At 64.4% G+C, this 56359-nt stretch carries 54 protein-coding genes and 1 pseudogene (2 of these 55 running past the window's edge); 25 read left to right on the forward strand and 30 right to left on the reverse strand.

Features of this window, described 5'->3' with window-relative positions:
* Positions 1 to 1058 carry the final stretch of a bifunctional [glutamine synthetase] adenylyltransferase/[glutamine synthetase]-adenylyl-L-tyrosine phosphorylase gene (locus IEX05_RS01715; RefSeq protein WP_188699666.1) on the forward strand. Its footprint begins 1930 nt before the window's first position, so 1058 of the gene's 2988 nt are visible here — the last part of the coding sequence; its start codon lies beyond the left edge, outside the window; its stop codon occupies positions 1056 to 1058.
* A gap of 17 nt (positions 1059 to 1075) precedes the next feature.
* Here the strand turns inward: IEX05_RS01715 and IEX05_RS01720 are convergent, their stop codons facing one another.
* Together IEX05_RS01720 and IEX05_RS01725 are read right to left on the reverse strand one after the other, a co-directional pair.
* Positions 1076 to 1843 carry an ABC transporter permease gene (locus tag IEX05_RS01720; protein ID WP_188699667.1) on the reverse strand — a complete coding sequence of 256 codons (768 nt, stop codon included), beginning with the start codon at positions 1841 to 1843 and terminating at the stop codon, positions 1076 to 1078.
* On the reverse strand, positions 1840 to 2577 hold the full coding sequence (locus IEX05_RS01725; protein ID WP_188699668.1) for an ABC transporter ATP-binding protein: 738 nt from the start codon (positions 2575 to 2577) through the stop codon (positions 1840 to 1842). Before IEX05_RS01725 ends, IEX05_RS01720 begins: the two co-directional genes overlap by 4 nt.
* 112 nt (positions 2578 to 2689) lie before the next feature.
* On the opposite strand from IEX05_RS01725, the gene IEX05_RS01730 reads away from it, so the two are divergent.
* From IEX05_RS01730 to IEX05_RS01755, 6 genes are all read left to right on the forward strand, one after another.
* Positions 2690 to 3787, forward strand: coding sequence for a histidine kinase (locus tag IEX05_RS01730; protein ID WP_229661063.1), 1098 nt, complete (start codon positions 2690 to 2692; stop codon positions 3785 to 3787).
* The gene (locus IEX05_RS01735) at positions 3784 to 4431 is read left to right on the forward strand and encodes a response regulator (protein ID WP_188699669.1); all 648 of its coding nucleotides are present in this window, start codon (positions 3784 to 3786) and stop codon (positions 4429 to 4431) included. The genes IEX05_RS01730 and IEX05_RS01735 overlap by 4 nt, the downstream gene beginning before the upstream one ends.
* Before the next feature lie 103 nt (positions 4432 to 4534).
* Positions 4535 to 5098, forward strand: coding sequence for a dihydrofolate reductase family protein (locus tag IEX05_RS01740; protein WP_229661064.1), 564 nt, complete (start codon positions 4535 to 4537; stop codon positions 5096 to 5098).
* Positions 5095 to 5949, forward strand: a complete 855-nt coding sequence (locus tag IEX05_RS15170; protein ID WP_229661065.1) for a DUF4440 domain-containing protein — start codon at positions 5095 to 5097, stop codon at positions 5947 to 5949. Before IEX05_RS01740 ends, IEX05_RS15170 begins: the two co-directional genes overlap by 4 nt.
* Positions 5950 to 6361: 412 nt before the next feature.
* On the forward strand, positions 6362 to 6586 hold the full coding sequence (locus IEX05_RS01750; protein ID WP_188699671.1) for a helix-turn-helix transcriptional regulator: 225 nt from the start codon (positions 6362 to 6364) through the stop codon (positions 6584 to 6586).
* Between the two features lie 278 nt (positions 6587 to 6864).
* Entirely contained in the window at positions 6865 to 7908 is a 1044-nt protein-coding gene (locus IEX05_RS01755) for a tyrosine-type recombinase/integrase (RefSeq protein ID WP_188699672.1), read from the forward strand.
* Positions 7909 to 7960: 52 nt separating this feature from the next.
* Here the strand turns inward: IEX05_RS01755 and IEX05_RS01760 are convergent, their stop codons facing one another.
* The 4 genes from IEX05_RS01760 to IEX05_RS01775 all read right to left on the reverse strand — a co-directional run bounded on the left by IEX05_RS01760 (position 7961) and on the right by IEX05_RS01775 (position 11305).
* Positions 7961 to 8509, reverse strand: coding sequence for a hypothetical protein (locus tag IEX05_RS01760; protein WP_188699673.1), 549 nt, complete (start codon positions 8507 to 8509; stop codon positions 7961 to 7963).
* A gap of 13 nt (positions 8510 to 8522) precedes the next feature.
* The gene (locus tag IEX05_RS01765) at positions 8523 to 8954 is read right to left on the reverse strand and encodes a single-stranded DNA-binding protein (RefSeq protein ID WP_188699674.1); all 432 of its coding nucleotides are present in this window, start codon (positions 8952 to 8954) and stop codon (positions 8523 to 8525) included.
* A gap of 66 nt (positions 8955 to 9020) precedes the next feature.
* A complete protein-coding gene (locus tag IEX05_RS01770; RefSeq protein WP_188699675.1) occupies positions 9021 to 10799 on the reverse strand; it encodes a type IV secretory system conjugative DNA transfer family protein in 1779 nt (592 codons plus the stop codon).
* Positions 10796 to 11305 carry a hypothetical protein gene (locus IEX05_RS01775; RefSeq protein WP_188699676.1) on the reverse strand — a complete coding sequence of 170 codons (510 nt, stop codon included), beginning with the start codon at positions 11303 to 11305 and terminating at the stop codon, positions 10796 to 10798. Before IEX05_RS01775 ends, IEX05_RS01770 begins: the two co-directional genes overlap by 4 nt.
* Before the next feature lie 91 nt (positions 11306 to 11396).
* Between IEX05_RS01775 and cmtR the strand changes: the two genes are divergently transcribed.
* From cmtR to IEX05_RS01825, 10 genes are all read left to right on the forward strand, one after another.
* Complete coding sequence (gene cmtR, locus IEX05_RS01780; protein ID WP_188699677.1) at positions 11397 to 11762, forward strand: Cd(II)/Pb(II)-sensing metalloregulatory transcriptional regulator CmtR; 366 nt, start codon at positions 11397 to 11399, stop codon at positions 11760 to 11762.
* Positions 11759 to 13735, forward strand: coding sequence for a heavy metal translocating P-type ATPase (locus IEX05_RS01785; protein ID WP_188699678.1), 1977 nt, complete (start codon positions 11759 to 11761; stop codon positions 13733 to 13735). The genes cmtR and IEX05_RS01785 overlap by 4 nt, the downstream gene beginning before the upstream one ends.
* A gap of 8 nt (positions 13736 to 13743) precedes the next feature.
* On the forward strand, positions 13744 to 14655 hold the full coding sequence (locus IEX05_RS01790) for a cation diffusion facilitator family transporter (RefSeq protein WP_155049309.1): 912 nt from the start codon (positions 13744 to 13746) through the stop codon (positions 14653 to 14655).
* A 91-nt stretch (positions 14656 to 14746) separates the two neighbouring features.
* Positions 14747 to 15136, forward strand: a complete 390-nt coding sequence (locus IEX05_RS01795; RefSeq protein WP_229661066.1) for a hypothetical protein — start codon at positions 14747 to 14749, stop codon at positions 15134 to 15136.
* 167 nt (positions 15137 to 15303) lie between these two features.
* Positions 15304 to 15981, forward strand: a complete 678-nt coding sequence (locus IEX05_RS01800) for a DsbA family protein (protein ID WP_229661067.1) — start codon at positions 15304 to 15306, stop codon at positions 15979 to 15981.
* An 88-nt stretch (positions 15982 to 16069) separates the two neighbouring features.
* The gene (lnt, locus tag IEX05_RS01805; protein WP_188699680.1) at positions 16070 to 17524 is read left to right on the forward strand and encodes an apolipoprotein N-acyltransferase; all 1455 of its coding nucleotides are present in this window, start codon (positions 16070 to 16072) and stop codon (positions 17522 to 17524) included.
* Entirely contained in the window at positions 17521 to 18024 is a 504-nt protein-coding gene (locus IEX05_RS01810) for a DUF3515 family protein (RefSeq protein WP_188699681.1), read from the forward strand. The genes lnt and IEX05_RS01810 overlap by 4 nt, the downstream gene beginning before the upstream one ends.
* A complete protein-coding gene (locus tag IEX05_RS01815) occupies positions 18021 to 19916 on the forward strand; it encodes a bifunctional copper resistance protein CopD/cytochrome c oxidase assembly protein (protein WP_188699682.1) in 1896 nt (631 codons plus the stop codon). Before IEX05_RS01810 ends, IEX05_RS01815 begins: the two co-directional genes overlap by 4 nt.
* Positions 19913 to 20623 (forward strand): copper resistance CopC family protein, encoded by a 711-nt coding sequence (locus IEX05_RS01820; RefSeq protein WP_188699683.1) that lies wholly within the window; start codon positions 19913 to 19915, stop codon positions 20621 to 20623. The genes IEX05_RS01815 and IEX05_RS01820 overlap by 4 nt, the downstream gene beginning before the upstream one ends.
* A gap of 10 nt (positions 20624 to 20633) precedes the next feature.
* Positions 20634 to 21599, forward strand: a complete 966-nt coding sequence (locus tag IEX05_RS01825; RefSeq protein WP_188699684.1) for a cytochrome c oxidase assembly protein — start codon at positions 20634 to 20636, stop codon at positions 21597 to 21599.
* A gap of 100 nt (positions 21600 to 21699) precedes the next feature.
* Here the strand turns inward: IEX05_RS01825 and IEX05_RS01830 are convergent, their stop codons facing one another.
* From IEX05_RS01830 to IEX05_RS01840, 3 genes are all read right to left on the reverse strand, one after another.
* Positions 21700 to 22323 carry a CueP family metal-binding protein gene (locus IEX05_RS01830; RefSeq protein ID WP_188699685.1) on the reverse strand — a complete coding sequence of 208 codons (624 nt, stop codon included), beginning with the start codon at positions 22321 to 22323 and terminating at the stop codon, positions 21700 to 21702.
* A 64-nt stretch (positions 22324 to 22387) separates the two neighbouring features.
* Positions 22388 to 22996, reverse strand: coding sequence for a DUF305 domain-containing protein (locus tag IEX05_RS01835; RefSeq protein WP_188699686.1), 609 nt, complete (start codon positions 22994 to 22996; stop codon positions 22388 to 22390).
* Positions 22997 to 23102: 106 nt separating this feature from the next.
* Positions 23103 to 23573 carry a DUF6153 family protein gene (locus IEX05_RS01840; RefSeq protein ID WP_188699687.1) on the reverse strand — a complete coding sequence of 157 codons (471 nt, stop codon included), beginning with the start codon at positions 23571 to 23573 and terminating at the stop codon, positions 23103 to 23105.
* 137 nt (positions 23574 to 23710) lie between these two features.
* On the opposite strand from IEX05_RS01840, the gene IEX05_RS01845 reads away from it, so the two are divergent.
* The 4 genes from IEX05_RS01845 to IEX05_RS01860 all read left to right on the forward strand — a co-directional run bounded on the left by IEX05_RS01845 (position 23711) and on the right by IEX05_RS01860 (position 28949).
* Complete coding sequence (locus IEX05_RS01845; protein ID WP_188699688.1) at positions 23711 to 23920, forward strand: heavy-metal-associated domain-containing protein; 210 nt, start codon at positions 23711 to 23713, stop codon at positions 23918 to 23920.
* Positions 23921 to 24158: 238 nt separating this feature from the next.
* The gene (locus tag IEX05_RS01850; protein ID WP_229661091.1) at positions 24159 to 26423 is read left to right on the forward strand and encodes a heavy metal translocating P-type ATPase; all 2265 of its coding nucleotides are present in this window, start codon (positions 24159 to 24161) and stop codon (positions 26421 to 26423) included.
* Between the two features lie 54 nt (positions 26424 to 26477).
* Positions 26478 to 28634, forward strand: coding sequence for a heavy metal translocating P-type ATPase (locus IEX05_RS01855; protein WP_188699690.1), 2157 nt, complete (start codon positions 26478 to 26480; stop codon positions 28632 to 28634).
* Between the two features lie 9 nt (positions 28635 to 28643).
* Entirely contained in the window at positions 28644 to 28949 is a 306-nt protein-coding gene (locus IEX05_RS01860) for a metal-sensitive transcriptional regulator (RefSeq protein WP_188699691.1), read from the forward strand.
* Positions 28950 to 29226: 277 nt separating this feature from the next.
* On the opposite strand, the gene IEX05_RS01865 is transcribed toward IEX05_RS01860, so the two are convergent.
* The 8 genes from IEX05_RS01865 to IEX05_RS01900 form a co-directional block, all read right to left on the reverse strand.
* Positions 29227 to 29970 (reverse strand): cytochrome c biogenesis CcdA family protein, encoded by a 744-nt coding sequence (locus IEX05_RS01865; protein ID WP_188699692.1) that lies wholly within the window; start codon positions 29968 to 29970, stop codon positions 29227 to 29229.
* A 44-nt stretch (positions 29971 to 30014) separates the two neighbouring features.
* A complete protein-coding gene (locus IEX05_RS01870; RefSeq protein ID WP_188699693.1) occupies positions 30015 to 30524 on the reverse strand; it encodes a TlpA family protein disulfide reductase in 510 nt (169 codons plus the stop codon).
* 720 nt (positions 30525 to 31244) lie between these two features.
* Positions 31245 to 32723: a putative type IV secretion/conjugal transfer ATPase gene (locus tag IEX05_RS01875; RefSeq protein ID WP_188699694.1), complete on the reverse strand. Its 1479-nt coding sequence runs from the start codon at positions 32721 to 32723 to the stop codon at positions 31245 to 31247.
* The gene (locus tag IEX05_RS01880; RefSeq protein ID WP_188699695.1) at positions 32720 to 33547 is read right to left on the reverse strand and encodes a hypothetical protein; all 828 of its coding nucleotides are present in this window, start codon (positions 33545 to 33547) and stop codon (positions 32720 to 32722) included. The genes IEX05_RS01875 and IEX05_RS01880 overlap by 4 nt, the downstream gene beginning before the upstream one ends.
* Before the next feature lie 535 nt (positions 33548 to 34082).
* Positions 34083 to 36134, reverse strand: a complete 2052-nt coding sequence (locus IEX05_RS01885; RefSeq protein ID WP_188699696.1) for a GNAT family N-acetyltransferase — start codon at positions 36132 to 36134, stop codon at positions 34083 to 34085.
* 98 nt (positions 36135 to 36232) lie between these two features.
* Positions 36233 to 37702: an SCO6880 family protein gene (locus IEX05_RS01890; protein ID WP_188699697.1), complete on the reverse strand. Its 1470-nt coding sequence runs from the start codon at positions 37700 to 37702 to the stop codon at positions 36233 to 36235.
* 5 nt (positions 37703 to 37707) lie between these two features.
* Positions 37708 to 39162, reverse strand: a complete 1455-nt coding sequence (locus IEX05_RS01895) for a conjugal transfer protein TrbL (RefSeq protein WP_188699698.1) — start codon at positions 39160 to 39162, stop codon at positions 37708 to 37710.
* Between the two features lie 29 nt (positions 39163 to 39191).
* On the reverse strand, positions 39192 to 39464 hold the full coding sequence (locus IEX05_RS01900; RefSeq protein ID WP_373286280.1) for a DUF6112 family protein: 273 nt from the start codon (positions 39462 to 39464) through the stop codon (positions 39192 to 39194).
* A 196-nt stretch (positions 39465 to 39660) separates the two neighbouring features.
* Between IEX05_RS01900 and IEX05_RS01905 the strand changes: the two genes are divergently transcribed.
* Both IEX05_RS01905 and IEX05_RS01910 read left to right on the forward strand, forming a co-directional pair.
* Positions 39661 to 40590 carry a HipA domain-containing protein gene (locus IEX05_RS01905; RefSeq protein ID WP_188699700.1) on the forward strand — a complete coding sequence of 310 codons (930 nt, stop codon included), beginning with the start codon at positions 39661 to 39663 and terminating at the stop codon, positions 40588 to 40590.
* The gene (locus tag IEX05_RS01910) at positions 40574 to 41383 is read left to right on the forward strand and encodes an HIRAN domain-containing protein (protein ID WP_188699701.1); all 810 of its coding nucleotides are present in this window, start codon (positions 40574 to 40576) and stop codon (positions 41381 to 41383) included. The genes IEX05_RS01905 and IEX05_RS01910 overlap by 17 nt, the downstream gene beginning before the upstream one ends.
* 70 nt (positions 41384 to 41453) lie before the next feature.
* Here the strand turns inward: IEX05_RS01910 and IEX05_RS01915 are convergent, their stop codons facing one another.
* The 10 genes and pseudogenes from IEX05_RS01915 to IEX05_RS01960 all read right to left on the reverse strand — a co-directional run bounded on the left by IEX05_RS01915 (position 41454) and on the right by IEX05_RS01960 (position 49617).
* A complete protein-coding gene (locus IEX05_RS01915) occupies positions 41454 to 41720 on the reverse strand; it encodes a DUF6112 family protein (protein ID WP_188699702.1) in 267 nt (88 codons plus the stop codon).
* A gap of 8 nt (positions 41721 to 41728) precedes the next feature.
* A pseudogene (locus tag IEX05_RS01920) lies at positions 41729 to 42856 on the reverse strand (M23 family metallopeptidase); the annotation flags it as partial.
* 5 nt (positions 42857 to 42861) lie between these two features.
* The gene (locus IEX05_RS01925; protein WP_188699704.1) at positions 42862 to 43554 is read right to left on the reverse strand and encodes a hypothetical protein; all 693 of its coding nucleotides are present in this window, start codon (positions 43552 to 43554) and stop codon (positions 42862 to 42864) included.
* A 17-nt stretch (positions 43555 to 43571) separates the two neighbouring features.
* Positions 43572 to 44540 (reverse strand): ParB N-terminal domain-containing protein, encoded by a 969-nt coding sequence (locus IEX05_RS01930; RefSeq protein ID WP_188699705.1) that lies wholly within the window; start codon positions 44538 to 44540, stop codon positions 43572 to 43574.
* 6 nt (positions 44541 to 44546) lie between these two features.
* Entirely contained in the window at positions 44547 to 45392 is an 846-nt protein-coding gene (locus IEX05_RS01935) for a hypothetical protein (protein ID WP_229661068.1), read from the reverse strand.
* An 81-nt stretch (positions 45393 to 45473) separates the two neighbouring features.
* Positions 45474 to 45875: a hypothetical protein gene (locus tag IEX05_RS01940; protein WP_188699707.1), complete on the reverse strand. Its 402-nt coding sequence runs from the start codon at positions 45873 to 45875 to the stop codon at positions 45474 to 45476.
* A complete protein-coding gene (locus tag IEX05_RS01945) occupies positions 45872 to 46459 on the reverse strand; it encodes a DUF2637 domain-containing protein (protein ID WP_268237853.1) in 588 nt (195 codons plus the stop codon). The genes IEX05_RS01940 and IEX05_RS01945 overlap by 4 nt, the downstream gene beginning before the upstream one ends.
* Positions 46456 to 47367, reverse strand: a complete 912-nt coding sequence (locus tag IEX05_RS01950) for a bifunctional DNA primase/polymerase (RefSeq protein WP_188699708.1) — start codon at positions 47365 to 47367, stop codon at positions 46456 to 46458. Before IEX05_RS01950 ends, IEX05_RS01945 begins: the two co-directional genes overlap by 4 nt.
* The gene (locus tag IEX05_RS01955) at positions 47367 to 48440 is read right to left on the reverse strand and encodes an ArdC-like ssDNA-binding domain-containing protein (RefSeq protein ID WP_444543262.1); all 1074 of its coding nucleotides are present in this window, start codon (positions 48438 to 48440) and stop codon (positions 47367 to 47369) included. Before IEX05_RS01955 ends, IEX05_RS01950 begins: the two co-directional genes overlap by 1 nt.
* Positions 48441 to 48648: 208 nt before the next feature.
* Positions 48649 to 49617 carry a helix-turn-helix domain-containing protein gene (locus IEX05_RS01960; protein ID WP_188699710.1) on the reverse strand — a complete coding sequence of 323 codons (969 nt, stop codon included), beginning with the start codon at positions 49615 to 49617 and terminating at the stop codon, positions 48649 to 48651.
* A 197-nt stretch (positions 49618 to 49814) separates the two neighbouring features.
* On the opposite strand from IEX05_RS01960, the gene IEX05_RS01965 reads away from it, so the two are divergent.
* On the forward strand, positions 49815 to 53042 hold the full coding sequence (locus IEX05_RS01965) for a restriction endonuclease (protein ID WP_308423390.1): 3228 nt from the start codon (positions 49815 to 49817) through the stop codon (positions 53040 to 53042).
* Between the two features lie 68 nt (positions 53043 to 53110).
* Positions 53111 to 54595 carry a type ISP restriction/modification enzyme gene (locus IEX05_RS15455; protein ID WP_308423391.1) on the forward strand — a complete coding sequence of 495 codons (1485 nt, stop codon included), beginning with the start codon at positions 53111 to 53113 and terminating at the stop codon, positions 54593 to 54595.
* 60 nt (positions 54596 to 54655) lie between these two features.
* On the opposite strand, the gene IEX05_RS01970 is transcribed toward IEX05_RS15455, so the two are convergent.
* The 3 genes from IEX05_RS01970 to IEX05_RS01980 all read right to left on the reverse strand — a co-directional run.
* On the reverse strand, positions 54656 to 55579 hold the full coding sequence (locus IEX05_RS01970) for a hypothetical protein (protein ID WP_188699711.1): 924 nt from the start codon (positions 55577 to 55579) through the stop codon (positions 54656 to 54658).
* A 5-nt stretch (positions 55580 to 55584) separates the two neighbouring features.
* A complete protein-coding gene (locus IEX05_RS01975; RefSeq protein ID WP_188699712.1) occupies positions 55585 to 55866 on the reverse strand; it encodes a hypothetical protein in 282 nt (93 codons plus the stop codon).
* A 280-nt stretch (positions 55867 to 56146) separates the two neighbouring features.
* On the reverse strand, positions 56147 to 56359 hold the end of the coding sequence (locus tag IEX05_RS01980) for a DUF4238 domain-containing protein (protein ID WP_188699713.1). Its footprint extends 495 nt past the window's final position; only the last 213 of its 708 coding nucleotides appear in the window; its start codon lies off the right edge, out of view; the stop codon is at positions 56147 to 56149.

The following is a 56359-nucleotide window of genomic DNA, read 5'->3' on the forward strand; positions in this document are numbered from 1 at the left end:
TCATGGCGAGACGGGCGTCGCTCAAGGAATCGGCGAAGCGGATCCGCGCCCTGCGCCGTCGCGAACTGCTGCGCACCGCGGTCGGTTCGCTCACCGGTGCGCTGCGCATCAAGGATGTGACGACCGCGCTCACGACCATCACCGACGTCACGATCGAGGCCCTGCTCGCGGCCGTGCGGCGCGACCTCGTCGCCGAGGATCACGTCGGTTTCGAGTTCGCGATCATCGGCATGGGCCGGTACGGTGGTGCCGAGATCGGCTTCGGCTCGGACGCGGACGTGCTCTTCGTGTACCGGCCGGGATCCGTGGATCCGACGGTCGCGGATCAGCTCGCGAAGAAGATCGTGGCGGCGCTGCGGGAGGTCGCGGAGGACGGGCTCGTGCCGCTCGAGCTCGACGCGGAGCTTCGCCCCGAGGGGCGGAAGGGGCCGATCGCGCGCACCCTCGATGCGTATCGCGCCTACTACGCCAAGTGGTCGGTCTCGTGGGAGGCGCAGGCCCTGCTCCGGGCACGCGCCGTCGCGGGCGACGCCGAGCTTCTGGACGACTTCATGACGATGGTCGACCCGATCCGGTACCCGGAGCTCGTCGCGCCCGCCGACGTCCGCGAGATCAAGCGCATCAAGGCCCGCGTCGAGACCGAGCGCATGCCGAAGGGGGCGGACCCGACGCGGCACCTGAAGCTCGGTCCCGGCGGCCTGAGCGATGTCGAATGGCTCGTGCAGCTGATCCAGATGAAGCACGCACACGCCGTTCCCGGCCTGCGTACCCCGCGCACTCTCCATGCCTTGGCCGCCGCGTTCGAGGCGGGGCTACTGGGGGAGGACGACGCGCGCCTCCTGGGGGCCGCGTGGCGGCTGGCGACGCGGGTGCGGTCGGCGAACACGCTGCTCACCGGCGCAACCAGCGACCTGCTTCCGACGGGGTACCGCGCCCTCGACGGCATCGGCCGGATCCTCGAACTGCCGGCGGGCAGCGGCTGGCACGTCGAGGAACAGTGGCTCGGCGCGTCCCGCCGCGCGCGCCGCGTGTTTGATGCGGTGTTCTACGACCTCTGAGCTCGAGGTGCACTCCGTCATTCCCAGCGGAACAGGAGCGCGGCGGTGACCGTGCCGACAACGACCGTGCCGCCGAGGCAGAGCAACTGTTCGACGGGAACGGGCGCGCCCGCCCAGGCCGCCGTGAGCGCGTCGACCGCGGCCCCGAACGGTAGCCAGCCACCGAGTTCGGCCAGGGGCGCGGGGAGCGCTTCTCGGCCGCCGAACATGCCGCCGAGCGCGCCGAGGGCGAAGAATGCGATGAGTCCGAGGGCGACGGACGAGTTTGGCGTCGGAGCGACCGCGGCGACGATCAGACCCACGCTGTAGAGCGCCGCGATTGCGAGAACCACGACGCCGATCGCGGCGGCGATATTGGCCGGCGGGTTCGCCCCGAAGGTGAGTGCGGCCACGGCGAAGGCGGCGATGATGCCGACGATGATCTGGATCGCGCTCACGACCGCCTGCGCGGCCAGCACCATGAACGGCGAGGCCGGCGTGACGGCGAGCCGGCGGAGGATCCCCGTACGCCGGTAGTAGGCGAGGAAGCTCGGCATGTTGATCACGCCGATCGTCGCGATCATGATGACGAGCACGAGCGGAAGGACGAACAGGTCTAGTGCCGTCATCCCGTTCTCGATGACCTGGTCCGCGGCGGAACCCGCGCTGGTGAGGAGAACGAGCAGCGGCAGGCCGAGCGGGACGATGAGGCCCGCCGTGTCGCGAACGACCATCTTCCCCTCGGAGACGATGAGGAGCAGCATCGAGCGGATGCCGGGCCGTCGCGCGCGGATCACGGTCGTCATTCGGGTGCCTCCAATTCGGTACCGGTGAGTGCGACGAAGGCGTCGTCGAGCGAGTCGGCGCCGACGCGCTCGACTAGGCCGGATGGTGTGCCCGTTGCGATGATCCGTCCCGCGTCGAGCACGGCGACACGGTCGCAGAGCCTCTCCACCTCTTCCATGGTGTGGCTCACGAGCAGGACGGTGACGCCCTCATCGCGCAGTTGTTCGATGGTCTCCCACATGCGGCGCCGCGCCCGCGGGTCCAGGCCTGTTGTCAGCTCGTCGAGGATCACCGCGCGGGGACGGCCGGCGAGCGCGAGGGCGATCGAGACGCGCTGCTGCTGGCCGCCGGAGAGCTTCTCGAAACGGATCCGCCGTTGGTCCGCAAGGCCCACGAGCTCGAGGAGTTCTGCCGAGCCACGCGGATCGGGGTAGAAGCTGCGGTAGAGATCGATGAGTTCGCCCACCGTGAGCGCCCCGTGGAGATAGGCATGCTGTAGCTGTACCCCGAGGATCTGCCGGACCTGCGCGCGATCGCGACGAGGATCCAGCCCGAAAACCTCGGCCCTCCCGTGATCCGGGGCGCGAAGACCCGCGATCATCTCGACGGCGGTCGTCTTGCCGGCTCCGTTGGCGCCGAGCAGCCCGAGCGTCTCGCCGACGCCGACGCGCAGGTTCAGCTCGACGATGGCGGGGGTGCCGCGATAGCTCTTCGTCAGGCCCTCTGCGAGCAGGGCCGTATCGGTCGTCGTCATGCTCCTCACGCTAGGTGCGCCGCGTCGCCGCCCGCGCGTGCGGGAAGTCACGAGCTCCGACCATGACTTTCCGCACGGGCGGCCGACGACGTTCTGCGCCTAACGTGGAGTCATGGGCAGAATCGGAACGGAGGTGTGGGCGGGCCTGGCGATGCTCGTCGTCGCCGTCGGCGTTGCCGCGCCCACGCTCTTCGGGCTGAACAACGCGACGGTATCCGGATTCTGGTGGGCGGCGATCTTCGTCGCGTTCCTGGCAGGCCTGGTCCTCGCGACGAGCGCCCGGCGGCGATCTGTGAGGTACGCCGCACTCCTTTCGGCCGTGCTCGCCTCCTGGGCACTCGTTCTCACGGCGCAGAGCACGGGGATCCTGCTGATCCTGCTCGTCGTCGCTGCGGCGACCAGCGTCTACGTCGTGCCGCTCTGGGCCACGCTCGTTCTCGTCGGTCTCAACACCTCGGTGATCGCGAGCGTTGCCCTGATACATACTCACGACCTCGTCGAGGGTGGCATTCTCACGGGCTTCTATCTGTTGATCCAGCTCGCGACGGCGCTCAGCACGACGGCCTTCGTCCGCGAGCAGTGCGCCCGGGAGCAGCTAGCGCGGGCGAACGTCGATCTGAAGGCGGCCAACGTGCTCCTGTCCGAATCCGCGAGGACGGCCGAACGCCTAAGGATCTCTCGCGAGTTGCACGATCTGATCGGCCATCAGCTAACCGTGCTGACCCTGGAGCTGGAAACGGCGCGGCACGTCGACGGTGCGCGGGCACGGGTGCACGCGGAGCGCGCGAACGAGGTGGCGCGCGCTCTGCTGCGCGACGTGCGGGCCACGGTCGGACGGCTGCGAAACGAGGCGCCGGACCTCGAGCACGCGCTCCGCGATATGACCGATGCGCTTCCGGGACTCGACGTCACCGTGGAAGTCTCGCCGACCGTGCGCGTGGGGGAGCGGGAGACGACGGCGCTCATCCGCGCCGCGCAGGAGATCGTGACCAATACGCTCCGGCACGCAGACGCGCGCGAACTCTGGATCGACGTGGTGGGCGACGGCGAGACCGTGACCCTGAGGGCCCGAGACGATGGCCGCGGTGCGGAGCAGCTACGGCTCGGTAACGGACTGCGCGGTCTCCGTGAGCGCTTCGAAGAGCTCGGGGGCGGCGTGTGGATCGACGCGAGCTCGGGCTTCCAGGTCACCGTGAGGGCGCCGGTATGATCCGGGTGGTCATCGTCGACGATCAGGCGCTCGTGCGACAGGGCTTTGCGGGCCTCCTCGCCGTGGCCGGCATGGACGTCGTCGGCGAGGCCGCCGACGGGAAGGAAGCGGTCGAGGTGATCGCCCGCACGCGACCCGATGTCGTGCTGCTCGACATGCGGATGCCCGGCTTCGACGGCATCTGGGCGCTTCGACGGCTGCGCGACGACGGCATCGACATCCCCGCGCTGGTTCTGACGACGTTCGATGAGGACGGCCTCGTGCTCGAGGCACTCCGAGCAGGCGCACGCGGCTACCTCCTGAAGGACATCACCCTCGAGCAGCTCACGGAGGCCGTGGAGACCCTCGCGCGCGGTGGATCCGTCGTCGCCCCCGCGCTCACCGACCGGATGCTACGCGCCCTTCAGACCCGGCAGCCCCCGTCGAGCGATGTGCCCTCCGGAACCACGCGCGAGCTCACCGATCGGGAGCTCGACGTGCTTCGGCTGGTTGCGTCGGGGTACAGCAATCGCGAGATCGGGGACGCGCTCTTCCTCGCGGAGGGCACCGTCAAGAACCACATCTCGGCGGTCCTCGGGAAACTCGGGGCGCGAGATCGCACCAACGCCGTGCTGCGCGCCCTGCACGAGGGGCTGCTGCGATGATGGCCATACCCGGGATGCGGAGCGCTCCGGGAGAGCATCGCGGGGAGGTTCGAGAAGTACGAATAACGGAAGTGAGGACGGCATGGGGCGCTTGATCTATTCCATGATCGTGTCGCAGGACGGCTATGTCGCAGGCCCTGACGGCGACTTCAGCTGGGCGCGACCCGCTGAGGACGCTCTCGCGTCGGTGAACGAAGAGATGGCAGGCGTCGGAACCTACCTCTACGGGCGGCGCATGTACGACATGATGGCCGTGTGGGAGACGGATCCGGCGGTCGCGGCCCAATCGGCGGAGTCGGAGCGTTTCGCCGAGCTGTGGCGGCGGACGGACAAGATCGTCTACTCGACGACCCTGCAGGAGCCGAGAACGTCGCGCACTGAGCTGCGGCGCACATTCGATCCCGCCGAGGTCGCGCGCCTCAAGGAGGCGACGGCGCAGGACCTGACCGTCGACGGCCCGACCCTCGCGGCCGAGGCGATCGCGCACGGGCTCGTCGACCGGATCACCCTTCTGGTCTGCCCCCTCACCATCGGGGGAGGCCTCTCCTTCTGGCCGAAGACCCGGATGGATCTCGAGCTCCGCCGCCTCGACCGCTTCGAGGGTGGGGTCATCCACCTCGGCTACGAGGTGCGCGGCCTCCGCGGCGGGCGGGGCGTCCGACCGTGAGAATCGCATTCATCGCGGGCTTCGGGCCCGTAGGGGCGGATCCCGAAGCCACCCTCGGATTCTGGGCCGATGTCATCGGGATCGCGTTCGAAGAGATCGCGCCGGGCTACCATCACGCGCCGGGCATTGAGGGCGCGCGTGCATTTGCTCTGTGGCCGCTGAGCCAGGCGGCGCAGGCAACATTCGGCACCGTTCGATGGCCGGACGGCGTTCCAGTTCCGCAGGCGTGGATCGAGATCGAGGTCGACTCGCGACAGGCGGTCGCCGAGGCAACGGAGGAACTGCGCGATAAGGGGCAGGATATTCTCATCGGTGCGCATGAGGAGCCGTGGGGACAGACGACGGCACGCCTGCTCAGCCCCGAGGGACTTCTCGTGGGCATCTCGTACTTCGATTCGCTTCATGGCGCGCGAGGCGAGGATCCGTCGCCACAGGCCGACGGTCTTCCCGCCGCTGCCACGATTGGGGCGGGCGCGCCTCCCGCGCTCACAATGGACGGCCTACTCGACGTCGAGCGCCGCGGATGGGATGCCCTTTGCCGATCCGATGGCGGCTCGTTCTACGGCCGAATCATGACCTCGGACGCGGTCATGGTGCTCGTCAATGGGATGATCCTCGACGCGAAGGCGGTCGTTGAAACCCTCAACGCGTCGCCGCCGTGGGAGTCCTACTCGATCGACGACGTTCGTCTCGTGCCGACGGGTGAGGCGAGCGCGGCACTGGTCTATCGCGCCACCGCCGTTCGGGCGGCACAGGAGGAGCCGTTCGTCGCCCTGATGACCAGCCACTATCGACTCGTCGATGGCGCCCCGGCGCTGACGCTCTACCAGCAGACCGCGATCGCGCCCTGAGCCGAAGCTACGGTGCAAGCGTGTTGCGCTGACACGCCATGAGCAGGGTTCCGTCGGGGTCGCTGAACTGCACGAACGAGACGCTTCCGATATCGGCGCAACCGACGACGCGAGCGCGCTGGCGACATTCCCGACAAACGCCACGAGGGCCCGACCTCCCGCGTCATGCGGGGTCGGGCCCTCGTGCCGAGTCGTGCTGTTGTCAGACTCCGTAGTAGAGCTCGGCTTGCTGGTTGGTGAACCACAGTACGACCCGCAGCCTCGTTTCTCCTAGAAACGACAGGGGAGTCTCATGCTGAGCATGATGCGTCTCACTACTGCATCTGTCCGAAAACCCGTCCGTTTACTCGCGGGATGGCCCGCGTACGGATGTTCCTGGGGGTCCACGGACGGCGCTGCTCACCTTCCAGGTATGAACGATGATCGCCCTCGCCTCTGGACGCCGAGCGAACTCGCCGACTACACAGGCATCCCTATTAGGACGCTTGCCGACTGGCGCACCGAACGCGCGCGCAGCCGCGGTCTCGGTTTGCCGTTCGTCGTGCTGTCCTCGCACAACATTCGATACCGCGATGAGGACGTCGAGGCGTTCATCACGTCTCACCTCGTCGCGCCGACCGGCGGGAGCGCCGACTGATGGCGCGTCCGAAGCGGGCGGTCGGAGAACTCGGCAAGGTCACATACAGCGTCGAGCCGAACGGCCTCGTCGTTGCGCGCGCACGCGTCTTCGACGGGAGCGGCAAAGAACGTCGTCCGTACGGCAGCGGAGCGACGGAAGCCGAGGCGCTAGCGTCACTGCAGGAGGCTGCTGACGTCGTCGTCGGACGCGTGCTTGCCAGGCGAGTCGAGCTCACGACGATCGCCGAGCTCGCGGAGAAGTGGCTGAAGGTCGCCTACCACGACGACGATCCTCGAGTGCTGCGTCAGCGTCGCGAGCAGACGGTCGACGGTTACGCGTCGGTGATCCGGGCGCACATCCTGCCTCGTGCTGGCGCGATCCCGATCACCGATATGACCGCTGATCGCGCAGACGGGCTTCTCATGGACGTCGCGCGTGAGAAGACAGTGATGACGGCGAACAAGGTACGGAACGTGCTGTCGCTGATGTATGACTGGGCAATCCAGCAGGGGCTCTTCTCAGCGCCTGGATCGATCCAACAGACTCGACACGGTGCAGTCATCGTGGCGAATCCGATCCGTGCGACCCGGCGAGCGGATGAACCGTCTACGGTCTACTTCGAACTCGACGCAGTGCAGGTGAAGTACATCCTTCATCTGATCCGAGAAGTGTGGCCCGAGCGGCACCGTGCTCGGTTCCCCGTCGGCAGGCGGCCGAACTTCAAGCTGCTCGCCGACTACATCCTGATCACGCTCGGGACGTCCGAGCGGACTGCGGAACCGATCGCGATTCGCTTCCAGGACGTAAGGTTCGAGGCAGTCGAGCAGCCGGACGGGAGCTTGACGATGGAAGCGTTGGTCTGGGTCGGCGGCACGATGGTTCGCACGCGATCGCGAGGACTGTTCCGTCAGGACTCGCCGAAGGCAGAGCGGCAGAAGCGCTGGGTCCGGGCGCCGCAGTTCGCGGCGAAGGTCCTCAGCGAACTCGTTGCGAATCACGTGCCCAACCCTGAGCTGAATCCGGATGACGTGCTGTTCACCAGCGAGCGGGGTCGGCCGCGCGATCCGAGCGCGGTCAGCCAGCTGATGCGGATGTTCCGTCGCGAGTTCGAGCCGGAGCTGCTGGCGATCGGAGTCGATGCGGAACATCTCACCTTCCGCAGTCTGCGCAAGGCGGTTGCCGCGGCAGTATCGGGCACGGCTGGTGTTGAGGTCGCGCGAGACCTGCTGGGGCACAGCGACGAGTCGATTACCGAGGGTCACTACGCGAAGCGGCCGGAGCTGATCGTCGATGGCGCGGCGGACGCGCTCGACAAGGTGTTCGCAGGAATCGACGCGTAACCGGAGACGGCGCCCCGGCATCCGATCGAGGATGCCGGGGCGCCGTGGCGATTCAGGCCAGTTCACCCGTGCGGAGGTCGAGGCTCGCGTAGAAGGCTTCCTCGCGCTGCTGGCGTTCCGTGACGAGCGAGGACACGTAGGCGACGAAGTCTTTGGCGCGGTTGTCGAAGATCACGGGGATCTGGTTTGGAGGATCTTCTTCGCCGGGCCAGATGGCTTGGCGAGTGGGCCGGTCGCTGTCGCCGCGGGTACCGCAGGCGGCGACCTTGTCGCGGAGGCGACGGCACGAGTCTTCGAAGTCGCGCTCCCAGCCCATGGGGGCAGATCCGCTCTGCTCGCCGTCGTGGCAGACGAGGTAGTGGAGGTGCAGAGCGGAGAGCTCACGCACGAGTTCCCAGTGGCGGTGCCAGAAGGGCGGGATCACGCTGACGGGGAGGCCCCGCTCGTGCCGGAGCTCATCGACGAAGCGATTGAGTTCATAGAACTCGGTCTGCAGCTCCTCGGCGGTCAGCAGCCACCAATTGATCGGGTGGATCGGACCGGGAACATCGACGTCGGAGTCTTCGTCCCATTCCGGGATCGGGAAGTCATCGTCGTTCATCGACTGCTCCGCGTCAGAGCCCGACCGTGGCAGGCGCTGATCGGGCGGCGGGAGGTGCGAATGAGCTGGCGTTCACCGCGTCGCGTCGGGGCGAGCGGTCGACCTCGTACCGTGTGCGGGCTGCGTCATGTCCGATGCGGCTGGCGACGAACTCTTCGCTCTCGACCATGCCGCCTTCCTTCTCGTAGGTGCTCGTGCGGACGTAGCCGTCAGCGATGAAGTTGTCGCCCTTGGCGAAGCGCTCGGCCGCGTGCTCGGCGGACTTGCCAAACATGACGAGGTGGTGGAACGACGTCTCCAGCTTCGTGAACGACCCGTCCTCTTCCTTGCGGAAGTGCTCTTGGCCGAACCGGGCATAAAAGCGCGCCCGACCGGCCTCCGACGTTGTCAGCTGGGGATCGGTGGCGATGAACCCCGCGATCGCGTCCCTGGTCTGGATGGACATTTCTCTGCTCCTTCATCCTGTGGACGTCGCATCCGACGCCCGTGTTGTCAGTAGGTGCGCTTCCCGTCACTGTCCGCTCAGCTGGTGCTCGATCGCGTGACGATCTTGGGCGAGCTGTCGGCCATCGCGGCGACTGGGCCACGCTTTCAGATCGGTGACGATCGGAGGTGCGGACCGCAACAGGGTCACCGCTGTACCAAAGGGGAGAGTCCGGATGCGGTCCGGCGGGAACACCGGGAGGCGCCTCACTGATCGTTGGTTCGACCGGGTGCCGTGGTCGCCCAGGGTGATGCTGTCTGTGTATTCGTCGCGTTCCCCGATGAGCGTGGACAGATCTTGGAGATCTTTCGAGTTCGAGGCACCGCCGAGAACGATCTTCACGATTGAGGCGTCCCAGATCGCGCCGGCTTGATCGTCCGACCACTTGTCACGGGCTTGCGCGAGCGACTGGAGGACAGGCATCGTCGTGATTCCGGTGCCACCGCCTTCTGCCATCAGCGTCGGCAGCGATGGCAGCGGAGAAAGATTTCCGATCTCGTCCAGAGCCAGCAGCACCGGCGGGTCGAGGCGGGCGCCGGGGGAGCGCGCGGCCATCCTGCGGGCGACTTCGACGAGGTCTTCGACGAACGCGGCGACGAGCGACGCGGAAGCGCCGGCGCCGGCCCCGGTTGCGAGCAAGTAGAGCGTGCCTCGATCCCGGATGAATGACTCCGGATCGAAGGCTTCACCGGGTGCCGGTGAGACAGCGTCCAGAACGCGCGGATCAGCAAGGGAGCTGAGGGAGAGCGAGACGCCCTGCCAGATCGAGTCCCGGGTGCGTGGATCAGAATCGATCATCGACTGCAGAGAGTCGGCCCAGCCTGTCGCTGCTTGCGGATGGCTCTCCAAGATCGCCACAGCGTCCGCGGCGGCAGAGGGATCGAGCGTCCAACGGAACAACTCGACGGGCGGACGCTGATCCAGCGCGGCTGCGTGCAAGAGCGACTGAAGCGCGGTCCGAGTCTTCCCCTCCCAGAACCCACCGCCTTCGACTCCGCCTGCGGACAGACCGGTGGCGGCAGCGAGCCCGGTTGCACGGATCATCGCGGTCAACGGGTCCTCGCAGCCACGCACAGGCGACCAGCGCAGTCCTGCCGGAACGCCCTCCGCCAGATGCTGCGGATCGAACACCGCTACCGGGCCTGCTGAACGCTTCCTCTCGCGCAGGGTGGCCGTGAGATTGTCGGGACGCGTGCTGGTCGTGATGACGGCGCCAGGGGCATCAAGGATCGCCGGGATGACGACGTGCAGGCCCTTGCCGGAACGTGGCGGTCCGATCAGAAGGATCGAGTCCTCGACAGAGGCCCACACCTCGATCCCCTTCGAAGCACCGATGCGATAGCCGACATCGTTGGGCGCGGGACTGTCGAGTGAGGGGCGCAGGTTCCTGGCGCGCCTGAGCAGAGCTTTCGGCGACGCAGCGAGCGAAACTTCGTGGCGGGTGGCGATACCGGCGCTGTTGTGCGGGTCCATAGCTGCTCGGCGGCTATGGCGCCGGAGCAGTACCCAGCTCCAGACGCCGCCGACGATCACGACGATGAGGAGTAGTCCCGTGACGACCCAGTATGCGACCGTTGCCAGCGCTGGCGCGTCCAACGCAGCACCTGGGTCGCTTGCGTTCGTCAGGACACTGAGCCCCGCGAGAAGACCGCCGTCGGGCTGGGCCGTGCGCGTGAGCCATGCGGCGATACTTCCGCCCGCACGCAGTACGATCGCGAGCCCGAACAGGGCGACCAATCCGATCATGAGCGCGTTCGTCAGCTCATCACCGAAAGAGCCTGTCTGTCGTCCCGCTGGCGTGGTCATCGCAGATCCTGAACGACCGTGTGGCCGGACTCACGACCGCAAAGCAACGAGACGGCGGCGCCCGCGGGAAGATCCCGGCGGTCGACGATGGCTACGACGTGCCCTTCGTCGTTCTCCGCACGGACGCATACACCGACAGCGGCAAGCACCTCCTCTCCTGGCGAGAAACCGTCACCTGTGAGCTCGAGGTGCGATACGGCGCTCCCGTGAGGCGATCGCTTCCGTGCACGTCGCGGGGGCTCTGCCGCCAAGCGCTCGCCGCCTTGGACGATCTCGGTGAAAACCTGGCCGTCGATTTCATACAGCGTTACCCATACTGCGCGCGTGCCGTGCATCGTCATCGCATCCAGCAGTTCGTCGATTCGTGGACGGCTCCAGGGAGAGCCGGCATCCGGAGGCATCACGATCTCGCCATCGAGCATGGCGACGATCTCACCTCCCGGCTCGACTCTGATGATGCCGCGCGGCAAGGAGACAGGAAGTGATGGACGTGCTCGAAGCTTCATGCTGTCCAGGTGCGCAGAAGCACGCCGTGGGGAGAGAATCGGAGCAGGACGACACAGCGGAGTGTTCAGTAAGCAGTGTATAGTTCACTGCATGCTGACCATTGCCTCACGTCTTGACGTTATGAACCGGCTCGGCCGGGCTATGGCGGACCCAACGCGTTCCCGGATTCTGATGACGCTCCTCGACGGTCCCAACTATCCGGGGGTGCTGTCGCGTGAGCTTGAGCTGACCCGTTCGAACGTCTCGAACCATCTGACCTGTCTGCGTGACTGCGGCATCGTGGTCGCAGAGCTGGAAGGGCGGCAGACCCGATACGAGATCGCGGACCCGCATCTTGCCGCGGCGCTGACGGCACTCGTAGACGTGACCTTGGCAGTCGACGAGAGTGCGCCGTGCATCGACCCGGCCTGCTCGATCCCCGGCTGCTGCGATGCAGGCGAGGGAGCCGGAGCATGAGCGCGGCGTGCGGTTGCGAGCATGACGTGCCCAGCGCGGTCGAAGAGCTTGAAGATGTCGACCGCCCATGGTGGCGCGACCCCGCGATCCTCGTCCCGATCGCATCAGGCATCTTCTTCGTCTCGGGGCTGCTTACCGAGTGGATCACCGGCGACAGCGTCGCTGCCGAGATCACGGTGCTCGTGCTGTTCTGGACCGGACTCCTGCTGGGCGCATGGACGTTCGTCCCTGGGGCAGTGCGTGGTCTGTTTACCCGAGGAAAAGTCGGGATCGCACTGCTGATGACGATCAGCGCCGTCGGCGCGGTGATTCTCGGCTACGTCGAGGAAGCCGCAGCTCTGGCGTTCCTGTACTCCATCGCGGAGGCGTTGGAAGACAAAGCGATGGACCGTGCCCGCTCAGGACTGCGTGCTCTGCTCAGGCTCGTACCCGAGACGGCCACCGTTGTACGAGGTGGCACAGCCGTCGAGGTTGCAGCCAGGGAGGTGAAGATCGGCGACGTGATTCGGGTCCGACCTGGTGAGCGCGTGGCAACCGACGGCACTGTGGCGTCGGGCCGTAGCAGCCTCGACACCTCGGCAATCACCGGTGAATCGATCCCGGTAGACGTTGGTATGGGCGACGAGGTCGCGGCTGGTTCGATCAACACTTCCGGCGCACTCGAGATCACCGCCACGGCCGACGGGGCGGACAACTCGTTGACGACCCTGGTCGGGCTCGTCGAGCAGGCACAGCAGGAGCGTGGGCAGAGGGCGCGTCTCGCCGACCGGATCGCGCGTCCGTTGGTCCCCGGCGTGATCGTTCTCGCACTGCTGGTGGGCGTGCTCGGCTCGCTGCTCAGCGGTGACCCGCAGACCTGGATCACTCGCGCCCTGGTTGTGCTCGTGGCCGCCTCGCCATGTGCCCTTGCCATCGCTGTGCCGGTCACCGTGGTCTCGGCCATCGGTGCAGCCACCCGGTTCGGCGTCATCATCAAGAGCGGGGCCGCGTTCGAACAGCTTGGCTCGCTCCGCCGGATCGCGGTCGACAAGACCGGCACTTTGACGCGCAACGAGCCCGTGGTGACCGACGTCGCCGCGGCTACTGCATTTTCCCGCGAGGACGTGCTCGGCTGGGCCGCTGCACTGGAGCAGCACAGCACGCATCCGCTTGCCGCTGCCATCACTGAGGCGGCCCCGGGCGCACCAGCCGCGGCTCGTGTGATCGAGCAGCCTGGGCATGGGATGGCCGGGCAGGTCGATGGCCATGAGATCACTGTCGGCAGCCCGCGCTGGATCGCTCCCGGCGTGCTGGCCGACCGGGTCGCGGCGATGGAAGCTGACGGACAGACCTGCGTCATGGTCACGCGCGACGGCAGCGTGGCCGGTGCGATCGGCGTCCGCGATGAACTGCGCGCCGAGGCACCGGAGGCTGTCGCTGCTCTCCGCGCGCAGAACGTCGAGGTCGTCATGCTCACGGGCGACAACGCGCGCACTGCCATGGCATTGGCGAAAATCGCCGGTATCTCCGACGTGCGTGCCGAGCTGCGTCCCGAGGACAAAGCCGCAGAGGTGACCGCATCAGTCGCACAGCGCCCCACCGGCATGATCGGTGACGGCATCAACGACGCTCCCGCTCTCGCCTCGGCGACGGTCGGGATCGCGATGGGCGCAACCGGCTCCGATGCCGCGATCGAGTCCGCTGATGTCGCCTTCACCGGTCACGACCTGCGCCTCATCCCGCAGGCTCTGCGCCACGCACGCCGCGGCCGGGCGATCATGAACCAGAACATCGTGCTGTCGCTCGCGATCATCATCGTTCTGCTGCCGCTCGCGATCACGGGAGTGCTGGGGCTTGCCGCTGTCGTGCTCGTGCATGAAGTCGCCGAAGTCGTCGTCATTGCCAATGGTTTGCGTGCCGCGCAGACGAGGCGCCGGCTTTCGAGGAACTCTGTGCAGGCACCGAACGCCGCAATACAGACCGCGACCCGTTAGAAGGAATCATGGGAGATCATCACGACCACAGTCATGCCGCGGCGCCGCGTCGGCGCCTCGCGATCGCGCTCTGCATCACCGGGTCCGTATTCGTCGTCGAAGTCGTCGGAGCAGTTCTGACGGGAAGCTTGGCGCTGCTGGTTGACGCCGCGCACATGCTGACTGACCTCGTCGGCCTTGCGGTCGCGGTCTCGGCGGCACTGCTGATGGAGAAGCCGCCGTCGGATCGCTACACCTGGGGTTTGAAACGCAGCGAGATTCTCGCCGCACTCGGACAAGCGGCATTGCTCTTGGGAGTAGGTCTCTTCGCGCTGGTCGAAGGGGTACGGCGCTTGTTCGAGCCCCCAGCGGTGCCATCGACCGCACTTCTGATATTCGGAGTCGTCGGCCTCGTCGCGAACATCGCCTCGATCACCGTGCTTGCCGGAGGACGTGGCGATAACCTCAACATGCGGGCGGCGTTCCTCGAAGTCGTGAACGATGCGCTCGGGTCAGTGGCAGTGATCGTCAGCGCCGTGCTGATCGCGACGCTCGGTTGGGAGCGCGCCGACGCAGTCGCGGGCATCGCGGTCGCCGCACTCATCGTCCCGCGCACGCTGATCCTCATCCGCGCATCCGTCGGCGTTCTGCTCGAACGAACGCCGCCCGGTTTGGATCTCGCCGAAGTTCGTGCGCATATCTTGTCCCGCCCAGGCGTGGTGGCAGTGCACGACCTCCACGCATCTCTCGTTTCAAGCCAGCTGCCAACGCTCTCGGCGCATGTCGTCATCGACGAGACCGTCATCGACGATGCTGGTCGCGACGCGCTCCTGCGCGACCTGCAGTCGTGCGTCGGCGAGCATTTTCCCGTGCATATTGAACACTCGACGTTCCAGCTGGAAGCAGTCGGATACGGCGACGAGGATGGACTTCATAGCTGATCTCCCCTCCCGGCCATTGCATATTCAAGTTGGATATGGTGCCCTGGTGATCCCTCCTCGTACATCCGTCGCGCCCGCAGAGGGCGGTTCGGTGGTTGCGAGGCGCTCACTGATCCTGGCCCTCATCGGTTTTCTCCTCTTCGGCGCGCTTGCTCTGTGCATGCATGAGGCCGCTGAGCAGCATGGGTTCGTTGCCCAAGGCAATGAGATCGCCGCCGCCTACGGGGCGGAAGCAGTCGATGCGACTTCCGGCGACGTTGTGACGGCCGGCGCTGACGAATCGGGGGAAGCCGCCGATGCGCTCTGCCTGCTCGGGGTGTGCTGCGCGGTATCTCTCGCTTTCGCCGGCCTGCTCTTCCTCGCTGGGCCGCGGCTCGTCGTGAAGCTCGGGCCGCTCCTGGGCATGCTCGCGCTGCGCGCCCGGAGAGTGGTGCCGATTCCCGCTCCTACACCTCTTCTTCTGGGTATCTCAAGAATCTGATTCCTGTGCGGATCGGGGCCTGCAGACGCAGACGCCTTCCGATCGAGAAAAGCGCACGGCACATCTATCGCCTCCGGCCCCAATACGGCTCCGGCCGCGGCGAGCGATGGTGCTGCGCATCATGCCGTCGTATGTACGGCGCCCCACCCGCCGCACTGGAGGAACAGATGAACGCCCGCCGTACGCCGAAGAAGCTGCCGACCGTCGTCGTTGCACTGCTGATCTCAGCTGTGATCGCTGTGATCATCGTGATCGCAGCCGTTGTCTATGTGAAGACGTCAGCGCCGGACGAGGTCGCTCCAGACCGTGGCGAGCTGCCGATCACTCGGAGCGACTCGCACGTTCTTGATTACGTGGGCCCAGACGCACCGACTCTCGTCGAGTTCCTCGATTTCGAGTGCGAGGTGTGTGGTGCTTTCGCTCCCTATGTCGAAGAGATCCGGCAGCAGTACGACGGCGACATCAACTATGTCGTGCGATACTTCCCGATCCCGGGCCACTTCAATTCGATGAACGCTGCCGTCGCCGTCGAGGCTGCCGCCCAGCAGGGAAGCTTCGAAGAGATGCACGATCTCATGTTCGAGACGCAGGCCGAGTGGGGAGAGGGTCAGACGTCCGAAGCCGCGAGGTTCCGTTCATACGCGGAGGAGCTCGGACTCGACATGGCCGCCTATGATGCCGCGGTCGCTGACCCGGGGACCCAAGCGCGCGTCGAGGAAGACTTCTCGGAGGGGCGTGCCCTGGGAGTAGGCGGAACGCCCACGTTCTTCCTCGACGGGGAACAGCTCGAGCTCACTCAGCTCAGCGATCTGACCGACGCCATCGATCGTGCTCTCGCAGACTGAGCCGGTGTCTGCGCCGCGGGCGGCTGCGGTACGGACAGGCGTGCTCCGATTGTGCTGGGCGATACCCTCGACGGTACTGGCAGGCGTGATGCTCGATGTCGCATACCCCGCAGTAGGACTTTGGCCGGCGGCGTTCGTCGCTGTGGTGCTGACGCTGATGGCGCTGCGCGGTCGAAGTGTCCTCGGCGCAATCCTCATCGGAACCGTATTCGGCGTCGTCTTCTTCGCGATTCATCTCAGTTGGGTGGGGGAGTTCCTGGGGCCGCTGCCCTGGGTTGCTCTCGTCGGGCTGGAAGGTGCCCTCGTAGCGGCGGGAAGCATCGCAATCGCCCTTGCCTATCGATGGACAGAGAAGCTCGGTGTCCGCGCGCGCTTCCTGGTGCGCCCCGGTCTCGTGGCCGGACTGTGGTCTGCACGGGAAATGGTGGCGGGTACCTGGCCGTATTCCGGATTCCCGTGGGCGCGGGTGGCGACGAGTCAAGCGAACGGACCGTTCGCAGAGGCGGTGTCGTGGATCGGCGTCGACGGGGTCTCGTTCGCGATCGTTGCGGTGTGCGCTCTGACGATCGAATGTCTCTGGGCGCGGCGGTTCAGAATGCTGGCGCTCCCTGTGTCGCTCGCCTGTGCGCTGGCGCTGATCCCGGCCTTCCCGACACGACAGACCGGGCAGATGGCGATCGGGTGGGTTCAGGCGAACGGACCATCGGGGTACTTCGATGACCGTTCGCCCGGCGAGATCCTCGAACTGCACGAGGCACGCAGCGAGGCGCTCTACGGGCGCGGCGCAGATCTGATCGTATGGCCCGAGGGAGCCGTTGACAGCGATCCATACCAGAGCCCGCAGACTGCGCGCAGGCTCGACGCCGTCGTTCGCGCCGCAGACGCTCCGCTGCTGGCTAACGCCGCCGTCACACGTTCGGGCGAGACCTACAACACATCGTTCCTCTGGGGCACAGGGGACAGCGTGCAGTACTACGACAAACGCCATCCCGTTCCGTTCGGTGAGTACGTGCCCGACCGTGCGTTCTACGAACGGCTCGTCCCGGGACTGGTGGGGCTCATACAACGCGAGTACACGGCTGGGAGGACTGAGCCCGTGCTCGATGTCGACGGCGTTCGGATCGGCGTCGGGATCTGCTTCGACCTGATCTACGACGACGTGATCCGAGCCGGCGCGGAAGGCGGCGCGGAGGTCTATATCTTTCAAACGAACAACGCAGACTTCCGCGGTACTGACGAGAACCTGCAGCAGATGGCGATCGCTCGTCTCCGGGCGTTCGAAACCGGTAGGGCTGTCGTCAACGTGTCGACGACCGGCACGAGCCAAGTCGTGCTGCCGGACGGCTCCGTGATCGACGCCGCGGCTCCGGGCGAGTCTGCTGCGTCGGTATCGGACGTTCCGTTGTACGCGGGCCGGACTCCGGCTGTCGTCATCGGATCGATCCCAATCGCGGGCCTCGCGGTGCTCGCGATCTGCACGCTCATCTCACTCGGGCTCGTTCGGTTGAGCAGCCGCTCGGCCGCAGCAGAACGGAAGTCATGAAAACAGGAACACGAACCACCGGAGCGGCTGTCGCCCTGCTCGCACTCGCTGCTGCGCTCACAGCCTGCGCCGATACGGTTCCGCTCACCCCAGCGCCGGGTGCGAACGAGGTCGAGTGCGCCGCTGCCTCGGTACGGTTGCCGAACGCGATCGGTGAGCAGACCCGTCGATGGACGAACGCCCAGGCTACAGGGGCATGGGGCGATCCGACGGCAGTGACCTTCACCTGCGGGACAGACCCAGTGGCATCGGACGACAAGCAATGCGTTCGTATCGGAGGAGTCGATTGGACCGTGGACGAGTCGCGTTCACCTCAGCTGACTCTCGCGACGTTCGGTCGTAACCCGGCAGCCGAGGTCGTCGTCGATACAACCGTGCTCTCGGCAGACGACGTTCTCGATCGCCTTGCTGTGGTAGCTCAGCAGCTGCCGTCAACCGGGCAATGCACGGAGGCGGATGTACGCGAAGGAGCGAATGCGGACGAGGGGAGCAGCTCATGACGCTCCGCCAGCTGCGTCTCATCGGCCCAGTGGGACTGCTCGTGTTCGCAGTGCTCATGACGGCGTTCGGATTGGTGCTGGGGTCAGGCGCCGCCGAACGTCTCGTCTCCGATCCCGGAGCGTTCGTGCGCTGGGGGCTCCCGTTCGCGAAGCTCATCGTGAACCTTGCCGGCGCCGTCATGGCGGGCTCCCTCATTCTGCGCGCTTTCGCCCTGCCGCGCGGTTCCAAGCCATATGAAGCGTCGCAAGTGATCGCCGCGGCCGCGGCGGTCGTCCTGACTGCGGCGGCGACCGGGGCCGGCTTTCTGACGTATCTCTCGACGCTCGCTCCGGAACTATCGTTGGACATCGGATTCGGCGAGCAGCTCGGCCGCTTCCTGACGGAGACGGAACTCGGGCTCGCGTGGCTGCTGACAGTGATCGGCGCGGCGATCATCTCTACGTTCGCGGTCGTTGCGCGCGGTGCTATTGCCGAAACCGTCCTCATGATCCTCGCCGCGGTATGCCTCGTACCCCTGTCGACCCAGGGGCACGCGGGAAGCCTCGCGAACCACGATGCCGCTGTGATGGCCCTCATCCTGCATGTCGTCGGCGCTGCCGTATGGGTGGGCGGGCTGCTCACCCTCATCCTGGTTCGGCGGTTGATCCCGCGCGAGAGCATCGGAGCTGTTGTCGCCAGGTATTCCTCTCTCGCCCTGGCCTCTTTCATGCTCGTGCTTCTGTCAGGGGTGGCCCGTGCGCTGACGTCGATCACGGCACTGGCGGACTTGTGGAGCCCATACGGCGCACTGCTCGGGATCAAGACAGCAGCGTTGGCAGGGCTCGCCGTGCTCGGCGCGTACTACAGAAGTCGCATGATCACACGTCTCGCCCGACGCACTGCTTTCTGGATGCTGGTGGCCTTCGAACTGCTGATCATGGGAGTCGCTATGGGAACGGCGACCGCCCTTTCGCGCACACCTGCACCTGCGGACAGCTCTGCTCCCGTACTTGTGACGCCAGCTGAATTCTTGACGGACGCACCCCTGCCCGCGCCGATCGACGGGTCCACGTGGCTCGGCGAATGGAAGGTGGATCTGCTTTGGGCAGTGCTCGCCGGCGCAGCAGCTGTGTACTACGCACTCGGTGTTCATCGAATCCGTCGAGCCGGAGCGCGATGGTCGCGTCGGCGTACGACGGCGTGGATGGCAGGTCTCGCCCTGCTCGCCTGGGTGACGTCGGGTCCGAGCGCTGTCTACAGCGACTACATGCACAGTATGAACGCACTCGGTCGAGTGCTGCTTCTCACCGCGGTTCCGCTTCTCCTCGCATCGGCCGCGCCGTACGAGCTGGCGATCCGCACGATTTTCCCTCGGTCAGACGGTTCGTTCGGTCCGCGCGAGGCAATCATGCGGCTCGGTGCTTCTCGAGTGCGCACCGTGCTCTCTGCGCCGATTGTCGCGGCGCTGGTGTTCGCCGCCATCGTCTGGGCCGGCGCGGCGCCGGGGATCTTCCGCTGGACTCTGTCCAACCAGCTCGGACATCAAATGATGATCGTCGTATCGCTTGTCGGCGGAGCACTGATTATGGCGGCGCTGAACGCGTCCGGGAGCGGTCGGGAGCAAGCCGGTCAGCGAGTGGCCGCGATCGGTATCGCTCTGGTCGCATTGCTGAGCTTCGCGGCATGGGTCGGCTTCCAACAAGGGCTGATCGCTGCCGAATGGTTCGGCGCGATGGGGCGGGCATGGGGGCCGGAGCCGGTAGCGGATCAGGATATCGCCGCGGTGGCATTCCTCCTCAGTGGGGGCGTCATGCTCGTCGCTCCCGTGATGCTTCGCTCATCGCGCTCACCTGCGCGAGGCGCTCAGGAACAGATCGACATAGGAAAAGCAGTAGTGGAAGGAAAGCGATGAAACTCACGCTCGGACGAACCTTGGTGGGTGGCGCAGTGCTTGCCGCTGCGGTACTCATCCCGACGCAGGCCGCTTCGGCACACGACACGATGCTCGAGTCGACCCCCGCGAACGGAGAGACGGTGTCGACGCTTGATGAGGTCGCGCTCACGTTCAGCGGCGAGCTGATCGACTTCGGTCAGGCGAGTTTTGCGCAGGTCGAGGGGCCGGATGGTCTCTACTACGAGACCGCATGCTCGACGATCGAACGGAACGTACTCTCCACTCCCGTTGAGCTCGGTGAAGCCGGGACCTACACAGTGACGTGGAACGCGGTGTCGAGCGACGGCCACCCGGTCTCGGAAGCCTTCGACTTCGACTATGAGCCTGTCTCAGGTGGGACTCCGGCACTGGGATGGGATCTCCCCGCTTGCGACAATGAGGATGAGCGCGTGCAGCCGGGCAGCGACGACGTTGATCAGGAGGAGACGACGGCTCCTGATGCAGAGACGCCGGAGGAAGCCGCTCCGATACCGACCACGGAGGCCCCTCGCAATGGTGCCCAGGAATCTCAAGAGGAAGCCAGCGCCGACACGGGCACCGGTATGGGCGGGCTGTTCGTATTTGCAGGCTTCATCGTTGTACTCATCCTGATCGCGCTGGTCTTTGTGCTCCGTTCCTACACGAAGTCCCGGCGTGATGCCGGGGACGATCCTGACGAGGAGTGACACCAACAGGATGAACATCGACGCGCAGAATCTACCGGCTCCAACGTGGCCGTCTCTGGTCTCGTTCTCGCCCAACGGAGTGTCCGTTCTCGTCGTCATCGCCGGGATCGGGGCGGTTCTGTACCTGCTCGGAGTGATTCGGCTACGGCGCGCCGGCCGACGCTGGCCGATCGGCAGATCGATCGCGTTCCTGCTCGGATGCGCGCTGCTGGCTGCGACAGGTTGTCTCGGCGTACACGCATACGCCGAGGTTCTCATCTCCGCGCTGCTGTTCCAGCAGATCACCCTGATGACAATCGTTGCGCCATTGCTGGTGCTCGGGACGCCTGGCCGTCTGCTGCTGCGTGCGACGCCCCATCGGGGGGTCGGCAGAACCGCGCTCCGGCTCGCACTCGGCGGCTTGAGGTCCCGTGTCAGCCGAGTTCTGGTGCGACCGGGCATCGCGATCCTGATTGCGATCCTGCTGTACCCGGGGCTCTACCTCACCGATCTGGTGAGCCTGCTCGTCGGTGTGCCCCTCGGCCATGAAGTCCTCTTGTTGGCGATATTCGCGTTGGGCGTCGTCGCCGCGGTTCCGCTCTGGTCCTCAGACCCCGTGCCGAGGCCGCCGTCGTTCGCCGGCCGTCTGGTTGAGGTCGTCGTCGAGATTCAAGTCCACGCTGTGCTGGGCCTGGTGATGCTGCTTTCCGCTGCCCCGTTGTTCAGCGCATACGACGTGACACGCGACGGTTGGGCGATCGATCCGATGCGAGACCAGATCGTCGCGGGGACGATGATGTGGACGTACGCGGAGCTGCCGTTGCTCATCGTGCTCATCGTTACGCTGTCGCGATGGAGCAAACGGGATGCGAAGCTCGCGTCGCGCCGACAGACTCAGGACGAGATCGATCTGGAAGCGTATAACGAGTACCTCGCATCGCTCGAGGGCGGCAATACGAAAGATGCGCGGCGCGACAGCGGACGTACCGCTACCTGATACCCATGCCGACCTCTGAGGGACGTCGTGGCGCGGTTGCCTTCGCAGGTGAGCCATCCGGTTCTCGCATCGCTCGCGCGTCGCGAGAACCGGATGATGCTCAGGTTAGTTGCATCGTGGTGATGCAGGTGGCGTCATCATCATTGACAGTCGATACGGTGCCGGTTGCAGTGCGGCCATCCTTCTCGATGACGACCTCAGCGGTGACGCCACGAGGCAGCCACATACCGATGAAGCCGTTGTCGAACGTCCGGATCGACTGGTCGACGTATTCGTCGCCGGTGTCGGAGTCCGTGACGGTCACCTCGAAGTCGGTATCGCTCTGCTCTCCGATGCAGTTGACCGGTGCATGGAAGTAGCAGTCGTGCGTCTGCTGCTCATACGGAGCGATCGCGACGTAGACCTGATCATCTGGCATCGGGAGTTCTGTCTCGCCGGAATCGTCGGTGATGACGAGCGCGTCCGGGCGGACCTGTGCGGTGAAATCCGTCGGGCGGTCCGCGATGGGCGTGCTGTCCAGACTGTCAATGATCGTGCGGGCATCGAGGCCTGCAAGATCATCGGCTCCCTCGATCGTCACAGTGAGCGGAGCTTCCGCCTCGGGCGCTGGCGACGTCGGAGACGAATTCGCGGAGCAACCGACGAGCACACTCGCCGCCATCAGCATGGCTCCGACAGAACTGAGGACCTTCGCGCGGCGAGCGGTCACATGGTTGTTGTTCATCGTGTTGTCTTTCGGGATCGGCGCGGGTGCGGGGCACTCATGCCCCGCACCCGCTGTCGTCGAGTCAGAGCGTGTCGAGGATGTCGTTCATCGTCGTGATCTCGGCGCTCTGCCCGTCGATCACCTGCTGTGCGAGTTCGAGAGCGTCAGGGAACTGTCCGTCCGCGAGCTCCGTCTCGGCCATGTCGATCGCACCCTCGTGGTGCATGACCATGCCTTCGAGGAACAATCGAGCGGCGTCCGCACCGTCCGCGTCGTCGAGAGCCGTCATCGCCGACTCGTCCATCATCCCGTCATCGCCCATGTCGTGACCGGCCATACCCGAGTCAAGCGAGACGCCCCACTCGGTGAGCCAGCCCGTCATCGTCTCGATCTCCGGAGCCTGCGCGTCCTTGATCTGCTGGGCGAGTTCCGTCACCCGCGTATCCACGCCGTCCTTGTCGAGGATCATGTCCGCCATCTCCACGGCCTGTTCGTGATGCGGAATCATCATCGTCGCAAACGTCTCATCAGCGGCGTTGGCAGTGCCGGCGGGGGCCGATGAAGGTGTGGTGTCTCCGTGGGTGCTGTGGTCCACGTCCGGCGTGGCTTCTTCGCTGGCGGCCGAGCAGCCTCCGAGCACGAGAGTCGCGGCGAGCGCGGCGGTGAACAGAGCAGTAGTGCGAATTCGCATGAGTATGCGTCCTTGTCGTTTCAGTGGCGAAATAGGAGTGAAGCAGTGCTCGGGTACGGCAAAGCCGTCGGCGTGCACACGGGCACGCTCGCGAGCAGGCGTCAGCTCACGTTCGACTGATCGACAAGAAGTGCAGGGAAGGAGGCCGCGGCTCTGCCTTGGTCAGCAGAAAATCGATGCCGCCGGCGTAGAAATGCGGGCGAGGGGATACCCATCCGCCGGCCCTCGCCGGCGCAGCGAGAACCAGAAGGGCTGCAAGCAGCGCAATCACGCACATCGTCATGACCATCGAGTGATCCGGGTGGGAGCTCCCGCACGCCTCGTCGGCACAATCCGGTGGTGAAGCGTTCAGATGTTTTGTCTCGGAGTCTGTATGCGCTTCTGGCTCGATGGAGTGCGTGCCGTGCGAGGTGAGAACTTGCTCTGACGTCGCAGCACTGAGGGACGGAACGCTGTGTCCGACCGATAGCGCGTGCATGCCGAGCAGTCCGAACGCGACGAGCAGGGAGACCAGCACTGCCAACGCCACGTGCCGCGGCGGCGTCATGCCGTCGCGCAGACGTGTTGTGCGAGTCATGCGGGCTCCGTTTCTGTGCTCGTCACTGTACTCGACGCGGCTGGCGTCGACCCCCTTGTGGGAATACCCCCCCGGGGGTATATGGTTCACGTTATCAGATACCCACCGGGGGTATCGAAAGCAGAAGGAGAATCACGATGGCTACCAGCGAGTACAAGGTGACCGGAATGACGTGCGGACACTGTGAGATGTCAGTCCGGGAGGAAGTCGGCGGCATCGCCGGCGTTGAGAGCGTCGAGGTCGACGCCCAGACCGGACGCCTCGTCGTGTCCGCTGCGACTGAGATCGACGCTTCTGCCGTCATCTCGGCGGTCGAAGAGGCTGGTTACTCAGCAGCGCGGGTCTGATGAGAGCCGGTGGAAGGATCGCGCTCTACGGTGCGACGCTGGTAGCAGTGTTCGGAGTTGCGTTCTACGCGGCCGGAGCGTTCGTCCCCGACGGCTTCGTATCTCACTGGGAAGACAGTAGCTCCGTGCCGATTCAGGGGGAGCACCCGGATCAGCGCTGACGAGTTGGGCCGCAACAGGTAACGGCGAGGGCGCGGAATGCCCGATGACAACTGAGCAAGGAAAGGTGCGAACGGCGATGAATGCCTCTGCGCAATCGGCGAACGACAGCGGTGTGGAGCTCGCGATCGGCGGGATGACTTGCGCCTCCTGCGCGAATCGCATTGAGCGCAAGCTCAACAAGCTTGAAGGCGTCGAGGCGACGGTGAACTACGCCACTGAGAAAGCCAAGGTCAGCGTTCCTGCCGGGTACGACCCTGCGCTTCTGATCGCTGAAGTGGAGAGCGCGGGCTACACCGCGATCGTCCCTGCACCTGAGCCGCGGCGGGACGCATCCGAGGGCGACCACGTTGCGGACGACCCCGAGCTCGTGTCGCTGCGCGGCAGGTTGATCGGGTCGATCGTGCTGACCGTCCCGGTGATCGCGATGGCCATGGTGCCCGTGCTGCAGTTTACGTACTGGCAGTGGGCCTCATTGGCGCTTGCCGGCCCCGTGATCGTCTGGGGTGCGTGGCCGTTCCACAAAGCAGCGTGGATCAACTTCCGACACGGAGCTGCCACGATGGACACCCTCATCTCGATGGGAACATCAGTGGCGCTGCTGTGGTCGTTGTACGCGCTGTTCTTCGGCACCGCCGGCATTCCGGGGATGACGCATCCGTTCGCTCTCACCATCGGCCCTTCTGATGGGGCCGGGAACATCTACTTAGAAGTCGGGGCGGGGGTGACAACGTTCATTCTGGCCGGAAGGTACTTCGAGAAGCGCGCCAAGCGTCAAGCTGGAGCGGCGCTCAGGGCGCTTCTAGAGCTCGGGGCGAAGAGCGTCTCGGTGCTTCGTGACGGAGTCGAGATCAAGTTGCCGACGGAGGAGCTGCAAGCAGGCGATGAGTTCGTCGTACGACCTGGAGAGAAGATTGCCACGGACGGCGTCGTGGTCTCCGGCAAGTCTGCCGTGGATGCTTCGATGCTCACCGGCGAGTCGGTGCCGGTTGAGGTCGTCGAGGGCGATGCGGTGACCGGAGCAACGTCGAACGTGAGCGGGCGTCTCGTTGTGCGTGCAACCAGGGTCGGCGCCGACACACAGCTCGCCCAGATGGCGAAGCTCGTCGAAGATGCTCAGACAGGCAAAGCGGAAGTACAGCGTCTCGCAGACCGGATCTCCGGGGTGTTCGTTCCGGTTGTGATCGGTATCGCAGTGGCTGCGCTCGGAGCGTGGCTGGGAGCCGGGTTCCCCGTCGCCGCCGCGTTCACCGCGGCAGTCGCCGTACTCGTGATCGCGTGCCCCTGCGCTCTCGGGCTTGCGACTCCGACCGCTCTGCTCGTCGGCACAGGGCGGGGCGCACAGATGGGGGTCCTGATCAAGGGCCCGGAGGTACTGGAGTCGACACGGAGGATCGATACCGTCGTGCTCGATAAGACAGGGACCGTCACCAGCGGTCGAATGACCCTGGTCGATTCGGTTCTGGAACCCGGCGTCGAGCGGGAGCAGCTGCTGCGAATGGCAGGTTCGCTGGAAGCCGCTTCAGAACATCCGATCGCTCAGGCCATTGCCAAGGGAGCAGCTGACGAGATCGGCACATTGCTGACTCCAGACGAGTTCGAGAATGTCGAAGGCAACGGCGTACAGGGCACTGTCGCCGGCACAGCGGTCATCGTCGGACGTGAATCCTTACTGGCCAGCTGGTCTCAACAGCTTTCTCCTGAGGTCGCGCGTGCGAAGAGCCGAGCGGAGAGCGAAGGCAAGACAGTCGTCGCTGTCGGGTGGAACGGACGAGCACGAGGCATCCTCATCGTGGCCGACACTGTGAAGCCGACCAGTGCCGAGGCGATACAGCTCCTCAAACAGATCGGCCTCACTCCGATGCTGCTCACCGGAGATAACGAAGCCGTCGCTCGTCGGATCGCGCGCGAAGTAGGCATCGATGACGTGATCGCCGAGGTCTTGCCGCAGGACAAGAGGGACGTCGTCGCGCGGTTGCAGCGCGAAGGCCGAGTCGTCGCAATGGTCGGTGACGGCGTAAACGACGCGCCCGCCCTGGCTCAGGCAGACCTGGGGCTTGCGATGGGCACCGGTACGGACGTCGCGATCGAAGCCTCGGATATCACACTGGTGCGGGGCGATCTGCGTTCCGTCGCCGACGCGATTCGGCTCTCGCGGAGAACGCTGTCGACTATCAAGACGAACCTCTTCTGGGCCTTCGCGTATAACGTTGCGGCGATACCTGTCGCTGCCCTCGGAATGCTCAATCCGATGCTCGCGGGTGCAGCGATGGCCTTCTCGAGCGTCTTCGTCGTCGCAAACAGCCTTCGGCTGCGCGCTTTCAAGAGCGTCTCCGAGCGCTGAGCCTGGGCAGGCTCGCTACCGACCCGCACGATCAAGCCGAACAGGACCAAGAGCATGACTGACCACCACGAACATCACCACCACCCCACTGAGGCCAGGGCCAACCAGGACTCCCTGTCAGGAATGCCTCACGGCCACACCGCCGGTATGGACCATGCGCATAGGGCGACCGCACGGCCGAACCCGGACCAGCACACCGGGCACAGCAGCCACACCGGCCACGCGGGCCATGGTGATCATGTCGGTCAGTTTCGGCGCTTGTTCTGGACGCAGCTGATCATCGCGGTCCCCGTCGTCGCGTTCTCGCCGATGTTCGCGATGCTGATGGGCTATGAATTGCCAGGGTGGACGACCTGGGTCGCACCGGTTCTGGGCACGGTCATGTACTTCTGGGGAGGACGGCCGTTCCTCGCAGGAGCTTGGAGCGAACTCAGGAGCCGTAAGCCGGGAATGATGCTGCTGATCGCACTCGCGATCACGGTTGCTTTCTTCGCGTCCTGGGCTGCGACGCTGCGCGTGGTGCATCATGAGCTCGAGTTCTGGTGGGAGCTCGCTCTCCTCATCGTCATCATGCTGCTCGGGCACTGGATCGAAATGAGGTCGTTGGCTCAAACCACATCGGCGCTCGATTCTCTGGCGGCGCTGCTTCCCGACCAAGCCGAGCGCGTCGAAGCTGGTGGCACCGTGGTCGTTGCTCCTTCCGAGCTGCGAGTCGGTGACATCGTGATCATCCGCCCAGGCGGCAGCGTTCCTGCGGACGGTCGCATCGTCGACGGACGCGCGGCGATGGATGAATCGATGATCACCGGTGAGTCGCGCACCGTAGCGAGGGGCAACGGCGACCAAGTCACTGCTGGAACCGTGGCGACCGACTCGGGCGTGCGCATCGAGATCACAGCGACTGGCGATGACACAACCCTCGCCGGCATCAACAAGCTTGTGTCTGAAGCGCAGAGCTCGTCGTCGAGGGCTCAGCGCATCGCCGATCGTGCCGCGGGGATGCTGTTCTGGTTCGCACTCGTAGCTGCCGTTGTCACCGGAGTTCTGTGGACGATCGTAGGAGCTCCTGACGCCGCTGTTGTGCGCAGCATCACGGTGCTCGTGATCGCCTGTCCGCATGCGCTCGGTCTCGCGATTCCGCTCGTCGTCTCCATCGCTACCGAGCGGGCCGCCCGCGGAGGAGTGCTCATCAAGGACCGGCTTGCGCTTGAATCGATGAGGCGCGTGAACACTGTTCTGTTCGATAAGACGGGCACTCTCACCAAGGGCGAGCCCACGGTGACGGGGCTCGCGCCAGTCGGCGACATCGCGCCGGACGAACTACTCGCGCTTGCGGCGGCCGCCGAGGCAGACAGCGAGCACCCCTTGGCGAGGGCGATCGTCGAATCGGCGAGATCTCGCGGCCTTGCGCTGGAACGATCAAGCGGTTTCGTATCCGCACCGGCGGTCGGAGTAACCGCACAGGTGGCAGGGCACGAGATCCGCGTCGGCGGTCCCCACCTGCTGACGGAGACCAGGAGTGCGGAGATTCAGGAAGCTGCGCAATGGCGCGATGAAGGAGCAATCATTCTGCATGTGCTTCGAGACGGGGAGCTGATCGGTGGGTTGAAGCTTGCCGACGAAGTACGCTCGGAATCGCACGACGCAGTCGACGCTCTGCACGAACTCGGCGTCGAAGTCGTAATGATCACCGGCGATGCCGAGGCAGTGGCTCATGAGGTTGCACGGGAGCTCGGCATCGACCGTGTCTTCGCCGGAGTTCGCCCGGAGGACAAATCCGCGAAAGTTGCGGAACTCCAGCGGGAAGGCAAGCTCGTCGCGATGGTAGGGGACGGCGTCAACGATGCTCCCGCGCTGGCTCAAGCTGACGTCGGGATCGCGATCGGCGCGGGAACCGATGTCGCAATCGCGTCAGCGGGTGTGATCCTTGCCAGTTCTGATCCACGTTCGGTGCTTTCGGTGATCGAGCTGTCTCGAGCTGCGTATCGCAAGATGAAGCAGAACCTCTGGTGGGCCGCGGGATACAACCTTGTAGCGGTTCCTCTGGCAGCGGGCATCCTGGCGCCAGCCGGCTTCCTCCTTCCGATGTCCGTCGGCGCAATTCTGATGTCGTTGTCGACTGTTGTTGTTGCTCTCAATGCTCAGCTGCTTCGTCGGGCGGACCTCAGACCAGCATCCAGTACGCGTTCCGTCCTCGGACGCCAGAACTAAGGGGGCCGCATGCACGATGAGCGCGAGACGCACCATCACGGCTATATCAGCGACAAGGAGCGCTATCTGAACCGTATGAAGCGCATCGAGGGGCAGGCACGAGGAGTTGCGAAGATGATCGACGAGGAGAAGTACTGCATCGATATCCTCACCCAGGTCAGTGCGCTCACGCGCGCGCTCCAGGGCGTGGCGACAGGCTTGCTCGAGGATCACATGAAGCACTGCGTCCTCGACGCAGCGAAGCTCGGCCAAGACGCCGCCCTGTCGAAGATCGACGAGGTGACCGACGCGATCTCAAGGCTTATCCGGTCCTGAAACAGCTGCGCCGTCGCGACCAGTGACGCACCGGCGCTGGTCGGACGTGCAGCTCCTCGTTCGCGACTGTTGAAGCGACTGCGGCGGCTCCCGGAACACTAGAGATATCGCGATGATGGCGATAACTGCAGCAGCTTGATAGCTACCCAGCGTCAGTGTCCAGGTGCTGTCGGCATCCTCGAGACCGCGTGCGTCAGCATAGAGGTGCGATAGCGCAAGTACCGGAGCGAGAACGAGGAGCAGATATCCCGTCCTGACCAGCAGGCGGTGGCGGCGCTCAGAGGGGGAGGACGACATTGAGCATCACTCCCTGCAACGAGGACATCACGCGACTCCACACGCCCGTTACCATGAGTACGCCGAGCGCCATGAGCAGGACGCCGCCTACGATATTGATTTTTCGGACGTGTCGCTGCATGAATGCTACGGAACGAGTAGCCCAGCCGAGACCGCACGCGATCACGATGAACGGCACTCCGAGCCCGAGGGAATAGGCGAGGCCGAGAGCCGCTGCGCGCCAAGGATCTCCGAGATTCCAGGAAACCGACATGATCGCGGCCAGGGTCGGTCCAATGCAGGGCGTCCAGCCGACGCCTAGCGCGATGCCGAGCAGGGGTGCGCCGAGCAGCCCGAAGTTGCCACGGAATCGTATGCGCGCTTGGCGCTGAGCCAGGCGGATACGTCCGAGATAGATGAGGCCCATCGCGATCATGAGCACTCCGAACAAGCGCGTGAGCGGATTCGCATACTTCACGAAGAACAGCCCCATCGCGCCGCCTAAGACCGTCACAGCCATGAAGACGACGGTGAATCCTGCGATGAACAGAGCAACGCCGATCAGCAGTCGCGGGTTGCGGCGTCCCTGTTCGGGTTGCAGCGGCGATCCGACAGACGCCGTCAGATATCCCAAGTAGCCCGGGACCAGGGGAAGTACACAAGGTGAAACGAACGACAGCAGCCCCGCAAGCAAGGAAATCGCGATAGCGACTCCGAGCGCGCCGTCGACGACCAGATAACCCATCAGCTCTCCTCGTCTAGTGCGCTCTTGACGAGCGCAGACAGAATCTATGCGGACTCCAGCTGTCCGATGACACGCGCGGATACACGACCTTGTCGGTCCATCACAAGGGTTGTCGGGGTCGCTTGGATCGGCGTGGCCTGCGCGAACGCGAGCTTGACCCCGCCGTCGTTCACGTCGATGACGGATGGGTAGGTCACGTTGTTCTCGGCTGCGAACGCACGCGCTGTGGCCGCTTGGTCGTAGACGTTCACTCCGAGGAAGCCCACGTTCTGCTCACGTGTTTCTTGCCAGACTTGTTCGAGCATCGGAGCTTCCGCGATGCAAGGCCCGCAAGTCGCATACCAGAAGTTGACGACGTAGACCTCACCGGCGAAGTCCTTATCGGAGACCGGGTCTCCTGCTTCTGTCGTGCCTTCGAAGTCGACGGGGTCGGTGCGGTCGTCCGGACTGATTTCGACGACGCTGAAGCCATCGGACTCAAAGAGCCCTGCGTCGGTGCTGAGGTCGTCTTCGCGTGTGCTTGCGGATTCAGCGGCACAGCTGCTGACGAACATCGTGAGTAAGAGGGCAGTCGTAGCGCACGCTCGACGGCCCCACGGCGAGGGGGATTTCATGGCTCTCCGGGGAACGAATCTGATCTTGGTACTTGGCGCGGCAGGATGTGCACACCGCGTCTGCGGCGTTCGCCAAGGGAGGCGACAACACGCCGCTCAGGTATGCGAGAGCGGGTCGTCGTCGCGTTGCTGTCGGCGAGTGGCTGCGCTTTCAGCGATACGGATCAGGTTCGCGAGATCCCCAAGGAATGAGGGGGCGGAGTCGGCACTAGTGCGGTCGACCGCGGCGCCATGCGCAGCGCGCCCATCCAGGGGGCAAGTCGCCGGAGCAGACCGAGCTTTGCGAGGCTGCCCCAGCCGGCTACTGCCGCGATTGCCGCACACCCGACGACGCCGAGAACACACAGTGCGAGTGGTTCGTCATGGACCGGAGCCGCAGGATCAGCGACCACGTGGGTGGTGTCTGCTGACATCTCGGTTGCTGCGACATGACTGCTCGACGACGAGGCCTCAGAGTGCCCGATGCTCGTGCACAAGTCCCATGCGCCGAAGATGAGCAGGATGGTCGCGAGGACCAGAAGGATCTGTGCAGGCAGGCTCCGACCACGCCCTCCGGGCGCGGTTAGCGAAGTCGAGTCAGACACGGCGTCAGCATACGACACCCACTGTGGAGTTCACTCGGCGCTCGACGGGTGAGAACGAAGGCCATAGTGTGCCGCATCAATGAATCATCCGGCTCGTCGTATCGAAGAGCTCCAGCTCAGCGGGGTGGAGCTGGTGCTGCGAGACGAAGCTGCGGTCCTTGATGCGCCAGAGGCCTTGCCCGACGCCGAGCGTGGGGAGGAGTTTGCGCTCGGTGGCGGTGAGTCCGAGCGCCGCCGCCGTGACGCCGAGCTGATCGGATTCTTGCCGATAGATGATCCGTGTCTCCGCGTTGGCGAGCAAGCTGTTCGCGAGTGCGCGCATGGCAGAGCCTTGGTCGCCGACGTTCTCGAGATCGGTGAGCTTGTGGAACACGAGCATGTTCGCGATGCCGTAGGCCCGTGCCAGCCTCCAGTGGGCATCCATTCGCCGCAGGAGCGCGGGGTGCTGCATGAGGCGCCATGCCTCGTCGTAGATCACCCAGCGTTGGCCGCCGGCGGGATCGAGGAGGGCAGACTCCATCCACGCGGACGAGCACGTCATGAGCACGGAGATGAGCATGCTGTTCTCGGTGACTCGTGAGAGATCGAGGCTGATCATCGGCAGCGTCGGGTCGAAGGTCACGGTAGATGGGCCGTCGAAGAGGCCAGCGAGATCACCTGCGACGAGTCTGCGCAGTGCATGTGCGACGAGACGGCCGTCATCGGCCTGCCGGCGATCGTCATCTGCGCTCGGCGCGAACAAGTGCTCGACGACCATCGGGAGGATAGGAACGTCGTTCTCGCTCACGACAGTCGACAGCGCGGCGTCGATCGCCGTGTGCTCGAGCGGCGAGAGCGGACGGGCCAGGACGGTCTCTGCGAGGGCGCCGATGAGATCCCTGCGCCGGGACGCGAGCGTGGTCGCCCACTCGTCGTCGGCGATCCCAGCGGGGCGGTAGCCCTCGTCCAGCGGGTTCAACCGGGTATGGAGCCCGTGGCCGAGCACGATGGCGCGGCCACCGACGGCTTCGGCGACGGCCGTGTGCTCGCCTTTCGGGTCGCCTGGTACGTATACGCGTCGTCCGAACGGGATCGAGCGCGTGTACAGGCTCTTCGCGAGCGAGGATTTTCCGGAGCCGACGATCCCGGCCAGGACCACGTTCGGGGCAGTGATGATGCCGCGTGAGTAGAGGACCCACGGATCGAACACGAAGCTGCCGCCGGAGTAGAGATCTTGGCCGACGAAGACGCCTTCGGCACCGAGGCCGCCCTCGGCGAGGAACGGGTAGGCGCCTGCCAGTGTGGCGGAAGTGTCCTGATGCCGTGCGAGACGGAACGAACCTGGCGTACGAAGTGCCGCGGGGCGGGTCTCGCCGCCCTTCGGCAAGTATGTCGTGGAGCGCCGTTCCGCCTGTGCGGCACGAGTGCGCTCGAGCGCTGCGGCGACTTCGGCTTCGTGCGCCGCTTTCTGCAGACGTGTCGCAGCGGCGCGTCGTTGTTTGCGTACCTTTCGGCGTTCCTTCGTCGGCGTCACCAGGACGGTGGTGTGGAGGTGCTCGTCACCTTGAGCGTTCACAGCCCGAGTCCTCGCTCGCGCTTCAGCTGCGCGATTCCCGGGTGTTCGAACCACGGTGCGGTCGTCGACTGCGTGCCTAACGACAGGGTCGCCGGGGTGAGGCCGCCGGCGTTGCGCGCAAGTCCGCTGAGGCCCGGAGCCGCCGGTGCGCGTTCGAGGAGCTCGATGTCGACTTCGTCGGGAACTGGGATCGTGTGGCGTCGGTAGAGAGCGACGTGGCCGGCCGCAGCACTGTAGGTGAGGCGGTACTCGCCATCGTCGACTTCGCGGTCGAGCTCGGTTCTCGGTGTTTCGTCGTACACATGGCCGTTCTCCATCGCGGCTCCCGTTGTCTCGTCGCCGAAATCCCATTGCTCGAGGTGGCGGATACCAGCGCGCACGCCGTCACGGTCGATCATGTCGAGGACCTCATCGGCGTCTTCGCCATCCATGAAGACGATCGAGACCCATCGGTGGGCAGCGATCGGGGCGACAGGGCTGCGATGCCATGCGATGCGTCCTGCCGCCTGCGAAGCACTGTCAAGGCGGTCCTCGACTTGGCTGACGAGTTTCGCGGCTTCGCGGAGGTGATCGGCTGCGGTGAATGCGTCGCGGGTGCCCGTAACGGGATCGCCATGGTCATCTGCGGCGCGGGTGCGCAGAGCAACGTGGGTTTCGGCGAGCTGGTCCAGCACTTGCTGCAGCGACCGAGCGCTCGCGAGCAGGTCTCCGATCACTTTGTACATGTCGGACGGATGGGCGAACTGGCGCGACGCGTGCGCGAGGCCGCGGAAGGCTTCTGATGCATCGCCGGCGTCAGCTGCAGGGTCGGAGAACGTAGCCACTTTGCACTCCTATCGGTTGCGGTGAGTACTGCTAGGTGTGCATAGCGCAGTACTCAACGGCAACTGTCAGAGCGCAAACAGCGAGTGGCTGTAAACGAGGCGTGGTCTATGTCGTGCTACTTCGACCCTTCATTCTTAATCAGGGAGAATGCATCTTCTGAAATAAATCGATAACTCTGTGGAGGCGTGATGCCCCACTCCCTCATGCGATGGAGTGGGATGGGAGAATCCAATTTGATTGGGTTTCGCGCCTCGATTAAAGTGCCATGGCTCATTCCTGATAGGTATAGGCTGATATCGCAAGCGGACAAACGCGTTGCTCGTCGAAACCTTGTTGATATTTGTGAGACCGATAGACGCTGAACCTGTGCTACATCGAAGTAGCCAGAGATTGTTTTATCCGCCCCTGAGGAATAGATGATAATTCTACTGTCGAGCCATTCATTTGTAAATTTGCGGCGAAGCTCATGTGATTTTTCCCCATTCAGTAGTGCGTTTGCAAAGTTGGAACGGATGGACATAAGAATGTTGTTCGTCATGCGAGTGAATTGGGTTGGTTGTACTCGCTCATGAGTTCCTGAAAGAGTTGCGCCGGGATTGAGCGGGGTGAGAAAAACTCTCCGGTGACCCCATGCGGTGTGGCGTGTTTCCGGAATGTTTTGAGGTGGATCGGATTCGTCAGGACTTCGGTGTCTTCTACTTCGAGTACTGTGACGTTGCCTGTTGGGTCAGCGGTAGCTTCCACTTGGCGTTTTTTGTAGACTCCGAAGCGATTGAATTTTTCGTGCGCATCTCCGGCTGGGAGTGTATGGCTTGCCACCGCATTTGAAACCGCGAAAAATTGTTGTACCTGGTTTCCCTTTTCTTGAGAGGCATACCAAAGCACGCGTGCGGGGAGGTGCTTGAACGGGTTGGAGCGCCCACTCCTGTAATAAATGTGTCGACGGGACAGGCCTAAAGCTCTCCGCTGTTGAAGCAAATTCGGCGGGTATGCGAAAAGATCCATCGCGGCTGTCGGTTTGATTGAGACGACGTAGCAGGGCCTATCGTCCCAGATGCGTAAAGGCCAGTGCTGTCGCTCGAGATCGTGTGAGTTACTGGTCTGGATCAAGGTTGTTGAAGCGTCAAGAAAATATGCCTCAAAATCCGTCAGTGCTCCACGGTAATTTATAGGCCGGGCAATGAATGATCCTTCCGAATCACGCTGGTATCCGTCCTCGTGGAGAGCTGTCTGTACCACGCGTGGCAGTGCCGGGTCCGAGATTCGCACGAGGGACTTTTCGTGGCCTACGGCACGCATGCGAAGTTGGCGTGCAAGCTGAAGCGCGATCGAGCTTTGGTGCTGTCCCGCGGCGACGCGAAGCAAGCTAACCTCGAGGGCATCCTCGCTCACATTCGCTGCGAGCAGTGCTGTTGGCGACTCATCGTCTGTGAGAACCTGAGAGGACATGCTTGCAATCCCGCTACGGAGCCGTGGTCTGAAGGACTTGGCCTTTTCATGAGCTGCATAGTTCATGAATTGCTTCTCAAGAGACTGCTCGTCAAAATCGGCGGTGCTATGCCAGGACAGGCTTAGATTCTCAAATACTCCGGGCGAATATGAATTAAGTATCCCGGGGTTTTCAGCGATGTCGGTAACTACCTCGTGTGGGCGTGCGATCAGTAGGCCAAATTTTTCGCGAATTGGATTACGCATGGCCAGCACGCCCTCATCATTCGTGACGAAGTACTTTGCGGACGCGCGAACTGCGTCAGCAATGTGGCAAATATCACTTTCTAAGCTGACGTCTTTTCGTAGTGCCGGTTGTCCGAAAATTGCTTTTAACTCGTTCTCGATATCGGTATTGAATGGGCGTTCCGTTGGAAGGCGAGTCCATTCCTGTGCGAATGTAGTCTGGATTTTCCTTTCGGAATCGTCGCCAAGTTTATTGAGTTCATGGTCGACCTGAACTGAAACAGCGAACTCTATTTCCTCGGCTAGCCAGTCGGCGACGAGTGCTCTTGATGCCTCGCGGTTTGGGCGGTGGACTTCGTCTCGTGCGTGAAGGTCTATAATAATGTTTGAGTCAAGGACTGCGATTGGCCTGTCAGAGAATAAAAGATTTGTTGTGAATAAGTCTGGCGTGCCGAGTTTTCGGAACCATAACGTAAGGGGGAGGCCTTGGGCGTTTCGCCCGGCCTTTTCGCTCGACGGAGAAAGACCTGCACCTCGCCAGAAACTATCGAGATTGTAGTCTCGGCGACAACTCGCAGTAATTGCAACAGCATCCGGGTGCTGGTTGATGACGTGCTCGATTAGATGGGCGCCAAGGTTTTTGCCACGCGATTCGCTTGCTACGCATACTTGAGTTAACTTGATGGTTGCGCGAGTGATGCGATACAGGGCGTATCCGACCAGCACGTCAGATGAGTAGGCCAGGGTGAGATGCCCGGCATCAGCAGCCTTCTTGAAGACCGCATCGGTGAGAAATCCGAGAGTCTTCTTGTGCGCAGACGCAAGCGCGATTACAGCTGCGACGTGGGTGTCAAGCAGTGGATCAGATGCTTGGCAGCTGAAGATGTTTAACGAGGCGCTACTGAGGGACACTCGTCAATCATGCCCCACGCGCGCTGCTTATCGTCGATACCGGTCGTCGCATGCGCGTGCACGAGGTCGGGGATAGGTGTTCGACGTCCTCATCCCGATTAGAGCCGCCGGCACAGCGGGAGCGCGGCCGCGGTGAACGCTTGCGCCTGCTGGCCGACGAGGAGGCGTGTCTCGCATGAGGCTTGGATCGCGGCCTGTTCGATCGCCGCAACGGCGGCTTCGAGGTCTTCCTCGCTGGTAGCTGAGACGGCGACGAGGCCCGTGTACCGGAGGACGCCGTGTCCCGCGGTGAGGTCGGCTTCCTGCTGCAGCACATCGTGGAATTCGGCGGTCTGCGATGCATCCTCGATCTGCCCGATGCGCTGGCGCTGTGCGGCGTCCGAGATGTGCTCCGTCTTCTTCTTCCGGATGTCGCGTGCGGCCTGATCGGATCGCATCGGCGTGCACAGCAACGAGAACGAACGCTGGATGCCGGTCGAGAGGAGGACCGGGGCGAGGAACCCGGGGTAGACGAGGGACCGCGGCCACTCGGAGATCCACAGCACCGCGTGGTGGGCAGAATCCGTGCGGAGGCGTGACCACGACTCATTCACGGCAAGCGGCCCCGCGGTTGCGAGCGACTGGCCGAGGTCACCGTGTCGCTCGAGAGTGGCGGCGATCGCCGGGTCGTAAGCGGAGCGGAGGATGACGGCGATCTTGCCGCAGGGCAACCAGCTCGTCGGTGCGAGATCTGCCGCACGCAGTGCTGCAGCGAGAGTCGACATCTCCTGTCGCAGTACGGCCGCCGCCCCTTTGATTCCGCCGCCGGCTGTGCGGATCTGGCGGGCGGAAGTCTGCATGTCGAGAGCCAGAGAGATTGTGGTCGCGTGCCGTTCGCCGGCGGGGCCAGCGCGTTCGATCAGTTCGGCGTAGGTCGTGGAGGCCCAGGACCCATCGTCAGTGCCATGGGCCGCCCACCATTCAGCTAGCCCTGTCCCGGAATCGGGCAGCGTCCGTTCGAGGACCTGGAGGGTGGCGACTCGGCCGGATCTGCACACTGTGGCCAGCACGCGGCCCCAGGCGGTGACACGGCGTTCTTGCTCGCCGGGGTCGAGGAGGACGAATGCGGGGTGTGCGATTGCGCACACGACAGTGAGCGTGCCGGCGTGCGGATCATGCACCATGCCGGCTCCGGTTGTCGGGTCGGTGTACTCACGGAGCCTCGCCATATCGCCGGGCAGGGCGAGCGTTCCCTCGGGACGCGGGGCGACGATTCGGCGACGGTAGAGCAGCTGGCCGGCTGACCGGCGCCAGAGCCACCAGGTCACGATCGGCAGCCATTCGATGAGCGGGCGTCCGCCGGCAGGAACCCACGTGGCGATCGCCGCGGTGAGCCAGATCGGAGCGGTATAGAGAACGAGGATGCCGCCGCCAGCGTAGAACGCGAGCACGAGCGATGCTCCGCCGATCGCGAGTGCGATCAACTGCGCCAGGGTGAGCCCGAGCAGAATGCCGCGCCGAGTGAGGCGGGAGAACTTCACCGGCACGATCTCGCCGCCCGTGGGCTGGGGTGCGGATACGTTGCTCATCGGGATCATTCCTTCGGGACAGGAGGTGCAGGCGGTTCGGGAGTCGGGGGAGTCGGATCTGCTGGCGACGGGGTCGGGGCAGGCGTTGCAGGGACAGGGGGCGCTGCGGCTTCACGGGCATCGGATGCCGCCGGTGCGGCGGTGTCCGAGGGAGCACCGGGCTGTGGCGTCGAGCGCGGCGCGGGTGAGGAACCGTCCGAATCGGGGCTACTGCTTTGCTCCGCGCCGGTCGCCGCTGTCTCGGCTTGAGCGCCGACCTCGTTGCCGATCTTCGGGCCGGCTGTCGCCGCTGCTTCTGCGACTTCTGCTGCGATGACGGCGGCGCCCACAACGGGCACCGCGGCACCCGCGCCAGCAGCCGCGCCGGCACCGGCCCCCGTGCCCGTGGCGGCACCGGTTCCGGCCTCGGCGCCGGTAGCCGACGACGCAGGCGCAGCGGGAGCCGGCGCTGGGCCGGCGGGCGCCGGGGTCGTGCCGTCTTTGGGGCCGGCACCGTCGAGGACTTTGGCGGGGCTCGCGCCAGTTGGCTTCGAGGGGAGAGGCACCGGGCGGTTCATCGCGTTCTTCGCATCCTGTTCGCTTCCCATCGCGTGATACATGTCGAAGCCGAGGAACGAGATGAAGCGATAGACCATGTACGGCGCGAATGCGGCGATGAACAGCAGCACGATGCCGATGATCGGTTCGGTGACGGATCGCAGGTCCAGCTCGATCGGAGCTGCGATCTGCGTCGTGGCGAGTAGGAACACGATGACGAGGACGAGCTTCGAAAAGATCAGTGCGATCACGAAGGCGGCCCATTTCCCGACCCATCCGCGTGTGACGTCCCATGCCGCGCCGGCGAATGCGATTGGTGCGAGTACGATCGCGACGAGCAGCAGAGCCTTGCGGATGAGGAGGCTGAACCAGACGATTGCTGTCGCAGCTACCATCAGTCCCGCGAGGAACAGCGTCAGGATCGCTGCGACTCCGGGCGTACCGATACTGATCGCAGTCAGCGGAGCTCCGAGCAGGACGATTTTGTCGCCGAGCGTCGCGACGGTCTCGCCCGACGCGTGAACGAGCCCGATGCAGAGCTGATCCACCGTCTCGAGCGCGAGCGCTGTGAGAGTGATGACGATGAACGAACCGAGGACGGCCTTAGCAGCGCCGAGGGCAGCTCTCGAGAGCGCGCCTGGATCTCGTCGGATGAGGCCGAGGATGAGCTGGAAGCAGAAGAACAGAACGACGATGAAGACGCCGATGCCGAACAGCAGGTTGTAGACCGAGACGTACCCGGCGCTGGTGACATCGACGAGCGTGGTCGCATCGAATACGACCCACATCGCCTCGAGCAGCCACCCTGCCGTTGCCGCCGTCGCTGAGCCCAACCAGTCGAATGGTGCAGTGACCAGCGTTGCGGCGCCTTCGCCGACGGAGTCACACACGTTCGAGATGACGGGAATGTCGCACAGCGCCATGACGCGTCTCCTTCTCCCGTTCGCCGGACTCAGACCTGCTGGCCGACGTCCCAGAAGAAGTTGATGAGAGTCACGCTCGCACCGCAGATCACGGCCGCTCCGCACGAGACGAGAACGCCGATCTTGCCACGGCCGGAAAGATGAGGGTTCGAAGAGTTCGAGCCGAAGCCCCAGATGATCGCCGAGACGATCAGCGCGAGCACCGACAGAATCAGCCCGACGGTCATGACCGCACCGACGATGGTGCGCAACTGGGTGATGCCCGGCAAACCGTCATCATTGGGGTTGATGCTGATGTCCATCGGCACGAGTGCCGGTACGACGGCGAGAGCAGTTGCAAGGTCGACCACGATGGCTCCTGACGGATGGCCCGAAGGCAGATGAACGAAGGGTCATCCGTCAGGTGCGCAACGCACACGCGTCGATAAGACGCACACGCGTCGATAAGACGCGCGTGATTCCGCGTCAGAACGGACCTCGATCCGTATACTCACGAATGTGGATCAGGGGCGCACAGACGTATCGGCATGGGAGTTCTTGCATGTCGAAGCCCGCGGAGCCTCTGAGAAGATGTGGCTGTCCGAACCGGGCGGATCGTCGGCGCGTCCTCACACGCATTGGCTGTTCAAGCCGGCGACTATCCACTCGAACGGACATCGGCAGATCGGCGATTGGACCGAAACGATCGCCGCGGCAGTTGCCGCAGAGCTCGATGTGCCCGCTGCACAAGCGAAGCTTGCTATTAGGGATGGCGTCGAAGGCGTCATCGTTCGAAACGTTCGTCCCGTGGAATACGAGATGCAGGCCGGCAGCTTGGTGATGGTCGACGAGATCGGGGTCGAGCTCAGGGCGTCGAATCGCGTGCGAACGGCCACGATCGGGCACACCCTGGATAACATCTGCCGTGCCCTGGTGCCATACGGCCCGCCGCCTGCGGCACCGACGTGGTCGTCATGCACCGGCTATGACGTCTTCGTCGGGTACTTGATTCTGGATGCTTTGATCGGCAACGCGGATCGCCACGAGCAGAACTGGTCCGTCCTTCGGGCACGGTCCAGCGCAGGCCCAGCTGACGTCCTTGCACCGGCGTATGATATGGAGTCGAGCCTGGGATTTCAGCTGACCGACGAGGCACGGACGAACAGGCTCGCTGACGCAACGGCGATGGAGAAATTCGCGGTGAAGGGCACAGCCCGTCGATTCGACGGCGATCTGAAGACGCCGCTGGTGGACTTCGCCGGGCGGGCGGTGGCTCAATGCAGTAACGCAGGGCGCGAGCGTATCGCGCACTTGGCGGAGGCCATCGCGAGCGTCAACTTCGAAGAACTTCTCGCCAGTCACCCTGGAGTGTCAGTGGTTGCGCGTAGATTCGCAGGAACAGTGTTAGAGATCAATGGAAGGAGGATCCGAGATGTCATCCGTACTTGAGCGGCCGGTAGCGACCGTCGCGACAGAGACCGAGTTGCTTGTTATCTGGCAGCAGCCGACGACCCGCGCGATGATTCCGGTCGGCGTCCTTGGATTCGACGGCGAGACCTACACGTTTGCTTACCTCCCGAACGCGGCGGACATCGCCGAGTTCCGCCCGTTGCTCGGGTTTCGCGACTTCACGCAGTCGTACACGAGCGACGAGCTGTTCCCACTCTTCCGCGAACGAGTGCTCGACCCTACTCGCCCTGACTTCTCACGGGTGATCGACGAGCTGAGCCTCGATCCTGTGTCGGCCACTCCGTGGGAGCAGCTGGTCCGTTCCGGCGGCGGCTCTGAGGGAGACACACTCCAGGTGATTCCTTTCCCCCGTGAGTCTGACGGCGGTTGGGCATGTACCGCACTCGTTGCGGGTATGCGCTATTTGTCGAAGAAGTCGGTTCGGACCGCCGCTGGCGTCGTGCAGGCGTACGCCGACGGCGAGATCGAGGACGTCCTGCGACGGTTGGCCCCCGGACAAGAGCTGAAGATCGTTTCCGAGGTCGGCAACGACTACAACTCGGATGCCCAGCTGCTTTTCACCGACAAGGATGAGCTCATCGGCTATGTGCCGGACTGGATCGCCAAGCTGATGGCGCCGGGGCTGACGGCCGGCGCCAGCGGGCGAGCCATCGTCGAGCGAGTCAACGGTGCCGCGGCGGGTTGGCACCTGCGTGTGCTCGTCAACCTTCAACTCGACGAAGCCTTCGACGGGGTTCGAGACCGAATCGTGGCGACGACGCAGTCATACTGATCGCGAGAATGATTGCATGGAGGGTCCGAGCGCTTCGGCGCCGGGCCCTTCTCGCGTCCTGATCACGAACTCACAGCTGCTCGCCGACCTCGATCAGCCAGTTCACCCACGCCACTCCACCGCCCGCGAGTGCTGCGGCGCCGACGGCCACGAACAGCCCCATGCGAGATTTGCTGGCGAGCGAGTAGTTGCCGGTGGATGAAGCCAACGACCAGGCGATTCCGCAGACGATCAGCATGAGAACAGCGACGACGAGAACGATTGTGAGCAGCGCGCCGATCGCGCTCTTGAAATCGGTGAGCGGGCCGAGGCCGTCGAAGTCGGGGAAGACGTTCATGCCGTTGCCTCGCAGAGTTCGGGTGCGGAGCCTTCGGGCTCCGGTAGGTTTGCGGCGTTGTGCTCGTTGAGCCACGAAGCCGGGTCGGTGACTTCGCCTGCTGATCCGCCGAGCCGGACTTCGAAGTGCAGGTGGGGGCCGGAGGAACGGCCGGCGGAACCGACGTCGCCGATGTGCTGACCTGCGGTGACGCGGTCGCCGACGGCAGCGTGGATGCCGTTTTCCCACATATGCCCATAGGCGGTCGCGACGGTTTCTCCGTTGATCTCGTGTTCGATCACGATGAGCCCGCCGTACCCGCCGGAGAAACCGGCGTGAGTGACGATGCCGTCAGCGGCGGCAAGGATCGGCGTGCCAGCTCCCGCGCCGAGGTCAATACCGGCATGGAACGCCCACTGCTGCAGGATCTCGTGGAAGCGCCAGCCGAAGGGGCTGGAGACGTTCCACGTGCCGTCGGGCAACGGGAACACGACGTTTGCTGTGCCGCGGGATGCCGTCGTGGTGAGCGCGTCGAGGATCGTGTCGGCGACGGGTTCGAAATTCTCGTAGCGATCTGGATACCGGGAATCTTCGACGGCTTGGGCGGCTTCGCCGGGCGTCATCTGTTCCCAGCCGTCGATGTCGAGCAGTCCCTGCGGGCTGGGATAGTTCGGCCCGTCTTCGCCGCCGTAGAACGCGCGCGCTTGGTAGTCCGGGGCCATGAGCTGCTCGACCGTGCCCCAGCCGTACTGGGGCCGCATCTGGAAGAGTCCGAGCGAGTCGTGGTCACCGCCGTCGCCGTCGTTCGGATAGTCGCCGGAATCGGGGTAGGCCGTCGTATTCGAGAGCATCCGCAACGTCGACTCGGCAAGGGCCGCCATGAGCGCGATGCGCATCCCGGGCCGTCCGACCTCGTCGATCGCGGAGCCGACACGGATGATGGTCGCTGCGTGCGTCAGCTGGCGTTCGTTGAGGACGAACGTCTCTCCATCGGCCGTTGTGACCTCGAGCTCATCCGGGACGTCACCGAGCGATACCTGCTGGATCGTGCATTCGGCGTTGAGCGCTGGGTTGACGACGAGTGCGACCGCGGTGAGGCCGAGCGTGGGGGCGAGGAGCAGCAACACCACCACGAACAGAGCGATTTTGTTCAGCATGGCGTCTACCGCAGAGGATGGTCCACCTGCGACAGACGCAACAGCGCGCAGCTGGTCCTGTCGGTCGGATCTGTCGGGCAGAGGACGAATGCGGTGAACGCGACGGGACGCTCCGCGGCAACGGCGTCGTCGTTCCAGACGCCGTCGCGGTGCCGTGTGCCGTCGACGGTATAGGCGATCGTTCCTGGAGCGAGCTGCCCCGGCTGCGCCTGTTCCAGCGCGGTTCCCCACGCGGCGGGCACGGCGATGGTGTCGATGGCGATCCATTGCCGGGTCTCGTACTTTCGGAGTTCGACCCAGGCTTCGTGCGACGGCAGGTAGCCGGCGACATCGGCGACGAGGCCGGGCTGCTCAGCGCCGGACGGATCACCGACGTCTACGAGCACGTCCGTGTAGTCATTCGGAACGAAGCCGCTGGCGGTGTCCCACGTGAACAGTGCCTCAGCGACGTGACGGACGAACGTTTCCGGATCGGATGAACCCTGTACCGCGGGCGGCCGGAGCTCGATCGACTCGTGAGGAACTGGCAGCACGGGCGCTGGTCCGGGCGTGGCATCCGGTGCCGGAGCTGGTTCCTCTGAGGGCTGGTCAGGCCCGCGGAGCAGGCCGTACACGGCGATGCCGGCCACCACCGTAAGGGTGGCGCCGACGCTGGCCAGCGCAATCAGACGGGCACGGGGGAGGGCGCGTTCTTTCATACCCGGAAGGTGCGCGGTCAGGTCGTGGGCGGCTCCGGTGCAGTCTGAAGCGCTTCGCGCGCGGCACGGAACCGCTCGGCGAACTCGATCGTGCGGTCGACGACAGCGAGGAACAGATCTGCGTACTCGTCCGAGACTTCCGCAGCGAGAGTCTCAGGGTCGAAGTGCACCCACCAACGGTCGATGTCGTGCCAGATCACAGTGAACGCACGCGTCGCCCACGGACTGTCATCAACGACGGCAGGCTTCGTCGGCGGCTTGCGGCCTTTCGCCGCCAGGACGCGTGCCTTCGCGGCCTCCGCGAGGGCGTGCAGGTTCTCGACGCGTTCGTCGCGCAGGGTTTCCTCCGCCGCGCAGACCTGCGCGTAAAGCGGATGCACCGGCTTGCTATCACGGATCTGCACGAGCGCCTCGGCAGCAAGAGCACGAAGCTCCGCAGACTGTTCTTCGTCGCGCGCGATGGCCTGGATGTGATTGATCTTGTCGAGCGTGGCGTACGAGGCTCCGCCGGGGATCATCGCGGCTGCCTGCGCGCGGGTCTTGCCGGTCGCGCCGGCTGACGGTGGTGCAAACTTTGCACCACCGTCAGCTCCGGGCTGGTTGGTCTCCGAGAATCGTGTTGCTTCGTTCCGCCGACGGGAGTCTTCCGCCATGAGCTCTTTCACCTCGTCATAGAGCGCCGCGGCTTCGACGGGCGAGTAGTTCTTGTGCATCTTGACGTCATCTTGTTCGGCGAGCAGCCGGTCGAGGTCGGTGGAGATTCCGCCGCGCACCCACACGGGAGTTTTCCGCCATCCGAGCAGCAGCATGGCGGCGAGGCGGCGAGCTCCGCAGATCAGGACGCCTTCGGGCGTGACCGTGATGGGCTGCAGGAGCCCCTGCTCATCGATCGACTTCGCCAGTTCGTCGATATCGCCGAGATCCGTTCGGTGGCGATTTCCGACATGAATGGAGTCGAGAGTGCGTTCCTGCATGAGGCCGGTCATGATGCCTCACCGTGACGCGTTCGCCGGCGCCGAGATCGTGATGGCGAGCACCAGCTCGTCGTCGCGCAGCAGCGAGGGCAGTGACTCGCCGATCAGCAGCCGCAGCAGCATGCCGCGGCCGGCGTTCGTCGACGCAAGCTCTGGCCCCGACGAACCGAGAACGATTCGGATCAGACCGATCCACGAGGTCCGTGGGATCTCGAGAAGGGCCTCAGCCTCGATATCGCGGCGCAGCCGTTCATGGGCGCGGTGGCGATCACCGCTGTGAATCAGCTCGTTGCAGATGATCTCGATCGCGACACGGACCACAGGCAGAGGCCAGCCGAGCATCGAGCACATCACGGCTGCTTCTTCCGCGGCTGCCATCGCCGTCGTGCGAGTTTCTGCGGGCTCTTCTCCTGCTGCTTCGTCGATGTCAGGTTCGTCGGTGACGCGGAACGCGGGGTGATACTCCCACAGGGGCGTCTCGCGGTCGGAGATCCGCTCAGCATCGTGGAAACAGGACACATGTGCGCGGCGAGCCTGATGGGTCGAGCAGAGCAGGCCTTGGCCGCGCTCCTCGGCGATGCACGTAATGCGAACCGCGTGCGTGACCACGGCCCACGGATCGGCGGCGTTCAATGTCGAGCGCATACGCATGGCCTCGAATGCGGCAGCTACCGCTTCCCACGGGTCGAGGCTGTGCTTGCGAGCGAGCAGCCGGTACTTATCCGCGGCGAAGAGCATGAGCTCTCGTGCCTCGGCGTCGCGCTCCCAAGCACCTGCGCCGGGTCCGCAGAGCCTGGCCAGCAGTCGTCGCAGGCCCTCACTCGTGCGGAAGTCGTACTGTTGCTCATCGTCGATGCCGTTCATCATCGAATACCTCCTGCATGGCAGGTGCGCGCGAGCGCACACGAGACGGAGAACCGCATTCCGGGAGCCACGGTGCGATCCTCACAGCGCCGTGCGCCCGGCCGGCGCGTTCCCGGGGCGCGGCGGCGTGTGACCGTGCCCGAACGGCTGCGCTTGATGCTGGGCGCCCGGCAGGACTGCGCGACCTGCGCGCGTCGCGCCGACCGCAATCCCGTGACGCGCAGCGAACAGCAGACGCTGTTCGAGATCCATCGCCACGCGCGTGGTGCGTGTCGCGCCGCGCATGAGCAGATCCTGGGCGCGAACCCATTCGACGCCGCGGCCGCGAGCCTGGTTCGCCCTGTCGAGTGGTGTGAGGCGCCGGCGGCTGTCGGCCGCCGCCACGGCATCTGGCACTTTCGAGGCGTCGAAACCTTGTGGCTCGTGGGCACGATCGGAAATAGCGGCTTTGCGGTGCGGGCCACGGTAATGCTCGTCATTCATGATGCTTCCTCGTCTCTGCTTGCCGACGTACTGTCACCCGGCAGGTGCGCAAACCAGCGCCCGACTGTTGACGGATGCACTCCGAGCACCCGAGCGATCTGCTTGTTCGATGTGCCCGCATCCCGCATCGACACGGCACGTTCTCTCGGGTCGCGCTCAAGCGTTGCTTCGCTTTGCGCGCGAGGCAGGCGCGTGAGGATCACCGTGAGGTGTGTGATGGCGAGCAGCACAACTGGCGGCACCGCCGCGACAGCGGCCGCAAGCACAGCTGGGACTGTTGCATCGGCTGCGACGACGGCATGGAGGGCGTTCGCGGTGACCGAGACGATTGCTCCTCCGATCAGCAATGCCCACGGATACCACGCGGCGCGCTCGCCGCCGAGCGCGACGACGGCGACCGTGGCGACGACGATGATGCCATCGACGATCAGCGGCCATGCCCACGCTTGTCCTGCGCCGACGCCCGATCGTGCAGCGAGATCGGCGAGCGCCGTGAACGACAGCCAGAACGCGCCCATGGCGATGAACACCGTGCCGGCTGCCGCCGTCCATACCGCCCAGCTGCGGCTCTGCGGAGAGATCACGATAACGACCTCGCGGGTACCGCGTGAGGCGCGGCGTGCGTCACGGCACCGGCAGCAGGCGTCGTCCCCGTGACACCGGCGGCGGCGCGATAGGCCGAGCGGATCGTCGCACCCGCTTCACGTTCGCTGAGCCCGGCCTGGCAGGCAGCCTGGGTGAGGATATCGTGCGCGTCTTGCGCCGCGGTGCCATGCTCGGCGAGTTTGCACGCCGCCCAGAACAGCCCGTGATTGCGTTCGCCTTCCTGCAAGCGGGTCACCCATGCCGCGATCCGCGCGACGTCATGATCTTCCAGTGCGTGAGATTCGATGGGGCTCCTGGACGGCTCGGGCCGCGGGTCGAGGAACTCCCGAAGGCGCGCGGAATCGAGATCACGCCCCGGAACAGGGGAGAGAGATGAAACAGCGTAGACAGCACGCTGTCCTTCGACGGTGCGCTGCGACGGCGGCACGATGATGTATCCACCGTCACCACGGAAGTCCACACCCACTCGGGCTGCCTGCCACGAGCGCTGGTCTTCGCCGGAAGAAGGGAAGTAGATGTGCATCCCGCCGGTCGGTGTGACGGCCTGCATCTGCCAGCCATCGAGGAGACCGGCTCGGCGGGCAGCCTCCGAAGCACGATAGCCGTCGGCGGACCCGTGCACATCGACGTCGACGACGACGATCCCTGAAGGGCCGCCGGTCGGCATTCCGATGTTCGCTGTCGGCATTCGCCGCCACCAGGCATCGATCTGCTCAATCTCCGTCGTCGCATCGAGCATCCCGTGTTGCGTCGCGGGCCGCTTGCCCTGAGGCTCACACGGGAACACGGGAACACCACCTCGTGCAAGCGCCATGGCCGCTCGCCGAGTCGGAGCGTGCTCGTCCATGATCGCCATGACGGCGAAGAACGCATCAGCGCGAGACATCAGAGCGTCCGTCCGGTGACCTCGCGCTGCCGGGCCACAGCGAGCTCCGGACCAGCTGGCGCTGCCGTTCGAGGTGTCTGCGTCGCCGAATCATGCTCGAGCCCCGGAGGCACCCCGTCCGACACCTGCACTGTCTCGAGCCTGTTGAGGATACTGAGTGCCGTCTTGCGAACGCGCTCCCCGGTCGCTTCGACGATCTCAACCGGGTTCTTACCGTCGACGTTCGCCGCCCACCCGGCCACGTACGGAATCGTGTACTGACTCGTATCCATCCCATGCGCTGCGCCGACCATCAACGCAACCGACTCCGCCTCGACCTCGCCGATGCCCCGGTGCTGACGGGCTTCTTCCTGATCGGGGCCGTGCATAAGAACATGGGCGAGCTCGTGCGCGAGGGTCTTCGCCTGAGCGGCATCATCCATATCGCCTCGCACCGAGACCGTCCGCGCGGCGAAGTCCGTGAGCCCGTTCGCGCCCGAGATCTCACTTTTCTCAGAGACGCGCAACAGCTCAAAGCCGCGTTCCTTCACCTGAGCGGCAAGCCCCAACCACAATCCGGTCGGCGCCTCGCCCTCCAAGATCCGAGGCTCGGGCAACTCAGGAAGGACGTCCCCCGAGGTCTGCGATACGTCCCAGACGTAGGCGGGGCGCACCCCGACCATACGAGACCGGACGGCCTCACCGGAGCGAGGGCGCTCGCCGCGGCCAAGACGCCGCCACGACGCGGCATCTTGCGGCGTGGCCGAAGCGAACCGGCCAGTCACCGGGGCGAGGATCTGGTACCCGTGCTGCCCCTTATCGACCTGGCGCCCGAGCATCTGCCATTGCTTATAGCCAGCGACATAGCTCGGATACGGCTCGGGCACGTGACCGGCTTCGAAAGCGGCGGCGTGCTGCTGCCAAATGAGCATGACGTTGTTGAACGAGCGCGATCGGAACCGTGCGGCGAAACGCAGCGCGTCAGCCCAATCGTCGCCGGTGACAAGGCTCGCAACAGCGTCGGTGAGCTTCTCGTGGAGCTCACCGAGCTTCTCTTCCTGCGCTTGTCGTGCATCCTGGTGTGTCGCCATCATCGGCTCCTCGGCTCATCGACACTGCCCGGTGGAGGTCGGGCGATGACGATGAGGTGCGCCGGGCGCGCCCCAGGAGGTCGAAGACGGTCGTTGAATCAGCGAGCATGCGCCCGGACAGCACGGCGCACCCTCCGTTGGCCGTCAGAGACCGCAGCGGAGCGTCTGACGCACCCTCTTCATTAGCAAGCGTCGTGGAGAATGGCGAGGGTCAGCCGACTGACTCGTCTGTATTGCGACCATGCATGTCCGAATAGCGGCCACGCGCCTGTGCCCGATACCGCGACGGAGTCATGCCGACGATCACGGCGAAGGCTTGCCGCGCATAGCTGCGGCTGTGCCATCCGACGACGTGGCCCGCCTGCTCGATCGTGAGGTCTGTTTCGCGAAGAAGGCGACACATCTCCTTTGCGCGCATTGCGCTCACCGCTGCACGAGGCGTTCGCCCCATGGCGTCCAGGAAAACCCGGGTCAGATGCCGTGGCGAGAGATGCGCAACATGCGCCATCTCCTCGACAGTCCACGGCCGCGACAGATCGCTCTTCACCGCGCTGAACAGCGCGAGAAGATCCTCGCGGACAGGCGCGTACTTCGCACGGGATGGTTGGGGCTCGATCAATCGGGACGGCGTCGACATGGTCCTTATCGGATCGAACGGAACGATCCTGTCCATCTGTTCGAGCAGCAACGAGAATGCGGCCTGGACCGGATAAAAACCGCGTTCTCTGGTCACCTCGGCGACACTCGCCTCGAGCGCGTCGAACACCGCGCCGAAATCGCGCGCAAGGTCGTTCCCGAGATGGTGAACCTGCACGTGCTCGGCGTAGGTTCGCTCGATGACCTCTGCGGCAGCGTAGCGATCAGGAAGAACCTCGGCATGGCGCCAGGCGATCTGATCGAGCAAGTAGTCCGGATCGACGTAGGCAGTCGAGACTTCGACCTCGTTGCGGGGGAGCGCCCCACACAGAGTGACAGCGCAGAGCACAACAAGATCACCAGGCCGAAGCAGCCGGCACCGATCCTTCGCATGCAGGAGCACGGTCCCCGAACGAATGAGCATGAGCTTCACGCAGTCGTAGGCGACAGGATGCGACGGTGCGGTGAACTTCCGAGTCTTCACATCGACAGGTATCCACGGGCGCTCGTCCTCATCGTTGAGGGCACCATCGAAATGCTCCATGCTCTATTTTCAGCCGCGACTGGGGAAAATGCACGGGTTATTCAACGGATGACACTGACGACACGTAGCCGCCACAGCCTCCGTGGCGATGGGTAGCCGCGCCGCTCTGGCAATCTTGAAGTATGTCGGTTTCGTTCTCGGCTTCGGAAGAAGCTCCCCTGACTCGTCGCGCTCGCCGCCAGGCATCCGGTGCAGGGGTGACGATCTGGGATCTGCTCGATGAGATGTATCACAACGCTCCGAGCGAGCGGGAGAAGGGCACCCGCTTCGAGCGGTTCCTGAAGACCTACCTGCAGACCGAGCCGAAGTACACGGATCTGTTCTCGGACGTGTGGATGTGGCAGGAGTGGCCGGGACGCGCCGGTCGCCCCGACACCGGCATCGATCTCGTCGCGAAGGACCGTTACACGGGTGAGCTGACGGCGATCCAGGCGAAGTTCTACGACCCTGCTCGTGCGCTGCCGAAGCAGGAGATCGACTCGTTCTTCACGGAACTCGGCAAGGAGCCGTTCGCGAGCGGCATGATCGTCACGACCGCGCGCAACTGGTCCAAGCACGCCGAGGCTGCGCTGAACGACCAGACGAAGCCGGTCCAGCGCGTGGACCTGATGAACCTCGCCGACTCCCGCATCGACTGGGCCGCATTCGACCCGGCCGAGCCGGAAGTCCTCTACAAGAGCGCGGGCAAGGCACCGCGTAAGCATCAGGCCGAGGCGATCAACGACGTCATCACCGGTTTCGAGACGAGCGATCGCGGCAAGCTCATCATGGCCTGCGGTACGGGTAAGACGTTCACCTCGCTGAAGCTCGTCGAGCAGTACGTCCCCGTCGGCGGATCGGTGCTGTTCCTGGTGCCGTCGATCGCACTGCTGCAGCAGACGCTGAACGAATGGACGGCGCAGGCCGACCAGCCGATCCGCCCGTTCGCGGTCTGCTCCGACTCGTCGGTGGGCCGCAAGGAGAACGAGGACGTCTCCGCGCACGACCTCGGCTTCCCGGCGACGACGGATGCAGACAAGCTGTTCCACCGGTTCCAGATATCGACCGGTCAGGAGACGATCTCGGTCGTGTTCTCGACGTACCAGTCGATTGATGTCGTCCATCGTGCCCAGGAGTTGGGCCTGCCGGAGTTTGACCTCGTTATCTGCGACGAGGCGCACCGCACGACCGGCATCTCCCAGCCCGGCAGCGATGACTCGGCGTTCGTGCGCGTGCACAACGACGAGTTCCTCAAGGCGAAGAAGCGCCTGTACATGACGGCGACGCCGCGCATCTACGTCGAAGACTCCAAGCAGAAGGCCGCCAAGGACGGCGTCGCCGTCTACTCGATGGACGACGAGCAGACGTTCGGCCCGGAGTTCCACCACCTCGGCTTCGGCCGTGCCGTCGAGATGGGGCACCTGTCGGACTACAAGGTCCTGATCCTCGCCGTCGATGAAGAATCCGTCGCGCATTCCTTCCAGGATCTCCTCGCTCGCGACGGCGACCTGAACGTCGATGATGTCGCGCGGATCGTGGGCTGTTGGAACGGACTGTCCAAGCGCGGCGTGAATGGTGAGCGGCTGTCGATCACGGATGATGCTCCGATGCAGCGCGCTGTCGCGTTCGCGCGGAACATCAAGGAGTCGAAGGCGATCGCGAACCAGCTGAACGTCATCGGCCGCGAGCTGCTGATGAACGCTCAGGACGGTGACTCGGCGCTAGAGATGCAGGCCAAGCACGTCGACGGCACGTTCAACGTGCTCGAGCGCTCCGCACGCCTGGACTGGCTGCAGGCCGGCGACGACGCGCACCAGGCCCGCATCCTGACGAACGCGAAGTGCCTCACCGAGGGTGTCGATGTCCCCTCGCTGGACGCGGTGCTGTTCCTGAACCCGCGGAACTCGCAGGTCGACGTCGTCCAGGCCGTCGGCCGTGTGATGCGTAAGGCCGAGGGCAAGGAGTACGGGTACATCATCCTGCCGATCGCGGTGCCGGCGTCGCAGGACCCGGAGACGGCGCTGAACGACAACAAGAAGTACAAGGTCGTCTGGGACGTGCTGCAGGCTCTGCGTGCGCACGATGACCGTTTCGAGGCGATGATCAACAAGATCGACCTCGATAAGAAGGCCAACAACCGCATCGACGTTATCGGTATTGGCGGCACCGGTGAGAACGACCGCGAGGGTTCCTCGTCGGGCTCGAATGAACAGGCAAACGAGGCGCTGTTCTCGATGGCGAACGCCGCCGAGTGGCAGGACGCGATCTTCGCACGCATGGTGAAGAAGGTCGGCGACCGCCGCTACTGGGAGGACTGGGCCTCCAGCGTCAAGGACATCGCCGACCGCCAGACCACCCGTATCAAGAACATCCTCGACACCTCCGACGAGGCCGCCGGGGAGTTCATCACGTTCCACGAGGCGCTCCAAGCGAACCTCAACGACGGCATCACGCGGGACGACGCCGTCGACATGCTCGTGCAGCACCTCATCACGAAGCCCGTCTTCGACGCGCTCTTCGAGGACTACGCGTTCAGTGAGCACAACCCCGTCTCAAAGGTCATGGACCGGATGCTCACCACCCTCGACGGCTACAACCTCGAGTCCGAGACCGAGGGGCTCGGCGAGTTCTATCGCTCCGTCCGGGTACGCGCCGAGGGCATCTCGAGCGCGGCGGGCAAGCAGAAGATCATCACCGAGCTGTATGAGCGGTTCTTCAAGCTCGCCTTCCCGCGCGTGGCTGAGAGCCTCGGCATCGTCTATACGCCGATGGAAGTCGTCGACTTCATCCTCCGCGCCGTCAACGACGCCCTGAAGGAGCACTTCGGTGCGAAGCTCAGCGATGAGGGCGTGCACATCCTTGACCCGTTCACCGGCACCGGCACGTTCATCGTGCGCCTGCTGCAGTCGGGCCTGATCGACCCGCAGGACTTGCTGCGCAAGTACACGCAGGAACTCCACGCCAACGAGATCCTGCTCATGGCGTACTACATCGCCGCGATCAACATCGAAGCGACCTTCCACGCGCTGCAGCAGGAACAGGCACGCGACAAGGGCGAGGACCCGGATAGTGTCGGGTACGAACCGTTCAACGGCATCGTCCTCACCGACACGTTCCAGATGACCGAAGACGGAGACACTCTCGACGAGCGCCTCTTCACATCGAATAATGACCGCGTTGTCGAGCAGAACGCGCTCGACATCCGCGTAATCGTGGGCAACCCGCCGTATTCAGTTGGGCAGACGAGCGGTAACGACAACAACGCGAACCAGAACTATCCAACTTTGGATGCCTCGATCGAAGCGACCTACGTGAAGCAATCCAGTGCCTCGCTGAAAAGGAATCTGTACGACTCGTACGTTCGCGCGATCCGGTGGGCGTCTAACCGCGTGCTCACGTCAGAACATGGTGGCGTGGTTTGCTATGTATCAAACGGGGATACATAGACTCGAACTCAGCCGACGGTCTCCGTAAGACGCTGACCGATGAGTTTCACCACATTTACATCTATAACTTGCGCGGCAATCAACGCACCGCAGGTGAACAGAGTCGCAAAGAAGGTGGCAAGATCTTCGACTCCGGCTCGCGAAACACTGTCGCGATCCTGGTCTTGATCAAGTTGCCCGGAGTGGTGCATTCCAGCGTGCTTCATTACAAAGATGTCGGTGATTACCTCAGCCGTGAGGAGAAGTTGCGGCTTCTCGATGAAGCTAATCTCGGAACGCTGGAATGGAAGAAAGTGACGCCGAATGCGGAGGGGGACTGGATTAACCAGCGCGATCCAAACTATGAGAAGTACCCTCCGATGTCGTCGAAGACAGCAGGCATGAGCATTTTCTCGTCCGGTGGCATGGGGATCGCTACGAGTCGGGATAGCTGGGTATATAGCCCCTCGACGGCGCAGCTTGGGGCTACCGTCGCGAAGCTAGTGGGCGGGTACAACTCGGCCTTGGAAGGCTGGGTTTCACAAGGTGCTCCCGAGCCCGCGTCAGACTTCCTGCCGAACGACCCGAAAATCATAAATTGGTCAGCTGGCTTACGAAAGAGGCTCTTGGCAAGACGGGCACTCGCCGACGCGGACTTTGGGGCGTCGCTGGCGCTCTATAGGCCTTTCAATAAAGTGTGGGTCACTCGCAATCTTGAGTTAATTGAGCGGCCTGCGGCTATTGATCGATACTTCAAGGGAAGCCATGAAGGTCAACTGGGGATTTACCAAGTGGGCTCAGGGTCAGCGGTACCTTTTAGTGTTATTGTCACCAATGCCATCCCTGACCTTCACGTGACGGGTGCGGGGAGCGGGGGCCAGTTCTTCGCTCGTTACTCGTACACGCATCTGGACTCTAACTCGTTGTTCGACCAGCCGGAGCGCGTGGACAACATCACTGACTGGGCGCTGGACCAGTACCGGGATGTGTATGGACCGCAGGTCACGAAGGACGACATCTTCTTCTACGTCTACGGATTGCTCCACTCGACCGAGTACCGCGAGCGCTACGCCGCCGACCTGAAGAAGCAGCTTCCGCGCATCCCGATGGTGTCGGGGCGCGAGCGTTTCGAGGCGTTCGTCACCGCAGGGCGCACGCTCTCCGAGCTGCATATCGGGTACGAGGACATCGAGCCGCACCAGCTGACCGAGGTCGTCTCGATCGCGGCGCCGACCGACGAGTACGAGCGATTCTCGGTGAAGAAGATGAAGTATGGCGGCAAGGCTGGTGCGTGGGACAAGACGCGCATCCGCTACAACGACTTCATCGACATCGAGGGCATCCCGGTCGAGGCGCAGGAGTACATGCTGGGGTCGCGCTCGGGGCTCGACTGGATCATCGAGCGCTATCAGGTGAAGACCGATAAGGCGTCGGGCATCGTTAACGATCCGAACGACTGGTCGCGTGAGCACGAGCAGTCGCGCTACATCATCGACTTGATCGGGCGGATCACGGCGCTGAGCTTGAAGACGATGGAGATCGTGAACGGACTGCCTACGCTCGAGATTGACTGAACAGCGGAGCGGGGGCTAACGGCCCCCGCTCCGCTGGATTGCTACATCCGGCGTTGATGACTACAGACGTCGCCCTGACGATCCCGGGATCACGGAAGTCACCGGCGCGGTGAACGCCGGTAGCGCGGCTTGCTGTTTCCTAACGGCATGCAACAGGCGCGGCTTCGTTGCGCTGAGGTATGCACGCCGATCCACCAGCTGCTCTCCGGGAGCGACCGTCGCAAAGTATCGGTCGACGATCGACACCGCCGCGTCGTGTTGTGCTTGCGCCACATTGCGCGTACTCAGGCCGCGTGCAGCACGGTGCGCATTCGTCGTCTCGATCAGCAACTGCAACTGCGGCCCGAACGTGATGAGTGTCTCGGTGACGAGCTGCTTGCGGGCGCGCATGTTGCGGACGGCATCGGTGATGCGGGCTTCCACAGCGTCAGGGCTCTTGAGCGCTTCGTCGCGCAACTGCGCCTTCGACGGACGGGCTTCGCGACGGAGCCGTGCCACCTGTTGCTTTGTGCGCTTGCGTGTGAACCAAGCATCAGCATCCGCGGCAAACTTGCGTCGATGTGCGGCGGGAACTTTGTGGAGTCGCCGCGGTGGAAGCCCGAGCTCTTTGAGTCGGCGGTCGCGGCGATACCGCTCGCGGTTGCGTTCTTTGAACTCGGGGGATGCACGGAGCTTCGCCATGCCCTCGCGGTGCTTGCGCAGCGTTTCGGGGTCCTCTCGCGCACGACGCTGATAAGCAGCCGCACGCCGCCTCCCCTCGGGCGTTGACTTGCGTTCTTCCGCGTCGAATAGGCGCTGCTCGCGGTTGCGATGCCAGTAGTCCCGCGAGATCTGACGGACTCGGTCCGGATGGTCAGCACGCCACTGCTCGTTGAGCGCCTTCGCGCGTTCGGGATGAGCGTGGGCCCAGCCTGTCGATCGGGGGAGCGGTGCGCCCGGAGAAGCAGGTGCTCGTCGATCGTCGCGGCCTGTCGAGCCAGACACGGTGTCTACCTCGCAACGACACGATCGACGTCGTCGGGGATCTCGTCCTCGGTGTGCTCCGCGAGGTACTCGAACAACGACGTTCGGTTGTTCGTCGGGTCGATAATCGCAGCGGTGACGAGCGGACGCAGTCGGTGCTGCTCCGAGTTCGGCACCGCTTCGATGCATCGCTCGACCTGTGAGGCGAGGTCGTAGCCCTTGATCTCTTCGGTGACGCCGGGGAAGTAGTAGAACGATGCGACGGCGGTGAGATCGGACACAGCATTGGACTGATCGACGGTGAGCATGGCGGACCCCTTTCTCGAGGTAGTCCGCACGCTACGAAGGCACTACTGCCTTGTGTGAGGTATCCACATCCGAACATCGCGCGAGCTACCTGTTATGGGAGCCAGGTGTGTGCGCTGCGCCCGACGACGCCCTGCTCGCGGACCTGAATGCCCTCGCCGCGGCGAGTCCTACATCCTCGAGCCGGGCGGCTCCACCGACTCCTGCCAGCAGCTCGAATGAGTCACCACGCCTCTTGCAGATCGAGGGGCCAGCATTGCTGGGAAGACGTGGCCGCGGTTGTCACCCCTGGCCTGTCACCCGTGCGGAGACGAGCGTCGGGGCCATGTCGAGGGGGAGTGTTCCACGCTGTCCGACCATCCAACGGCGGCAGTTTCTCGCGAGGAACGCATTCATGTTCATTTCCCCGGGCAGGGGGTCACCGATCACGAGCAACTGAGTAGGCGATAGCGGGAACGTAACAGTCGACAAATCGGCATCTGCCGTTTTCCTCCA

This window comes from Microbacterium nanhaiense, assembly GCF_014646015.1.
GTDB lineage: Bacteria > Actinomycetota > Actinomycetes > Actinomycetales > Microbacteriaceae > Microbacterium > Microbacterium nanhaiense.

What these genes read in the sequence shown, in the direction of transcription:
- lnt (WP_188699680.1), top strand. Translation starts at nt 16,070, where the DNA reads ATGCTCGATGTCGCATACCCCGCAGTAGGACTTTGGCCGGCGGCGTTC.
- IEX05_RS01800 (WP_229661067.1), top strand. Translation starts at nt 15,304, where the DNA reads ATGAACGCCCGCCGTACGCCGAAGAAGCTGCCGACCGTCGTCGTTGCA.
- IEX05_RS01765 (WP_188699674.1), bottom strand. Translation starts at nt 8,954, where the DNA reads ATGTCCATCCAGACCAGGGACGCGATCGCGGGGTTCATCGCCACCGAT.
- IEX05_RS01720 (WP_188699667.1), bottom strand. Translation starts at nt 1,843, where the DNA reads ATGACGACCGTGATCCGCGCGCGACGGCCCGGCATCCGCTCGATGCTG.
- IEX05_RS01910 (WP_188699701.1), top strand. Translation starts at nt 40,574, where the DNA reads ATGTCATCCGTACTTGAGCGGCCGGTAGCGACCGTCGCGACAGAGACC.
- IEX05_RS01890 (WP_188699697.1), bottom strand. Translation starts at nt 37,702, where the DNA reads ATGAGCAACGTATCCGCACCCCAGCCCACGGGCGGCGAGATCGTGCCG.
- IEX05_RS01770 (WP_188699675.1), bottom strand. Translation starts at nt 10,799, where the DNA reads ATGACCACGCCAGCGGGACGACAGACAGGCTCTTTCGGTGATGAGCTG.
- IEX05_RS01830 (WP_188699685.1), bottom strand. Translation starts at nt 22,323, where the DNA reads ATGAACAACAACCATGTGACCGCTCGCCGCGCGAAGGTCCTCAGTTCT.
- IEX05_RS01925 (WP_188699704.1), bottom strand. Translation starts at nt 43,554, where the DNA reads ATGAAAGAACGCGCCCTCCCCCGTGCCCGTCTGATTGCGCTGGCCAGC.
- IEX05_RS01960 (WP_188699710.1), bottom strand. Translation starts at nt 49,617, where the DNA reads ATGGAGCATTTCGATGGTGCCCTCAACGATGAGGACGAGCGCCCGTGG.
- IEX05_RS01975 (WP_188699712.1), bottom strand. Translation starts at nt 55,866, where the DNA reads ATGCTCACCGTCGATCAGTCCAATGCTGTGTCCGATCTCACCGCCGTC.
- IEX05_RS01810 (WP_188699681.1), top strand. Translation starts at nt 17,521, where the DNA reads ATGAAAACAGGAACACGAACCACCGGAGCGGCTGTCGCCCTGCTCGCA.
- IEX05_RS01750 (WP_188699671.1), top strand. Translation starts at nt 6,362, where the DNA reads ATGAACGATGATCGCCCTCGCCTCTGGACGCCGAGCGAACTCGCCGAC.
- IEX05_RS01815 (WP_188699682.1), top strand. Translation starts at nt 18,021, where the DNA reads ATGACGCTCCGCCAGCTGCGTCTCATCGGCCCAGTGGGACTGCTCGTG.
- IEX05_RS01940 (WP_188699707.1), bottom strand. Translation starts at nt 45,875, where the DNA reads ATGAATGACGAGCATTACCGTGGCCCGCACCGCAAAGCCGCTATTTCC.
- IEX05_RS01760 (WP_188699673.1), bottom strand. Translation starts at nt 8,509, where the DNA reads ATGAACGACGATGACTTCCCGATCCCGGAATGGGACGAAGACTCCGAC.
- IEX05_RS01915 (WP_188699702.1), bottom strand. Translation starts at nt 41,720, where the DNA reads ATGAACGTCTTCCCCGACTTCGACGGCCTCGGCCCGCTCACCGATTTC.
- IEX05_RS01870 (WP_188699693.1), bottom strand. Translation starts at nt 30,524, where the DNA reads ATGTTCGTCAGCAGCTGTGCCGCTGAATCCGCAAGCACACGCGAAGAC.
- IEX05_RS01850 (WP_229661091.1), top strand. Translation starts at nt 24,159, where the DNA reads ATGAATGCCTCTGCGCAATCGGCGAACGACAGCGGTGTGGAGCTCGCG.
- IEX05_RS01785 (WP_188699678.1), top strand. Translation starts at nt 11,759, where the DNA reads ATGAGCGCGGCGTGCGGTTGCGAGCATGACGTGCCCAGCGCGGTCGAA.
- IEX05_RS01740 (WP_229661064.1), top strand. Translation starts at nt 4,535, where the DNA reads ATGATCGTGTCGCAGGACGGCTATGTCGCAGGCCCTGACGGCGACTTC.
- IEX05_RS01900 (WP_373286280.1), bottom strand. Translation starts at nt 39,464, where the DNA reads ATGGACATCAGCATCAACCCCAATGATGACGGTTTGCCGGGCATCACC.
- IEX05_RS01860 (WP_188699691.1), top strand. Translation starts at nt 28,644, where the DNA reads ATGCACGATGAGCGCGAGACGCACCATCACGGCTATATCAGCGACAAG.
- IEX05_RS01950 (WP_188699708.1), bottom strand. Translation starts at nt 47,367, where the DNA reads ATGTCTCGCGCTGATGCGTTCTTCGCCGTCATGGCGATCATGGACGAG.
- IEX05_RS01845 (WP_188699688.1), top strand. Translation starts at nt 23,711, where the DNA reads ATGGCTACCAGCGAGTACAAGGTGACCGGAATGACGTGCGGACACTGT.
- IEX05_RS01895 (WP_188699698.1), bottom strand. Translation starts at nt 39,162, where the DNA reads ATGGCGCTGTGCGACATTCCCGTCATCTCGAACGTGTGTGACTCCGTC.
- IEX05_RS01730 (WP_229661063.1), top strand. Translation starts at nt 2,690, where the DNA reads ATGGGCAGAATCGGAACGGAGGTGTGGGCGGGCCTGGCGATGCTCGTC.
- IEX05_RS01955 (WP_444543262.1), bottom strand. Translation starts at nt 48,440, where the DNA reads ATGATGGCGACACACCAGGATGCACGACAAGCGCAGGAAGAGAAGCTC.
- IEX05_RS01790 (WP_155049309.1), top strand. Translation starts at nt 13,744, where the DNA reads ATGGGAGATCATCACGACCACAGTCATGCCGCGGCGCCGCGTCGGCGC.
- cmtR (WP_188699677.1), top strand. Translation starts at nt 11,397, where the DNA reads ATGCTGACCATTGCCTCACGTCTTGACGTTATGAACCGGCTCGGCCGG.
- IEX05_RS01865 (WP_188699692.1), bottom strand. Translation starts at nt 29,970, where the DNA reads ATGGGTTATCTGGTCGTCGACGGCGCGCTCGGAGTCGCTATCGCGATT.
- IEX05_RS01930 (WP_188699705.1), bottom strand. Translation starts at nt 44,540, where the DNA reads ATGACCGGCCTCATGCAGGAACGCACTCTCGACTCCATTCATGTCGGA.
- IEX05_RS01840 (WP_188699687.1), bottom strand. Translation starts at nt 23,573, where the DNA reads ATGACTCGCACAACACGTCTGCGCGACGGCATGACGCCGCCGCGGCAC.
- IEX05_RS01855 (WP_188699690.1), top strand. Translation starts at nt 26,478, where the DNA reads ATGACTGACCACCACGAACATCACCACCACCCCACTGAGGCCAGGGCC.
- IEX05_RS01775 (WP_188699676.1), bottom strand. Translation starts at nt 11,305, where the DNA reads ATGAAGCTTCGAGCACGTCCATCACTTCCTGTCTCCTTGCCGCGCGGC.
- IEX05_RS01735 (WP_188699669.1), top strand. Translation starts at nt 3,784, where the DNA reads ATGATCCGGGTGGTCATCGTCGACGATCAGGCGCTCGTGCGACAGGGC.
- IEX05_RS01935 (WP_229661068.1), bottom strand. Translation starts at nt 45,392, where the DNA reads ATGAACGGCATCGACGATGAGCAACAGTACGACTTCCGCACGAGTGAG.
- IEX05_RS01825 (WP_188699684.1), top strand. Translation starts at nt 20,634, where the DNA reads ATGAACATCGACGCGCAGAATCTACCGGCTCCAACGTGGCCGTCTCTG.
- IEX05_RS01835 (WP_188699686.1), bottom strand. Translation starts at nt 22,996, where the DNA reads ATGCGAATTCGCACTACTGCTCTGTTCACCGCCGCGCTCGCCGCGACT.
- IEX05_RS01725 (WP_188699668.1), bottom strand. Translation starts at nt 2,577, where the DNA reads ATGACGACGACCGATACGGCCCTGCTCGCAGAGGGCCTGACGAAGAGC.
- IEX05_RS01820 (WP_188699683.1), top strand. Translation starts at nt 19,913, where the DNA reads ATGAAACTCACGCTCGGACGAACCTTGGTGGGTGGCGCAGTGCTTGCC.